Origin of the sequence: uncultured Nostoc sp., assembly GCF_964245445.1 — a bacterium.
In the GTDB taxonomy this organism is placed as follows: domain Bacteria; phylum Cyanobacteriota; class Cyanobacteriia; order Cyanobacteriales; family Nostocaceae; genus Nostoc.
Genome location: NZ_CAXTNE010000037.1, coordinates 1 through 40,915, shown reverse-complemented (window position 1 = coordinate 40,915; position 40,915 = coordinate 1). Strand labels below are relative to the sequence as shown.

The window sequence follows — 40,915 nt, the reverse complement described above, 5'->3', positions numbered from 1 at the left end:
CTCCGGCATTCAGACTGCCAGTGTTGCTGATGCCAATCCCCGTACCGCCGTTGCCACTGTAAATACCTTTGCCGCCGTCGCCGCCAGTACCGTTGCCAGCGATAGTGTCTTCTCCATCCCCAGCATTGAGACTACCACCGTTGCTGATTCCAGTTGCCGTACCGCCGTCGCCATTACCGTTGTCAGCAGTACCTTTGCCGATGATAGTGTCATTTTCTGAGAGTGTACGAATAAAACCTCCAGTTAAAATATCAGTACCAATTGCCACAGATGCATTTAACTCTTCCCCAATTAAAGTATCGGAGCCTCCTGTACCGATGAAATTGGGTGGAACAGTAAGTCTAGGCATGATCAAAATCCTCTCAATTAGTTGCGTCAACTTTTAGATGAAAAAGATCCCCAGCAGCACTGGGGTGGATTAAAGAATGTCTTGACTCCAGAGGGACATTACCTGTGGCTATGCGAACACCACGCAGCAGAGTATAGTTGTTTTTTAGGCAAAACCTACGCAGTATTCACACAGGTGGGGTTTCACTGAATTCTACACATAGTCAGATGAAATATTTTCGCCAAGTTTATTATCTTGGGATCACAGCTTAGAGTTGTTACTCCGTTCAGCTCAAAGATGGAAAAAACACCAGGAGTATAACTTGAGTCTTAGTATGGATTTAAATTCTTTGTTCAATCTAAATACATTTATTGAATTATTACTGGGGATTAGTTTGAGCGCGGCGGCTGGCTTTCGAGTATTTGTACCACTGCTAGCATTGAGTGTGGCTTCAGTTTTTGGACATTTTGATTTGCCGACTAACTTTGATTGGCTGGAAACACCTCAAGCTGTAATTGTATTTGCAGTCGCTTGTTCGCTAGAAATTATCGGTTATTACATTCCTTGGTTAGATCATCTGCTGGATATTGTTGCCACACCTGCGGCATTTATCGCCGGGACAATCGTAACAGCATCTGTTGCTCCAGAGATGAATCCACTGGTGCAATGGACGTTAGCTTTAATTGCAGGTGGTGGAACCGCAGGATTAACTCAGGGATTAACGAATTTATTGCGGATAAGTTCTACTGGCGTTTCAGGTGGATTAACCAATCCAGTTGTGTCAACCATTGAGTTGGTCATCGCAATCGGACTGTCTTTGCTGGCGTTAGCTTTCCCAGTGGTAGCAGGAGTGATTGTGATTGGTTTTCTAATAATAGCTATTCAAAGAATCTGGAATTTCTTTTTGAATAAACCATCTTCTCAAATTAACGAAACCGTTTCTCCATCAAGAGAATTGGGATAAGTACTTATGGATTTTCAGAACTGCGTAGGCGTAGCCCGTCGTAGACATCGCAATTATAAAGCGATCGTGGTCGTAGGGTGTGTTAGCGAAAAAGCGTAATACACCCTTTAATACTCGTGAATGAGTCTTTTAGCTCCATTGATAAAGTCGATTTAGTAGGAGAGATAATGACTAAAAAATTTCAGAGTCTCGACCAAGCTAATTTTGAGTCTGAGTCAGAATTGGTAAGGTAATGATAAATTCAGTTCCTTTACCAAGTGTAGAATTTACAACCAGTGAACCGTTATGTTTTTCTACCACAATGGACTGAGCGATCGCCAGTCCTAAACCCGTACCTTTACCAACTCCTTTTGTAGTAAAGAAATGACCAAATATTTTTTCTTTGACTCCTTCACTTATTCCGTTGCCATTATCAGCAATTGATATTTTTACGTTCTCATCTACCACTGAGGTTGTAATTATAATCTGGTTGGGATTCTCCTTAATTTCTCTAAAACTCCGCCCAGAATTTGCTTCTTCTAATGCGTCAATAGCATTCGCCAGAATATTCATAAATACCTGATTTAATTGCCCAGAGAAACACTCGAACTCAGGTAAGTTACCATACTCAGCTATCACTTCAATGGCTGGACGTTGTTCATTTGCTTTCAGGCGATGTTTGAGAATTAAAATTGTGCTATCAATGCCTTTATGGATATTAAAAGGTACTTTATAATCTTTATCTGCACGGGAGAAAGTGCAAAGACTGGTGCTGACATTTTTCAAGCGTTCGCAGGCCATGACCATTCCATCAATCATTTTGGGCAAGTCTTCTAAGCTATAATCCAAGTCAATTTCTTCGGCGTGGTCTTTAATGTCATCACCCGGTTTGATTAAACTTTCTTGATAGAGTTTCAAGTGTTCAATAATATCAGCAATTGTGGGTTTAGCTTGTTGGAGAGTAGCAGAAATAAAGCCCAAAGGATTATTCATCTCGTGAGCAACCCCAGCAACTAAATTACCCAATGCTGACATTTTTTCTGCCTGCACGAGTTGCGTTTGGGCTTGTTGCAAATCCAGCAGTGTGCGTTCGACCTGTTCTCGGGCTTCAGTAATGGCGGCAATTTGGGGCAGACTAGTCCAACAGGCGATCGCTACTCCCGCGAAGGCAACCGTCACTAACAAAATGGTAAACAACGCGACATCTTGCCCCACACCCACTTGATCTAAACCCGCCCTCGCCCACCAGCCAATACTCACCGCACTGCACACTAAGCTAATTAAGATCATCACCTGAAATGCTAACCAATCTGTTTTGCTGGTGTGGGGTTGCTGGTGATACCGTTGCATCCACCCATCGGGATGAAACAGGGAGACGTTCAAGCGCGGTAATTGAGTGCCTGCTATGCTCACCAGTCCAGGCAGGAGCAATCCAATGGCTAAGTCCTGCCAGCCCCATGCCAATCCGCCCACTACCAAAACAATCGCTTCAATGCCAAAGAAACTCAGCGACCACCAGGGCCATCGGGCTGCTGGTCGCCGCCGACTGACCCACTCACCTAAGTGAATTGCCATCATCGAAGTCAGATAGCCGGTGCCCGTTACCATCACAACCCGTTCTACATCGCCCCACCCCAAGCAAATTAGACTCAGCCCGAGGGTAAAAATTAAGCTGGGTTCAAACACTCCCCGGCGAGACAACACGGCAAATACGGGCGGTAAGTAGCCATCTTTGGCTAACTGATACAAAATCCGGGGACAGTTAGAAACAGCGGTCGCAGAGCTAAGGAGACACCCTGACGTAATTAGAAAGGTGACAAGAGCGGGGGCGAATGCGCCCCAGAAGGGTTGGGCTGCTGCCACTAGATTGAGATAGGCGCTATCACCTAATCCGGGGGCTGTGGCTAACCGCATTAAAACCCATGATCCACCGAGATAGATGATCGGAATCAATCCAGCAGTCACCTGCAAACACCGTAGAGTAACGCTGGGTTGGAGGCTATCTGCCACAAATGAAGATGTCGTCTCGCAACCATAAACCGCATAGACGGCGATAAAGAACCATTTCATCCAATCGATCAGGGAAATGCCTGCTCCCAGATCGGGCAGCACCCCAGGGCTAGTGGGGGCAAAACTCAACCAACCAATGCCTTGGAGACAAAAGGTGAGAAGAAACCCGATCGCCGGAAATACAAAGAAAGAGTGCAAAATGCCTAGCGTGCGAGTTCCACTAAAGGCAACGATAAAGGGTAGAACTGTAAACCCGATTCTGAGTAGAGTCTCTGGACAAGTAATGCCCAGTGGAGTCAGATTCGCCTTGATTAAATCGGTCAGAATAATCGCATCCATAGGCGGAACAGAGACCCAGCCGAGCAGGTAGCCAATCGCCCCATAGCGAGCCAAGTTTGGCAATCGCTGGAGCAAGCGGGTCATATAGTTTGGGGTGCCTCCAGCAACCTCTGGGAAATATGTCCCTAACCGCTTAACTTGCAGGTTGAGCAGTATGCCAATGATGGTTCCAGGCAACCACACGCAGAGCGCCTGCGGGCCTAGTGCGGCATGCATAGCAGGAGCCGTCCCTAACCATAAAAGCAAACCGCTAAATCCAAACCCCCAGGTTTCTTGTGAAGTGAGACTTCGGCGCAGGGGAGGCATTGAATTCGGTTGCTCACTCATAATTAGCACAGAAAAATAGGGAAAATAAGGACGTAACCTCAGTCTTCCCTAAAATTCACCGATTGCTTCATCTGCAATCGCAATATTTATAAACTGTTAGTGGGTGGTAAAGGAGGTGTATGTAAAACATTTTATAGACATGCAATGCCAAGAGAGCTCTGAATCTGTCTTGGTATCATCTCTAGTTTTCGGGTTGGATATGCGAATACCACGTATTAGAGTATAAACGCTAACCATATTAGATTTGAGATTGCGATCTTGAATTGTAGAGAAACAATTCATCAACTATTCCCTAAACCAGCAGCAATAGTTTTGAAAGCATTTAAATAGCTCCCAAGACAGAGGAACCATCTAAAACAATTACTTAGGATTCCCATATATATTAATAGCGTATATTTGACTAGAATTAAGGTAATATAGCGATTATTATTTGGATACCATAAGCGGTAGGGGTTTACAGAAGTGCGCCTCTACAACTGACACGCCAGTTTAGCTATAAATTAATATCTACGGTTTTACGGGTATTAGAAAAATGAAGTTTACAGACTGGGTGACTAGGGTGCTACTAATCTGGCTGATGTTCGCCACTCTAATTGTAGTACTGCTAATTGGACGAGCAACAAAATTACATAACAATCCGACAATATCCCTTACATCCAATCCACAGGTTACAGCTTTCAGTAAATATCCCCAGGCGCAATTCCAATCAGCGAAAGAGCCAGAGAATAAATTTCAAAATGTTATCAAGTCCCCAGTCAAGACTAATAAACCTGTAGCAAGGTATGTAACCACTCAAGCTTTTGCACAGTACAGACCTAATTATCAAGTTGCTTCGGTTGACCCAAGTAACTATGGAGAAAGATACACCCAAGATGTTAACGGCGTTCTTGTCAATAACCAACCGATTATCGTCCTTCATGAAACTGGTTATTCTGCTTCCAGCGCGATTAATTTCTTTCAAGTAGCCCATAACGATGAAAGTGTACAAGCAAGTTACCACGCTTTAATCAAGTTAGACGGAACGGTGGTTTATCTAGTACCGCCAGAAAAGCGGGCTTTTGGTGCGGCTAACTCAGTATTTGAGAGTTCCGAGGGAGTGGAAACTGTGCAGACTAATCCGAATTTGCCCGCGTCTGTGAATAATTTTGCTTATCACGTCTCTTTGGAAACACCGCCAGATAGTTATGACGCTAGCAGCCAACAAACCCATAGCGGCTATACGGAGGCTCAATATAATTCTCTTGCTTGGTTAATTGCTCAAAGTCAAGTCCCAGATGATCGCATCACTACGCACCATCTAGTAGACCGTTCTGGTAAAAAAGTTGACCCGATAAATTTTGATGGTAATAAATTTCTGAGCTTACTTAATACTTATCGGCAGGTCAGACCAATATATAGAGTAAGTAAATAAAAAATGGTGCGTTACGCTTTTGCGATAACACACCCGACAAAATTTATTGAACCAAGCTATTTGCTAAAACTATAAATTTGCTGCGTCTCCAGGCGATCGCTAATCGATGAAGGCAGTGTACCATCCGAAAATGTCTGTCTATCCAGTTGGACTTGTAAATTACTCAAGGGATCGCAACCAGAAGAAATCAGAAATTCTAGTTTCTGGATGTAAGGCAAAGTTGCTAGGTTGTCTAGAATTTGGAAGATAGCCTGTATATAAGGATGACCACTTTGTTGATACCAATCGCAGCTAGCAACTTTTGCTTGATCAAAACCCAAGTGTACTGTTAAAGATGGCTCGTCAAATATAGCGATCGCTAAGGGACGCGCTTCTTCCTGCAACAATAAATCATTACTTCTCACTAAGTGTCGCAGTTTTTCTAAGCGTTCATAACGTTCCGTCACAGCTTCCGGGTCATCTTGCCAATGAATTGCTACTGTTACCAAATAAGTCTGTAACAACATGTGACCCAGCTTTTTCGCCTTTGTCGCTAGGTAATAGGAATTGTAGTCATTGGCCTCAATTAACAATGGAACGCGATCGACTACTTCCATGCCATAGCCCTTAACTCCAGCAATTTTACGGGGATTATTGGTAATCAAACGTATCTTTTTTATGCCCAAATCCATGAGCATTTGTGCCCCCATGCCGTAATCTCGCAAGTCTGCCGGAAATCCCAAACGCTCATTTGCTTCTACTGTATCCAGTCCCATATCCTGCAATGAGTAGGCTTTCAGCTTATTAATCAAGCCGATTCCTCGTCCTTCTTGGCGTAGGTATACAACTACACCTTGGCCAGCAGACTCAATCATTTTCAGTGCAGCTTGTAACTGCATCCGGCAATCGCAGCGCAAAGAACCCAAAGCGTCACCAGTTAAGCATTCTGAGTGCATCCGCACCATGACTGGCTCATCTTTGAAGTTAGCTGGATCGCCCTTGACAATTGCAACGTGTTCTGTGTTATCCAAGGTGTGGCGGTAGGCGTAAATTTCAAATTGGCCAAATTGACTAGGCAGCTTAGTAATCACCTCACGATACACGAGGCGATCGTGCTGTAGGCGATAACTGATTAAATCCGCAATACTAATGATTTTAAAATTGTGACGTTTCGCATATTCGACTAACTGCTGCAACCGCGCCATTGAACCATCGGAGTTTTGAATTTCACAAATTACTCCTGCTGGGTATAGTCCTGCTAGTCGGGCTAAGTCCACAGCCGCTTCCGTATGTCCTGCGCGTTTGAGTACGCCTCCCTCCTTAGCCCGAATCGGGAAAATATGACCAGGACGACGTAAATCGGTAGGTTTGGTGGCTGGGTTAAGAGTAACCTGAATAGTGCGGGCGCGATCTTCTGCTGAGATGCCTGTGGTTACACCCAATTCTGGACCGGCATCAATACTTACAGTGAAAGCAGTTTGGTTAGTATCTGTAATGTTGCTTACCATCAAGGGTAAGTCTAGCTCGTCTAGACGATCGCCTGTCATTGCCAAACAAATCAGCCCTCTAGCTTCCACCGCCATGAAATTAATCATGTCGGGTGTGGCAAATTGGGCGGCACAAATTAAGTCGCCTTCATTTTCTCTATTTTCATCATCTACCACTACAATGACGCGACCAGCTTTTAGGTCTGCTAAGGCGGCATCAATCGAATCAAATTTAAAAGCTTGGTTAGTATTAGGCTGTGACACAGAAAGATTTCCAGCTACCAACGTAAATTTTTTTAACAATTTCTCCTTTTAGATTGTAGCTCCTTTATAAGGCAGAGGAGTAGACTAGCAATGATTTGATAACCTAGTAAAAATTTCTGCCCCTAAAATCGGGGTTTATTAATAGAGTGCAACGACAATCAAGAATGAACAGGACAAAGGAGACAAGAGAGACAAAGAAAATATTTGACAATTTCGCCGCTTTACTCCTTCCGGCGTCGGAAAAAACTAGAGGGGTTTCAGCTGTTTTGTACACTGTGGATCTAGTCGCTGATATTGTTGATAGCTGATAACGAATTCACCATTCATGGGATAAGGATTTCAGATCATGGGCAAATTTAGACGCGTACCCGTTGGGATTGTTGGCGCGTCGGGCTATGGCGGAGTACAGTTGGTACGACTACTGATGGATCATCCAGAAGTTGAACTGGTTTATTTAGGCGATGAGAGCAGTATCGGAAAATCCTTTGGGGATCTCTACCCGCATCTAGCTCATGCAACTAACCTGCTAATAGAAGCAGTAGAACCAGAAATAATTGCTCACCGATGTGAAGTAGTTTTCCTGTCTTTACCAAATGGTCTAGCTTGCCAAATCGCGCCCAAACTGTTGGAAAAAGGATGTAAAGTACTAGATTTGAGTGCAGACTATCGGTTTAGTAATTTGACAACTTATACAAATTGGTATGGCATTGAGAGAAGTGATCGCACCATTGCAGCTACAGCAGTTTATGGATTACCAGAACTTTATCGCGATCGCATTGCCGAAGCTCAACTCGTTGGCTGTCCTGGTTCCTATCCCACCGCTAGTCTTCTTGCACTTTCGCCACTCTTAAAGCAAGGCTTAATTAGGCCAGAAACAGCTATTATCGATGCCAAATCTGGTACATCTAGCAGTGGACGGCAAGCTCAAACTAATTTATTACTAGCTGAAGCAGACAACTCTATAGCAGCTTTCAATATCGGCCGTCACCGTCATACCCCAGAAATTGAGCAAATTTGCAGTGACTTAGCTGGTCACGAACTCATGATCCAATTCACACCGCACCTTATCCCAATGGTACGCGGTATTTTGGCAACGGTATATGCCACAATGAGCGATCCCGGTCTAGTGCGAGATGATTTAATCACAATTTTCTCAGCCTTTTACCGAAACTCTCCTTGGGTGAGAGTCTGTGGTAGCGGCGTTTACCCCCAAACCAAGTGGGCAAGTGGTAGTAATCTTTGTTATATCGGTGTAGAAGTTGACCCGCGCACAGGTCGCGTGATTGTCATGTCAGCAATTGACAATTTAATTAAAGGACAGGCAGGCCAAGCGATTCAGTGTCTAAACCTGATCATGGGTTGGGATGAAACCTTAGGGTTGCCCAAGTTGGGGTTTTATCCGTAATTGGGGATTGGGGATTGGGTATTGGGGATTGGGGATTGGGAAGAGATAAAAAAGAAACTTGTTCAATATTTCTCCCTTATCTTCCTCATCCCCCTTGTCCCCAGTCTCTACTTCGGCCCCAAACCCACAGCACCAGCATAGACGGCGCGATCGCCTAGTTCATCTTCAATTCGCAGCAAGCGATTATATTTTGCTACACGTTCGCTGCGACACAGGGAACCTGTTTTAATTTGACCGGCACGGGTTGCTACGGCTAAATCAGCGATCGTTGTGTCTTCTGTTTCACCAGAACGATGGCTAATTACTGAACGGATACTGTTGCGAGTTGCCAAATCAATTGTTTCCAAAGTTTCGGTAAGAGAACCAATTTGATTGAGTTTAATCAAAATGGCATTAGCGGCTTTTTCCTGGATGCCTCTTTGCAAGCGAGTGGCGTTGGTAACAAACAAGTCATCTCCTACCAATTGCACCCGCGAACCTAACTTCTGGGTAAGCAATTGCCAACTTTGCCAATCTTCTTCGTGTAAACCATCCTCAATTGACACAATTGGGTATTGGTCAACTAGTTGTCCTAAATAATCAATAAACTCAGCCGGGGCGTGAGGTTTACCATCGTAAACATACTGACCATTCTTGTAAAACTCACTAGCCGCCACATCCAAAGCCAAAGCTACTTCTTCCCCTGGTTTATAACCAGCTTTCTTAATGGCAGCAACCAGCAATTCCAAAGCCACCTGATTAGACTCTAGGTTAGGGGCAAAACCACCTTCATCGCCCACACCAGTAAGCAAACCCTTTTCATCTAATACTTGACTGAGGGTAGCAAACACCTCTGCACCCCAGCGCAACGCTTCCCGGAAGGAAGTTGCGCCAATTGGGACAATCATAAACTCTTGAAAATCCACGTTATTTGATGCGTGTGCGCCACCGTTAATCACATTCATCAACGGCACTGGTAGCAAATTCGCTAAAGGCCCACCCAAATAGCGATATAAAGGAATTACTAAAGATTCAGCACTAGCTTTAGCAGCTGCTAAGGAAACCCCCAAAATCGCATTAGCCCCCAAATTTTTTTTGTTCGCAGAACCATCTATAGCGATCATTGTCCGGTCTAGCAGTTCTTGGTTGAGGACATCCAAGCCTAACAATTTTGGCGCAAGTGCTTCCTTGACGTTTTGTACTGCTTTGAGTACGCCTTTGCCCCCATAACGGCTTTTATCGCCATCACGCAGTTCGTGAGCCTCAAAAGTGCCAGTAGACGCACCACTGGGAACCTGCGCCAGTCCTACAACACCGTTGGCTAAATGTACTTCGGCTTCAATTGTCGGTCTACCGCGTGAATCAAGAATTTCACGGGCTGCGATCGCAACAATTGCAGTATCTAGAAATTTACTCATCTGTACTTTATCCTTTGTTCGAGTGTCTTACGCATACAGTCCATCTGCCTAACCCAATCGCTAGCATAGGCGTTTAAGAGACTTTATTGGCTGAGATTAAAGAAGATTTTCATTATATGGATAGGGATCAACGCCAAAAACGTGTAAGAGAATGTTTATCCTGTCTTTTTCCTTCATCGCATTTCTACCTTCAGACTTTGAGCTAGGTAAAATATTGGCAGAGAATAACACTAAATCAATTACAGAGAAAAGGTCAATATGCGATTACTACATACAATGCTGCGGGTGGGCAACCTTGAAGAATCCTTAAAGTTCTACTGTGAACTTCTAGGAATGAAATTACTGCGCCGAAAAGATTATCCAGGGGGAGAATTTACCCTGGCTTTTGTTGGCTATGGCGACGAAAGCGACAACTCAGTCATAGAATTAACCTACAACTGGGGGGTAGAAAAGTACGAATTGGGTAATGCTTATGGTCACATTGCCCTTGGCGTTGATGATATTTACGCTACGTGTGAGGAAATCCGCAATCAGGGCGGTAAAATCGTGCGCGAACCAGGCCCGATGAAACATGGTTCGACAGTAATTGCTTTTGTGGAAGATCCAGATGGGTATAAAATTGAACTGATCCAACTGGGAACTCAAGGGTCAGCAGTCAAACAGGAATCACAAGAGCAACTTGTGAGTCAGTAATTCTTATAATTAAGAATATAAGCTAATAAGCTCGGGTTAAGGCTTGCTCCTCCCTCACCTCCTTAAAAAGGCTATTACCAACGTCTTTGTGACAGTTAAGATAAGATGTTGCATTGGCCGACATCTTGCCCATAACTTAAGTTGTGCGGCTCAGAGCTACTGTCCACTTAGGTGGACTGAAATTTTCCCTAACACGCAGAGTTTAGCCATCGACATCGCTTAAAATTTTATATTTAGCCCTTTTGAAAGGACTTTAGCTATCAGCCTGGGAATAAATTCCCAGACGGGTTAACAACGAAGCGGAAGATTTATTTGATGTTAGTAATGATAAGCCTCAAAAAGGAGCGAATTAAGCCACCCAGTAAAACCCTATCAAAGGCAATAAAGTTGTAAAAAAATCCACACCGATGTCTTGAAAAGTTGAGCTACATACAGGGAGATTGATTCTTGCAGCATACTGGCATCTTATCCGGGTAAACCCAGACGCGCGAGACTTTTCACTTTTTGCCTCCCGTTTTTAGGCGGGTTAGGGGAACTTCTCTGCGTAAATCCTATTAGTATTACGCCCATACTGTGTGTTGATGAAGAACACTAACAGCGACGCCGAATAGCCCGTCGTAGACATCGCTCTAATAGCACCGTTTGGAAAAGTCCGTTCAGAACAGTGTTTTCGTTTTAAATTAGGAAATAGGTAATGGATTAAACTATCGCCAATTACCAATCCAAAATTGCCACTGGAGATACACGCGGACGCTGAGAATGTTTGGATAATTAGGGACTAGGGAAGAGTTTTCCAATACCCAGTCTCCAATCTCCAATCCCCAACACGCAATCCCCAATCCCTAAACTAAAAATCAAAATTCCAAAATTATAAAGATGCAACCTACAGATCCAAATAAATTTACTGATAAAGCCTGGGAAGCGATTGTTAAATCTCAGGATATAGTCCGTGCTTATCAACAACAGCAACTAGATGTTGAACATTTAATTATCGCCCTGTTAGAAGAACCCACTAGTCTAGCAATACGTATCCTGGCTCGATCTGAGGTCGATCCAATCCGCTTCCAACAGCAGTTAGAAGCCTTTACCCAACGTCAGCCGAAAGTTGGTAAAAGTGATCAACTCTACCTTAGCCGGAGTTTAGATGTTTTACTAGACCGAGCCGAGGAAGCTAGAGCCAGGATGAAAGATTCCTACATTTCGGTGGAACACATACTTTTGGCCTTAGCTGAAGACGATCGCGTTGGACGAAAGATACTCAAAGGCTTTGGTGCGGATGCAGCTAAACTAGAAGCTGCTATCAAAACCATTCGCGGTAGCCAAAAGGTAACAGATCAAAGCCCAGAATCGCGTTATGAAGCCTTACAAAAATTTGGCAGAGATTTGACAGAACAGGCAAAATCTGGAAAACTCGATCCAGTGATTGGGCGGGATGACGAAATTCGACGGGTAATTCAAGTCTTGTCTCGTCGTAGCAAAAATAACCCTGTATTGATTGGTGAACCTGGGGTAGGTAAAACTGCGATCGCAGAAGCTTTAGCGCAGCGAATGGTAAACGGTGACGTTCCCGAATCTTTGAAAAATCGCCAGCTTATCTCTTTAGATATGGGTAGTTTGATTGCTGGGGCAAAATACCGAGGTGAATTTGAAGACCGTCTAAAATCTGTTCTACGGGAAGTTACGGAATCTAATGGTCAAATTGTCCTGTTTATTGACGAATTGCATACCGTAGTCGGCACAGGTTCCAATCAACAAGGAGCAATGGATGCCGGAAATTTGCTCAAACCAATGCTGGCGCGGGGAGAACTGCGTTGTATTGGCGCTACTACCCTCGACGAATTCCGCAAACACATTGAGAAAGACGCTGCCCTAGAACGCCGCTTTCAGCAAGTATTTGTCGATCAGCCAACTGTGGAAAATACTATTTCCATTCTCCGGGGATTGAAAGAACGTTATGAAGTGCATCACAACGTCAAAATTTCTGATTCGGCGTTGGTAGCAGCAGCAACACTGTCAGCACGTTATATTAGCGATCGCTTCTTACCAGATAAAGCTATTGATTTGGTGGATGAAGCAGCAGCACAGTTGAAAATGGAAATTACCTCCAAACCAGCAGAATTGGAAACCATTGATCGCCGCCTCATGCAGTTAGAAATGGAAAAGCTGTCATTAGCTGGCGAAGAAAAGGGTATCCCCCAAACGAGAGAACGTTTGGAGCGCATTGAGCAAGAAATCGCCGATTTAACCCAAAAGCAGCAAATATTTAATGAGCAATGGCAAGGCGAAAAGCAGATATTGGAGGCGATAAGCGCCTTAAAGAAAGAAGAAGATGCGCTGCGAGTGCAAATTGAACAGGCGGAACGTGCTTATGACCTAAATAAAGCTGCCCAACTGAAGTATGGCAAATTGGAGGGAGTGCAGCACGAGCGCGAAGCCAAAGAAGCGAGCCTTTTAGAAATTCAAAACCAAGGTTCCACGTTGCTGCGAGAACAAGTCACCGAAGCCGATATTGCCGAAATCGTCGCCAAATGGACAGGAATTCCCGTCAATCGCCTATTGGAATCAGAACGGCAAAAATTGCTGCAACTAGAAAGTCATTTACATCAACGAGTCATTGGGCAAGAAGAGGCTGTAGAAGCGGTAGCAGCCGCAATTCGTCGCGCCCGTGCGGGGATGAAAGATCCCTCTCGTCCCATTGGTTCATTTTTGTTCATGGGTCCTACAGGCGTGGGTAAAACCGAACTCGCCCGTGCTTTAGCTCAGTTTCTCTTTGATTCTGATGATGCATTAGTGCGCTTAGATATGTCTGAGTATATGGAAAAACACTCAGTTTCTCGGTTAGTAGGAGCGCCTCCAGGATACGTAGGCTATGAAGAAGGCGGTCAGCTTTCCGAGGCGGTTCGTCGCCGTCCTTACTCAGTGGTGCTATTGGATGAAGTCGAAAAGGCGCACCCCGATGTGTTCAATATTTTATTGCAGGTGTTAGATGATGGGAGAATTACTGACTCTCAGGGAAGGACGGTAGATTTTCGTAACAGCGTTATTGTGATGACCAGTAACATTGGTAGCGAACATATCTTGGATGTATCTGGTGATGATTCCAAGTATGAAATGATGCGGAAGCGGGTAATGGATGCTTTGCGATCGCATTTCCGCCCGGAATTTCTCAACCGCGTCGATGACATTATTCTCTTCCATACCTTAAATCGCACGGAAATGCGGCAGATCATCCGTATTCAACTCAAACGGGTAGAAAATCTCCTGCGCGAGCAAAAAATCTTCTTTGAGATATCCCAATCTGCCTGTGATTACCTTGTCGAATCAGGCTACGACCCAGTTTACGGTGCCCGTCCACTCAAACGGGCAATTCAGCGAGAAGTAGAAAACCCCCTTGCCACCAAGTTATTGGAAAATACTTTTATCTCTGGAGACACGATTATCATTGATAAAAATGAAAACGGTCTATCTTTTAGCAAAAAAGTGCTGGTAAAAGTATCAATGCCGCAAACTACTGTCAAGCTGGTTGAGTCAGCACCAGAATCGTAAAAGCTAATACACCCTCGAGAAGATACAGATAAAACTAGATCACCCTATTTTCTTATTCGTTAGGTGAGAAGGGGTGATCTAATTTGTATTGGAGTACAGATATTACTGGGTAATTCACAATACAGCGAATAAAATAGCAAGAGCAGATTTCCTGTCCTGGAGATTCCTATTATGAAAGTAATCCAAGCTCTTGCTCGTTATTTTCCAGATAAATGTGGTGGTATTCAAGTAAACCTCAACGATTTACTGCCAGAATTGCGATCGCTCTTAGCGTTGGCGGAGCCTACGCATGATATTGACATCCTGATAGCAGCAGCTAGTAACGGTTCCCCAAAAGAAGAGACTTATAAATATAACGACGTAGAAGTTTATCGATATCCTGTATTTCCTGCGCCCAAAACAGAACCGAATCATGGACAATTCCCGCATGGGAAATTTGAATATTTCGCTAATTGGTTAACCAACCAAAAAGCAGACATATATCATCAGCACCATTGGGAAGTATATTGTGGGTTGCCTCATTTGCAATTAGCTAAAGAATTAGGTATGGCAACAGTGTTAACAGTACACTATGCTATACCCGTTTGCCAGCGAATTACTTTGATGTTCAATGGACAGAAAGTTTGCGATGGCAAAATTGATGTGGTGCGGTGTTCTCAGTGTGCTGATACTTTGAGCAAAAAGCTACCTGCTGCAACGGTCAAAAGTTTGAGCCATTTGCCCTTGGATCTCCTCAGTCGCCTACCAATGCCTGTGAGTGCATATCTTCCAGCTTCAGTAGACGATGGCAATCTGGGAAGGTTTGTACGTCCTTTTGTCGTACCTGGCTATGTTGCTGCACGCCAAAAAAGTTTGCTCAAAATGGCAAAATATGCTGACCGCATTGTGACAGTGTGTGATTGGCTTTATAAAGCTCTACTCATCAACGGCATACCTGAAGAAAAACTCATTCTCTCTCGACATGGAATTTCTTATACTGCACAAAAAAAATTACCACAGACAAAACAGCAATCAGACCCTTTAAAAGTAGTTTTTTTAGGACGCTGGGATATATATAAGGGTATCGAGATTTTAGTACAGGCAGTTAAAGATTTACCGCCTCTTGTCAAGATTGAGTTGGTCATTTATGGAATAACACAGGATGAACGATATCGCCAAAAAATCTTTAATTTGATAGCAAACGATCCTCGGATTCGTGTGAATAAACAACTAACTAGAGTTGAACTTCCCCAAACTCTAGCTAACTATGACTTACTGGCTGTACCTTCCCAATGCCTGGAAACTGGGCCTTTGGTTGTATTAGAAGCCCACTCCCTATCTGTACCTGTTATCGGCTCTAACTTGGGGGGTATTGCTGAACTTGTTAAGCATGGCATTGATGGTTGGTTAGTGACTGCTAACGATACTAAGGCTTGGACTCAAGCTTTTGAGCTATTAGCAACAGATACTAATTTACTTAATAAATTACGCCAAGGTATTAAACCTGTTCGTACAGTAAATATGCAGGCAGCAGATTTAGCAGCCATATATAAAAACCTACAACGGTAGTTTCTCTTTCTGGGTAGATAAATCCGAATAAAATATAACTCACGAGTCAATATTGTAGAGATGAATGAAACCGAGATTCAGAGATGGGCTATAGGATTGAAAAGAATGCTGAACATCAAACATTTTCTTGATCGAGTACAAAATAAAATATGGCGACTATACAATCATAAATTGCCTGAATTTCTAAGTAGCGTGCAGTTTCTTTGGCTATTGCATATTGGTAGTAAGCAAATGTTTGTTAATCAGAAATCTGCGATGATAATTGCACCGCACCAGGATGATGAAGTTTTGGGGTGTGGTGGTTTAATTAGACTCAAGCGAGAACAGAATGTGCCAGTCCAGATTGTTTTTGTCACAGATGGAGCAGCAAGTCATGGCAAACATCCCAAGTTTCAATCTGGTGAAATAGTTCCAATTCGTAAGCAGGAAGCGCTTTGTGCTTTAAGCATCTTAGGCATAGACAAGAGCCAAATTTACTTTCTTGACAAACCAGATAGTCAGCTTCAATATCTAGATGCAAGCAAGCGCCAACAAACAATTGAACAACTTGCTCAACTCCTGAAATCCTTCCAGCCTGGGGAGGTTTATGTGACTCACCGACAAGACCGTATTAAAGACCACGAAGTAACTTATGAATTACTGCTAGCGGCGATTCAATACTCAGAAATTGAGGTTGATATTTTCCAGTACCCTATTTGGATTCTCTGGAAATCTTTACTCTTCCGTGACCTGAAACTAGGTGAATTAGCATCAGCTCACCGTATATCTATTCATTCTGTTCAAAGTAAGAAGATGGAGGCGCTTGAAGCCTACCGCTCCCAGTGCCTACCTATTGATGCTGAAACTTCTGCTGTACTAAAGCCTGGTTTCCTACGGCGATTTCTCGTACCGTATGAAATTTTTTTCAAGCCAACTTCTATGTTGTCAGATCAATAGTCTAATAGATAATTTGTACAAACGATAGTGTAATTCAGCTATTGACTATTAAACTTAATTACTGCGTATTTGCTTGAAATTAAGAATATTTGCTCTGCCGCTTCCCCATTACAGGGAGATTTAAAATTTTTTTATATTATTTTGCCCATAACTGATATTTTTACTTTAACAAATGGGTACTATAACTTTAGTATGCTGACCACATGTTCATAAAGCTACCTTTGAATGAAATAGGTTTTTACAAAGTTAATTTTAAATCATACTATTTCTCTATGAAAGAGAGCTTAATTAGCCTGTAAATACAGGTTTTATTTCTGTGACATCAGTCTTCTGTAAAAGGATAAATTTTTATCGATGAAGGCAGGAGGCAAGAGGAAAACTGCCCGACACTCTCTACGAGACGCTGCGCTATCTGTTTCCTGCCGCAAGCAGACCGATGTTGGGTTTAAGACCCCCAGTGAATTTTCTTTCAGTGGCTTCAATTCAGGAGGGGTCGAATCTTATAAGTGAATTGCTCCTCCTACCTCCTACCTCTTTCAATTCATAAACAGGCATAAATTAAATAATTTTTAAAAGTTCAGTATTTTTCGGTATGAACCCAAAAATGAACCCATGATATAAATCGTATAAATCATATTTGTTAATTTGCCAATGCATTTTTAACAATGTTCAAACAAGGTTGATTTTCATAAAAATCATAACTATCACTTTTAATTCAATTTTACATATAGGCTGAGTTACCTATAAAATCAATATCCTCAAATTTGTAAAAAAAACATTTGGCAGGGAAGCTTCTATGTCTATAAGACGCAAGTTGTTCAAGGCAGGAATATTTTGTTTAAGAAAACTTAGTACTCAGTTTTTATCTACAATAAAAAAGCAAATTGTTTGGCTAATAAAAGCTATTTTTACCACCAATAGAAGACGTGGTACGGCAAATGCCGGGTTTGTATTGCCAACGGTAGCAATGGTATCTTTAGTTGTTGTACTATTAACAATTGCAATTTTATTCCGATCTTTTGAGCGTTCCAAAAATGCTAGTAATGTTCGAGTAAATGAGGCTGCACTTAATGCTGCAACTCCGGCAATTGATCGATCTAGAGCTAAATTAAACAAGCTATTTCAAGATGGACGGCTACCACGAGCTACGCCAACAGACGATGCGTTGTACTCTACTTTGACAACTAATATAGACGAATATACCTTTGGCGATGAAACTCAACTGAAGCTAATTAAAGATTCAGCAGAACTAAAAACAGCGTGGCTGTACCCTGTCGATACCGATAATAACGGCAAATTTGATAGTTATACCCTCTACGGAATTTACTTTAAAAATCCTCCAATAAGTAGTGGTGCATATACCCGTGCAAGAAACTCCTTAGAGGCGAGAACTCCACCAATGACGGCTGGTGGTGTAAGTGGAGATTGTGGAGATACTTTAGGCACAAGTGCCACCTTAGTAGGTAATACTGGCTGGTTTAATATCGGTGGCAAACTGAAAAAAAGTTTTTTTGCTTACACCGCAACTGTTCCTATTACTGGTACACCTGCTGATACTAATAATTATGAGCCATATAAAGGCAATAAAGGCTTCTCTGCCCTAGAGTATCAACAAGACCGCGTGCAACTTCCTGTGGTTAACAATGCAGTTATTTATGAGGATGATATCAACCTCACTCCAGGTCCTGCCTTCAAACTGAATGGGCGGATTTTTACCAATAGTAACTTCTTGACTGGGGGAGGATCAGGAATTACGCTATATCAAGTTAGTAGTAAAGCATCATGTTTCTATGAAGCCGATAACGCCAAAATACTTATTGGTGGTAATACCGCCGCTGGTGGATTCACAGATGATAGTGATCAAAGTCCCAGTACCAAAGTACATTTATTTCAGGGAACAAGCACCAATCCAACTGAGAGTAATTTTCAAAAATCAGTTACCGAAAGTCCGAGGAACATTGCTTATAACAGCCTAGCTTATGTGCAGCGTATCAATCGCTTAGTTTCTGCACAGATGACTAATGATGCTAGTACTGACCCGACAGAGGTTAGCAACGGTATTAACCAGGAATACCAGAAGCGTAGCTTAACAGCAGCAGATTTCACCGCAGCTGAACAAGCTCAGTTCCGCAAACAACAGCTAGAGCTTTACTTTAAAAAGCGCACCCGTCGCGTACCTTTTACAGAGGTTCCTTTTAATAGTGAATTGAGTGTTGTTTTAGGCACTTACGAAACGACCACCAGTCCACTAAATGGTAGTGGCGATACGCTACGTCCCCCAGATCTTTGGATTTATCCAACCGACCCCAGCGATGGTAAAACGACAGGCAGTAACTATACTCAGCTGACACTGAATACAGCAAGTGGTGGCACAAAGCTTTTACCTGATGCAACTGAACCAACTACTCTACAAAAAGACCCAGACGGTAAAGAAGCATTTTTAGGCGATCGCATTTCAGTTGGTAATAATTTACCTCAACTTTGGTGGAATGGAACAAGCTTTGTTGGGCCAAATCCACAAGACACTCAAAATATTACAGGTATTACATGGAACAACACTGGAGGAGGCGATCGCACTCGTCGCACTCGCGTAGAGCAACTGGCTGATTTGGGAGCTACAAACAGAGATGGAGACTGGGAATTAGCAGCAGCTAAAGTCCCAACAAATCCACAAGATCCTGTCGGTGGCTTGCGGGTAGTTACTAGTGGTGGAATTTATTTACCTAGCCGTTATACTACTATAGGCCGTGTGGCTGATGTTGCTAACAGTATCACTGCTGATGCAGACTTTTCTACAGCCGCTAGTGTTACCACAAATATCTGGTCAGACATGATGCCAGTTGCCTCACCGAATGCTGCAACTAATACTAGTATTAAAGATAATACTATTGTATTAGCAAACGGCTCAAGCTCACTAAAATCAGGTATTACGACTACCGTAAGAGGTTCTAAGACTGATCAACAACTACTAGACGAATACACGCCCTACCTGCGGATGCGGGCAACAGCAGTTTATCACTACAACATTGCAAGTTACAATTCGCAGACTCCAGCACCTATTGCTTGTGTTAGTAGCTACTATGATCCCACTAAAAGTACCAGTGCTATAAATAAAGAGGGTTTACCTAATGCCTCCCCTATTGGCTCTGACCCTAGTACAAATGTTACTGCTGCCAACGCCGGAAATTCCAACAACGGTGTAGTTTACAATTTACCGGCTGATTTCACTACGAGTGAAACAACTTATGCAAACATCCTAAATTACCAAAAAGACTTGAAGTATCCCAATGGGCGTTGGGTAAATGAGCCATTGAAGAATGCTTTGGCAAAAGGTGCGGCTGACCGTACTATCTCACAAAGGTCTGCTGTTGAATCTGCACTTTGTGCCATACAAATTTTAGACGGCACTATTAGCGTTCAGGGTACTCCCGCCATTCCTCACGGTGCAATCATGGAAACTGCCTTTCTCGACCCCAGGCAAGTTAAGGCAATTCATGCTGATGAGTCAACATCTGGTGTAGAAACATTCACTAATGCAGATGGTTATACATTACCTAATGGAACAATTATTAAAGCAAGTGTAGCAAATGCTGCTGACTACAATCTTGCCTTTGCAGCTCGTCAACCCCTAGAAATTCGAGCCACAGTATTAGATATTGACAAGCTGCGAGGAAAAACTATTAGTGGTGGTGTAGCTACAACAACAGAATACTTATTACCAAATAGCGGCATTATCTATGCTACCCGTGATGATGCGCTTTTAGATGCGAGTGCAACGGGAGTAAACCAAACGACAGTAAGTCCTGTTGACTATATACTTGACCCAACTCGCCGTCCTAACGCCATTATGTTGGTCAATGGTGGAAAAATCTGGCGGACAAACTCTTATAGAGACACAGAAAAAGGGCTAATTTTGGCTTCTAATCTGCCTGTATATGTTAAGGGTGACTTTAATCTTCACACCCAACAAGAGTTCATAACTGCATTACAAGATGATTGGGACAACTTCTATACTCGCACCGATCTCAACATTAACTTTGCCTGTCGTTCGGGTGATCCAAGGCTACAAAATTGTGCTACTGGGGATGAATGGCGACCTGCAAGTGTCATAGCAGATGCTGTAACCCTACTTTCTAATAGCTTCCTGTTGGGTTTCCGCAATCAGGGAGACTATGACTTGAACAATAACTTGGGGGATACTACTTCCATAACCAATTTTAAAAATAATGGCTTTTTGACCAACGCCTACGTTACCAATGCTAATTGGTATAACAGCAGCGGTATACCAAATATCTTTAGTTCTTACCTTAATAACTTTGTCACACCAATTCAGCGACGGGGAAATTTCAACGAGTACTTAATGGAAGTTTGTCCGAAACTACCTGTTTCAGCGTGTACAGCACCTACAGACTGGAAAGTGAAGCTATCCCCAAATGGAACCTCGTGGGATATTAATGGTGATGGAACTAATGTTAGTATTCTAGGTCAATCGGCTTCAGGTTTAGAAACGACTGCTACTACAGTAAATCCAAAGTATCCCCGTCGAGTTGCGTTTAAACGTGATACCAGTGGCAACTTGGTCATTGATAGCGCTGATACTAATACTCCTAAGCGTCCTATACCCCTGGGAATTGATGATTCAAGTGGTAATGTAGCAGAGTTTCCCTACTCAGTGAGTTCCTTCCCGCGAAAATCCTCGACTGCTCTATGGTTCGAGACAAATGATTCAAACAATTCAGCCGACAAATCTTTAAGCATAGCGAGTAGCGCCCCTACTCTGCAAGCTCAACCGCGCTTGTCACAAGTCTTACAAATCAATGTACCTTTTGGGAGTCCTGGCTCACCTGACAGCAGCAGAAGGATAGGCCCTGGCAGTGGTCAAACCCCGAATCACTACAATTGGCTACAATTAGCCACTTCAACCACCTTCAACTTAGCCGCAGCAGCTGGAGATACACCTGCACGCTCCAATGAAGATAATGGTGGTTTACACAACTTCGTGAGGTTTATAGAGAACTGGAACTCAGACGATAGTACGGCAAATGCTACGCCGGCAAGGATTAGCGGCTCTTTTATCCAGTTTAAACGCAGTGCTTTTGCTACTGGGCCATTTACGACAACTTTAAGCGGAGCATATCCAATCGTTGGTAATAGCGGTCAAGCACCTTTCTATATAGCTCCTAAACGGCAGTGGGGTTATGATGTAGCGTTGCTTTCTCAGTCGCCTGACTTGTTTGCTCAAAAATTGGTGAGAACTCCAGATGATTTGCCTGATGAGTACTTCCGGGAAGTTGGTCGAGATGACTCCTGGGTGGCAACTTTATTGTGTGCTAAAAAAACCGACGACACTTATGCAATCGACGCAGATCAACGTCGTTGCAACTAATAATCAAATCTTAGAAGTGAGTGATTCGCAATGATTAAGCACAAACTACAGCAACCAATCCGTTCTTGTAATGAGTCTGGTTTTACGATTATTGAGTCGCTGGTAGCATTACTCGTAGTTGCTATTTTACTAACAGCGATCGCACCAGTAATAGTCCTGGCAACAGCAACCCGTGTTCAGTCTCGACGGGTGGAACTCGCAACTCAAGCGGCAAAAACATTCATTGATGGCATCAGAACTGGAGCTATTACACCGCCAAGTACAGTCATTACACTTGCTGCTCCTACATCAGCTGCGCCCAGACGCGTTTCAGATGTAGCGGGTACACCACCTGTAACAGGTACCCCAGGTGACTATTTAATTAATACTACAAATATGCTCGTTCCTACAGATGCAACTACTTTATATTGCTTTAAGAACGGTAGCATTTCTAATCCAGACTGTAGTAGCAATACTGGCAATTCATTTTATATCCAGGCTAGTCGAATTATTGTTCAAAGTGCTGGGGTGAACGATGGCTATCGTCTGGGAATTAGGGTTTATCGAGCAGATGCTGACTTTCCCTTAACAGCCAGCGATGATACTAAAAAAACGCAAACACCTTTCACTGGTGGATTAGGTAGCCGCAAAGCACCATTAATTGAAATGACAACCGATATTGGCAACAGTACAACTTCATTTCAGGCTTTATGTAAACGGCTAGGTATTGCAACAAATCAAACTTGCCAATAAAAAACTGGGCAAATTCACATTATGAGATTGATCGCTGTGCATCTATTAGCAAAGAGAATACCGGAGTATGATAAGGACACTAAAATTTCTGCTCAGTAACCAGTTGAAACGCTCCAAATGCATCCAGCAAGTTGATGGTTTTACGCTAATTGAATTGTTGGTAGCCATGATCCTGGCATTCCTGATCATCACACCGTTACTCGGCTTCATGATCAATATTCTGAACACAGATCGGCAGGAGCAAGCCAAGGCAAATTCTGAGCAAGAAATTCAAGCTGCACTAGATTACATTGCTCGTGATTTACAACAGGCAATCTATATTTATGATGCTACTGGAATTGGTTGTCTAACCGGTACTGCTGATACTACTACTTGCCCAAATGCAAGTACAACTGGTAATCAACTACCTAGTCCAAGTGCAACAGATAGAGTTCCTGTACTTGTCTTTTGGAAACGAGAATTAGTTAGTCAAGCAATTACAATTACAGGTACTCAAAAAGATGATACTTTTGTTTACTCATTAGTTGCCTACTATTTAATTAAAGACACTAGTTCTACTTGGTCTAAAGCTGCTCGTATCGCCCGATGGCAAATTAGGGATGGTATAGCAGATCCTAGTAGTACACAAACTTGTGGGAAGTATCTAGTCGGTCAGTGTCCTAGTGAAGGTTTTGCTTTATTTAAGCTTGATGGAATAGGCACAATAACACAAAAGATGAATTCTTGGACAAAAGCTACAGCAAGTTACACTGCCGATACCACGGTACTTGTTGACTTTATTGATCAAACCAAAACTGACGATGTATCAAAAAATATAGCAGCAACGTGCCCTGCTAATTCTACTACACCCAGTGTTGTTACATGGTCAAAAGTACCACCAAACACAACTACTTTGAATACTCGTGATACGTATAAAATGACTGGCTTTTATGCCTGTGTTGATCGAGTTAACACAACAGCACAAGTCTTTATCCGAGGCAATGCACTTGCTCGTATCGAAACCGACGCAAATAGACTTAAAAATGATAGTGATAGCAAAAAAACCTATTTTCCAACTGCAAGTGTACGAGTACAAGGACGCGGATATTTGTATACCAAGTAGATGCTGAAGTTCAAAGGATTACTTAATGGCAGCCATTATGGAAAAGTTAAGTTTGAAGTTATTTAACCCAAACAGTAGAAATGAAATCAGTAAACAGCGATGTCTAATTAACAGAGTGGGTTATACCTTTAGATACCACCAACAGGATGCTGGCTTTAGCTTAATAGAAGTGGTTGTAGTGGTACTAATGATCGGAATTTTAGCTGCGATCGCAGTTCCTAGTTGGTTTGCCTTTGTAAATAGACAGAAAGTGAATAAGGCTAACGATGCCGTTTTAGCCGCACTGCAAGAAGGACAGCGTGAAGCTAAAAACAAAAAACTTAACTACAGTGTCAGTTTTCAGAAAAATCCCACAACCCAAAATGTAGACGTTGCCATTTATCGTACCGATGCTGCAAGCTCCACATGGCCATGGAAACCTTTAGGGGCGGATGTAGGCGTTAGCTCTGATAAATTTTTGCTAGGTACAAATCTTAGTGGCGAAAACACTGCTGCTTCATCTGTATCTTACACTTTAAGTGCGTCAACAAAAATTACCTTTGACTATATGGGGACTTTACCTAATGCAAACTTTGGAACACCTATAGCCCCTTTGACAGAGCCACCTGGGTTAAAAATAGTGGTAGCTGTACCAAGCTCTGCAAACTCTACATCGGCTAGTAACGTAAAGCGATGCGTCATTGTGAAAACTCTCTTAGGCTCAATGCTCACAGAAAAAGACGATAAATGCAGCTAAGTAATTTATGTAGTAATCTTTATTTAAAGATACGTGATAGCACTGTATATAAAACGGCACATTGATCGCAAAATTAAAACATCAGGTGCAGTTTTAATGTTTGATAGATTTATTTAATAGTCGCTAATAAATTAGCCATTGGGTGAACATATAAAAAGCGTCCTAATCCAAATATTCTTTTTGTCAAATGACTGAAAACTTTGACTTTACTGTAGCTATCCCAACTTATAACGGTGAAAGTCGTTTGCCTGAACTACTAGAACGGCTACAAAACCAACTTAACACCGAAAATTTATCTTGGGAAATTATAGTTGTAGACAACAACAGCACTGATAACACAGCTAAAGTTGTTCAAACCTATCAACAAAATTGGCGGTGTCCTTACCCTTTAAAGTATTGCTTTGAAGCACTACAGGGAGCAGCTTATGCCCGAAAAAGGGCAGTTGCAGAAGCTAAAGGTAAATTCATAGGTTTTTTAGATGATGACAACTACCCAGTATTAAATTGGGTATCCGCAGCTTATACTTTTGGTGAAAAGTATCCCAAGGCGGGAGCTTATGGCAGCCAGATTCATCCTGACTGGGAAATAGAACCACCAGAAAACTTTCAGCGCATTGCTCCATTCTTGGCAATTACAGAGCGAGGTAATTTACCGCTATTATATGAAGCAGCTAAAAAATTACTGCCCCCATCTGCCGGACTTGTTGTCCGTAAACAAGCCTGGTTAGAAAGTGTACCAGATAAGTCTATTTTAACTGGTAGAGTTAAAGGCAATATGCTTACCAGTGAAGATTTAGAAATGTTGTCTTATATCCAAAAATCAGGATGGGAGATTTGGTATAACCCTGAAATGGAAGTTTTTCATAAAATACCAAGCTTCCGGTTGCAAAAAGACTATTTAATTCCATTTTTTCGAGGTATTGGACTTAGCCGTTATGTAACTAGAATGATAAATATAAAAAATATTTATAGACCAGTTGCTCTTTTAACTTATATGATAAATGACCTGCGTAAAATAATTTTACACTTACTCAAATATCGAACTAAGCTAAAGCAAGATTTGGTACTTGCTTGCGAAATGGAACTTTTTTTAAGTAGTTTCATTAGCCCTTTTTACCTTTGGAAAAATGGATATTTTAAAAAATAAATTATCAAAAAATCAGATATTATGACTGAATTAACAGTTGAAACTTTAGACATTAGCGTAGCCATTCCTGCATATAATGGAGCAACTCGCTTACCTAAAATTTTAGATAAAGTATTAAGCCAGATAGGAATAGAACAACTTAGCTGGGAAATTATTATTGTAGATAACAATAGTTCTGATAACACATCTGAAATCATCCAGAAATACCAAAAAATATATAATGGAAACTGTCATTTAAGATATTTTTTAGAAACCGAACAGGGAGCAGCTTTTGCACGATTGCGGGCAGTACGTGAAGCCAGAGGGAAGCTAATCGCATTTTTAGATGATGACAACTTACCTGCACCTGATTGGTTATCAGAAGCATATAGCTTTGGATTGGAGCATCCTCAAGCAGGTGCTTGGAGTGGGCAAATTCATGGTGATTTTGAAGTCAAGCCGCCAGAAAATTTTGAAAGAATTCAAGCTTTTTTAGCTATTAGAGAACATGGCTCAAATCCATATTTATTTGATGCAGACAATTTAAGGCTTCCACCTGGCGCAGCGCTTGTTATCAGGAAAAAAGCATGGCTTGACAATGTACCACAACGACCTAATTTAAGTGGTAAGTTGCCTGGTATTTTGGTGCAGGGTGATGACTATGAACCATTACTTTATATACATTATGCAGGTTGGCAAATTTGGTATAACCCTACCATGCATACTTATCATCAAATACCACATTGGCGACTTGAGCAAGATTACCTCCTAACTTTGGCACGCGGCTGTGGGTTGTGTATTTTCCAGCTACGCTTAATAAATACTAAAAATTGGCAAAAACCGATAGTCTTTATAAAAACTGTCTTAGGAAATTTCCGCCGAGTATTACAACATCTCATTCAGTATAGAGGCCAATTTAAAAATAATCTAATTCTAATTTTTGAGATGGAGTTTTATTTGGCTAGCATGATGAGTCCTTTTTACTACTTTAAATGTAATTTAGGCAGATTATTAAAAAATAAAATGGCGTTATAGCAATGATTAAATCTACTAGCAGAAAATTGCCAAAAATTTCTGTAATCATCCCTGCTTACAATAGTGAAACAACCATTAAGCGTACAATTGAATCTGTTTTAAATCAAACTTTTTCTGACCTTGAATTAATTATAATTAATGATGGTTCGCAAGACTTAACAATAGAAGTAATTGCAGAAATTCAAGATTCACGAATAAAAGTATTTTCTTACTCCAATGCTGGCGGAAACGTCAGCCGTAACCGAGGGCTACACCTTGCAGTTGGAGAATTTGTTAGTTTCTTAGATGCAGATGATCTTTGGACACCTGATAAACTTCATTCTCAGTTAAAGGCTCTGCAAGAAAACATTACTGCAAAAGTTGCTTACAGTTGGACTGATTATATTGATGAAAATGGTGAATTTATACTTTCAGGCAAGCGCGTTAATCTCAATGGAAATGTTTATGAGAGTTTGTTATTAAATAACTTTCTAGAGAATGGCTCCAATCCTTTAATTTGTAGAAAATCTTTAATTCAATTAGGTAGCTTCGACGAATCTCTAAGCGCGGCTCAGGATTGGGATATGTGGCTGCGATTAGCTTCTAAGTTTGATTTTATATGTGTGCCATCTGTACAAATCTTATATCGCATAAGTGCTAATTCAGTTTCTTCTAATCTTGTCAGACAGGAAAAATCCTGCCTGCAAGTGCTTGAGAGAGCGTATAAGCAAAGCTCCTATCTACGAGATGCTCCTGCGCGTTCGACACTAAAGCATAATTGGAATATAAGCCTAGCAAATTTATACAAATACTTGACTTGTAAAGCGCTACAAAAGCCGTTTAACAAAAAAAAAGGTCTAGCATCTGCTATATTTTTGTGGAAGTATTTTCTTCATGACCCTTTAAGACTTCAGAATATAAATTTTACCTTAAAACTATTACTGAAAATTGTCATAATCCTTATAATCCCTACCTTGCTAGACAATATTACTAAGCAGCGCGAAGTAAGAAGGCAAGAAGCTGAAACATTGCTCAACGGCTGGGTAATTGAAAAGCGATCAGAAGACAAAAATGGATATCCGAGTGCAATTACTGTTTCTAGTTAATTCCAAAAATCTCTTGAATAAAGACTCCAGTAGTGGTTTTACCCTACTAGAAACTTTAGTAGTTGTTTTATTAATTGGTATATTAGCCACGTTGGCAATACCCAACTGGCTAGGTTTTGTGCAGACTCGCCACCTCAACTCTGCCCAAAGCGAGGTTTATTATGCTATGCGCCAAGCCCAGAGCCAAGCTAGTAGGGAAAAATTGACTTGGAAAGCCAGCTTTCGCGAACAAAACGACATTATTCAATGGGCTGTTCATCCTGCTTCAGTAAACCCATCTAACGCTAACTGGAATAATCTAAATTCCAATGTCCGCTTAGATGCGGAAACAACCTTACAAGAGTCAAATGGCATCAGACAAATCCAATTTGATTACAGAGGTAATGTCAGTCAACCACCACTAGGACGGATAACACTATCAAGCAAGTATGGTGGTAAAGTTAAGCGTTGTGTTGTTGTTTCTACGATTTTAGGAGCAATGCGAATGGAAAAAGACCATACCACAGCCGAAAACGGTAAGTATTGCTATTAAGATATTTTTAGTTTATTCAAATAAGGTATTGTGTGCTGAACTTACCAGCAATCTCAAAACAGCACCTGATTATTTTCACTCGCTATCCAGAACCAGGGAAGACTAAAACCAGACTAATACCTGCTTTAGGAACTGTTGGTGCTGCCAATCTTCAACGGGAAATGACTGAACATACAATATTTCAAGTTCAAGAATTGCAAAAAGCCATTGCCATATCTGTGGAAGTGCGGTTTGCTGGTGGTGATTCGCAACTTATGCAAGACTGGCTGGGGTTGGATTTGGTTTACCAGTCTCAAGGTGAAGGGGATTTAGGTTCGCGGATGGCGCGATCGCTTTTCGAGGCTTTTCAATCTGATGCCACAAAAGTAATTATCATCGGTACAGATTGTCCTGGAGTCAATGCCCAGATTCTAGAGACAGCCTTTGAAAAGTTACACACTTTTGACTTAGTACTTGGCCCTGCGATCGACGGTGGATATTACTTAATTGGGCTGCGCCAAAATATCCCGGAGTTATTCGTTAACATCGAGTGGGGAACTGCTCAAGTATTCCAGAAAACCGTGGACATTGCTCATAAACTTAATTTATCATACGTGAACTTGTCGCCTTTAGCTGATGTTGACCGACCGGAGGATCTGCCAATTTGGGAACAAGCTCTTGCAAGGGAGATGGAAAAATAAGGGAAATATAGCGATTTTTATATGGATGCAAAACCCACTAGGGGCGCACATTTGGGCGCTCCTACAAAATGCTTATATTACGACCGATTGAGAACTGTAATAAGGGAAATCGGGTAATTAATGAGTTTTTTCTTACAGCCCCGCATCATGTTCGTATCTTAAAACACCATAAATTTTCTGAAGACACTGCACATAACAAATGTTACTCTGGCCTAGTTGAAAACCAAGAGGCAGATAGCCTTTACCAATATTGAATCTGCTTTGTGTTTCTATACAAGAGTCACGGTCATAGGCACAATATTTAAGTAGCTTGAAATATGAAAATCACTCGTATTCATCGCCAGTTCAAAAAACTATGGTCAACCGTTTTACTTCCGTGAGTACTGCCCTCACACTTAAGGTAGTTGGAATAATTTGCATTTTGTCCTTTTTTGTTGACTTTTTGATTTTGTTGTTACCCTTTCAACCGACTGATCGGGTATGGCAGATCAACTTAGCAACAGCGCTAGTTGATCGGGGAATTGTGCCTCTAGTCGGTTTAGGGCTGCTGTTTGCTGCCTATTGGATTGATAGTGCTGATGCAGCAAGCGATCGCCCTCAAGGTATTGATTTAAGATTTCCCGCCGTGATCCTCTCAAGTATTTTAGGGTTGATGTTCTTGCTGATTTTTCCCCTGCATCTTAATAACGTCAATCAAGCTAAGACTCAAACACTTAACCGTATCGCCCAAGAAGGAGATCAGGCAGAAACTCAACTGAACAATCGGTTCTCGCAATTGCAAGCACAACTGAATACTGAGCAAGGAAAAGCTCAACTAGATCAACTGCGAACTCAAACCAAAGCTCAGTTTAGTGAAATCCTCAAAGATGACCAAAAATATAAGCAAGCGCTTGAAAGCCCTCAAATTCCTGCAAATATCAAAGAGTTGCTAACTAAGGCTAAAACAAATCCCCAACTACTTGATAAAGCTATTGAACAACAAACAGATATTCAGACGCTGCGAACTCAACAACTGAGCCAAGTTCGTCAGCGCAGAGACGAAGCAGAGAAACAAGCTAAAGATAGTGCATGGAAGTCTGGACTGCGGATTGGGATTAGCAGTTTGCTGTTGTCTATTGGTTACATTATCATCGGCTGGACAGGCTTAAAAGGTAGGGGTGCTGTACAAGGTGGTAAACCTAGAGCTACTGCACGCTAATCCATTATAGGTATGGCAGTAGGACGTTTGAAGGCTTATACTGCCATACGCCTAATAGCTAGTAACAATAAAAAGGCAATTATCACTCAGTAAAATCGCTATAAAACTTGGGTAATGTTCTCAATTTACATACTGACGTATAACGAAGAGTTAGATATTGCTGCTTGTATCGAATCGGCGATGCTATCGGATGACATCATTGTTGTGGATTCATGCAGTAGCGATCGCACTGTGGAAATCGCTAGTCGCTATCCCATCCGCGTCATTCAACACGCTTTTGAAAGCCACGGTCGCCAACGCACCTGGATGTTAGAGTCTATCTTTCCAAAGCACGAATGGGTTTACATTCTCGAAGCTGACGAGCGCATGACACCAGAACTGTTCGCTGAATGCGAAAAGGCAAGTCAGAGTCTTGACTACATCGGTTACTACGTGGCTGAACGTGTCATGTTCATGAATCGTTGGATTCGCTACAGCACACAGTATCCCCGTTACCAGATGCGCCTCTTCCGCCACGGTAAGGTTTGGTTTACAGACTATGGCCATACTGAACGGGAAGTTTGTGAGGGTGCAACTAGCTTTCTAAAAGAGACATACCCACATTACACTTGCAGCAAAGGCTTGAGTCGCTGGATTGACAAGCATAACCGTTATTCTACAGACGAAGCTCAAGAAACGCTATATCAACTAGAACAGGGAAAGGTCAACTGGCAAGATTTATTCTTTGGCAAATCGGAAGTCGAAAAACGCCGCGCCTTGAAAGATTTGTCTTTGCGTTTACCCGCCAGACCGTTACTACGCTTTGTATATATGTATTTTATCTTAGGCGGATGTTTAGATGGACGCGCCGGATTTGCTTGGTGTACATTGCAGGCATTCTACGAATATCTGATTTTGCTCAAAGTCTGGGAAATGAAGTATTTACCAAAACCTAATTTAGACGCAACAGCAATTCAGGCACAGGAGAGTACACAACAGTTACAGTGCGTGGATTCTGAAACGACACAGGCTGATGTAGCGTAAAATTTGAAGCAGCGATCGCCTATGATGGACGGGTAGGCGATCGCAAAATTCAATTTGCTCTAGCAAAAGGTTTTGTCAATCCAAGTCAAACAATTATTTTTATACCTACTAATGCAAAAGATATTGCCCAAGTTAGGATAGTGCCAAAACTTGACCACTACGTTGTTGAGGTTGTTTATCACAAAGAAATTGAAGAAAAGCAATTAGAAACCACAAGAATTGCGAGTGTTGACTTAGGGTTGAATAATTTAGCGGCTGTAACTTTCAATCAAGCCGGACTATTCCCGTTCTTGATAAATGGCAGACCTTTAAAATCTATCAACCAATTTTTTAAAAAGAAAAAAGCTGAGTTACAAGCAATCCTTAAAACTGGCATATCTAAGAGACTGAAAAATTTTTCCACTAAAGGTAACTTGAAAGTTGACGACTATTTTCACAAAGCAAGTTGTTCTCTAATCAACAATCTATTTGAGTTAAATATTGGTATTTTAGTTATTGGTAAAAACAACAACTGGAAACAAAAAATTGCTATAGGTAATCGAAATAGCCAAAATTTTGTACAAGTACCTCATACAAGGTTTATTGATCAAATTACCTATAAAGCAGAGCTAACTGGAATAAAGGTAATTGTTAATGAAGAAAGCTATATAAGTATTGCAAGTTTTTAGGATCAAGACGAAATACCATTTTATAAAAAAGGCACGCTTGCTACTTTTAGTGGCAAGAGAATCAAACCTGGATTGTAGTGCGATTCGTTCAGTCGAAACCCAAAATGGGAGGATGACTGGCAATGGTTGAGTAACCCAATCCTGGGTAGAGTTCGCACTTTCATCCTCAACCAAGAACAACAAAGGTAAGGTCAGGCAGCAAATAAAAGCTTGGCTTAAATCTGGAGTAATTGACCAAGGAGCTTTTACTGCCACATCTTAGGGTACGCCGCAAGGTGGTGTTATTTCACCATTACTTGCAAACACAGCCCTCCACGGCTTGGAAGAACGGATAAAACAGGAATTCCCAAAAATGTCTCATAGCATGAGGGAAAACTGGTTTCACAAAAAGGGAACCGATTTTAATCCTCCAAATATCATCCGCTACGCTGATGATTTTGTGATACTCCATGAAGACAAAACCGTTGTCCAAAAATGCCGAGAAATCACATCGGAATGGTTAGCTGGCATAGGACTTGAACTAAAACCTGAGAAAACCCGCCTAGCTCACACATTCAATCCCGAATTTAGTGAGGATGGTAATGCTGGATTTGACTTTCTTGGTCATCATATACAGCAATACCCTGCTGGAAAATATCGCAGCAGTAAAGGTAACTGCGGTGCAATATTAGGTTTTAACACCCTCATCACCCCATCCGCGAAGGCGAGTAAGGTTCACACCGAGGAAGTCAGAATAATCATCACAAAACACAGGTCATCACCGCAATCGGCATTAATTGATGAACTTAACCCTGTAATAAGGGGATGGTCTTCCTTTTACTCAAAATCCGACGCCAAGACCGTCGGAGAATTAGCAAAATAAGACAACCTCATTTACCTGAAACTTCGGAGATGGGCAAAACGCTGTTGTGGAAATGTCAAAGATGCCCATGATAAATACTGGACTTCCATACAAGGCGATAACTGGGTATTCGCAACCAGGAAAGGGGAAGCGAAACCCTTTCGGTTACTATCACATAACGAAGTTGAATGCAGTAGCACTGATTATGTGAAAGTTAAAAGCAATAAAAGCCCCTACGATGGCGACTTAGTTTATTGGAGTTCAAGACTGGGGACACACCCTCAAATGCCAAATCGTAAGGCTAAGTTGCTAAAGCAACAAAAGGGTAAATGTCCTGCTGTGGACTACGTTTTCATGATTGGGATGTAATCGAAGAAGACCACATCATTCCCAGAGCCATTGGCGGTAAGGATGAATACAAAAACCTTCAATTATTACATCGGTATTGCCACGACGAAAAGACCGCAATCAACCTGAAGGAAATAAGAAAGAAAGACCACTCAAAATTCCTAGAGAAGCTATCTCAATTTTGGGAAAAACTCGATTGGGAGTGGATAAATGATATTCCGTTTTTCAAAGGGTTTAGGTCAGGAAGTCCGGGGTGACAAATGGATAACACACTGAGTAGCCGTGTGCCATGAAAGTGGCAAGCACGGTTCCGAATGGGAGGGGTGATGCAGTAATGCACACCTCGACCCTACCCAGATCGAATGGTAATCAGCTAATCATGCAGACGTAAATGGCTCTCTGAACATATTGAGAAAAGCAATCTCTGAAGCTTTTGCCCAAGAGATAGAGGGGATTGTAGTTTTCCCAGTGAAGGTTAAACTTCTAAACTAAACATAGTGGGCATTTGTCCATATTGTTAGCAACTATGAATACCAATAACAAAAGTTACTCTAGCTTAAAACAGGAGAATTGGGGCTTGGTAATTGATCGCTTAAAGCAGGACTTAAAAAACGACCTGATCGCTGGTTTGTTGGTAGTAATTCCCCTAGCAACCACTATCTGGCTAACGATTACCATTGCTACTTGGGTAATCAACTTCCTCACCCAAATTCCCAAACAACTGAATCCCTTTGATGGGTTAAACCCAATTCTAGTAAATTTACTTAATTTATTAGTAGGTTTGGCTGTACCACTACTAAGTATTTTATTAATGGGCTTGATGGCTCGCAATATTGCTGGGCGGTGGTTGTTAGATTTTGGTGAACGATTATTACAGGCAATTCCTTTAGCCGGACAGGTATACAAAACCCTCAAGCAGCTTTTAGAAACAATACTAAAAGATTCTAATGGCAAGTTTCGCCGGGTAATTTTGGTAGAGTATCCTCGTCGAGGAATTTGGGCGATCGCCTTTGTTACTGGTGCAATCAGCAGTGATATCCAAGCTCAGATGCCTCGTCCCGTGCTAAGTGTTTTTATACCCACTACCCCCAATCCGACTACCGGATGGTACGCAGTAGTTCCTGAAGATGAGGTGGTAAACCTCTCCATGTCCATTGAAGACGCCTTTAAAATAGTTGTATCAGGTGGCATTGTCGCCCCCAATACGCCCTTGGTTTTCCCCAAAGAGTCCACGCTAGAAGTGAAACACAACGAAATCAAGCAGCAGGTTATTCCTGTTGAAGAAAGTTAAATTGGGGACTGGGGGTTGGGAACTAGGAACTGGGTACTGGGGAAAATGAGTATGTGGATTCATACCATAGCAAATTTTAAAATAATTTCTTTCCTAGTAGCCAGTATCCAGTACCTTCTTAGCGTAATTTTGTTGTTTGACTGTACCAAATTTGATATAATTGCAGGTTTGCCCCGTCTAGTTAATCAGTTCGCACCTAATCACCCCTTAGTTTTATGCAACCTCGTAAACCCCAGCAAATTGCTCGTGAATTGGCGCTTCTAAGCCTTAGCCAACTGCCAGTCAACCCAAAGAAATTAGAGAAATTGGAAGACGATCAACTAGTATCCAAGTTGGTACTAGGAGCAGTACGCACTCTGACCTCAGAAGTGCAAGATACCCTCGATAATGCCGCAGGTGAACTGCAACGCAGTAATGATCGCCTTTTAAGTAGCCAAACTCGGGCCTCCGACCTCAATACTGCTAGAACAATGCTGAAAGAAGCGATCGCCTGTACCCAGACAGCAATCAATCAATTGGGTACGGCAGTTGATTTCCCAGTATTGATTCAGTTAGCTAATCAGGATAAGGGAGTCCGTAATTACGCTAAAGAGCTTGTGATTACCGTTAACGAAAATCGACAAATTATAGATGAACTGCTTTCTACTGCCTTAGTAGATTGGCAAGTAACTCGCCTCGCCCAAATTGACCGCGATATCTTGCAAATCGCTGTGGCTGAAATGAAGTTCTTAGGAGTTCCAGACAGTATCGCCATCAATGAAGCTGTGGAGCTAGCCAAACGCTACAGTGGAGACGATGGTCATCGGTTTATTAACGGTGTTTTGCGCCGAGTCACTGAGCAGAAAAAGACAGCATAGGCTTTTATAATTACTTGCCAAAGTGAGGGAGCAGAGGGAGCAGGGGAAGAAGAACTATTGATTGTTGACCAATGCCCAATGCCCAATGCCCCAAGTTAAATTAAACTCATAACTTATAACTTATAACTCATATAACTAATACTGCTGCAATGGTTTTTAATTGGTTCCGTCGTAAATATAACGATTCCTCTGACACTCCCTCTGATAAAAAACAGGAAGAAACTTCTCCTGCACAAGAACCTCAGCCAGAGCCAGCCGAAACATTAACACCAACTGCTGAAACTGCTCCAGACACAACGACAGACTTGTTAGCGTTTGCTAAAGCTGCTTACAAAAATATTCAGCAAAAACAACAAGCCGAGGTAGTAGAAACCCCGGCTGATTCAGCAGAAGCCTCATCAGCATCAGCACAACCGGAAACCGCAGAAATGGCAATTGCGGAAATTACCGAACCAGAAGTAATTGAGGAACCTGTTAGTACAACCATAGAAACATCACAGCCAGAAGTTATCCAAGCTACTACTGAGGAAGAAGGTACAGAAAATTCCTCAGTAGCAGCAATTGCTGAAGAGCCAGATGTCTCCAGCTCAGAACTCACGGCAAATGAGGCTGAACCAACGCCCACCGAACCAGTAGCTACGCCAGAGGCAACACAGCCAACAGCACTATCCTTCTTAGAACGGGCGGCGGCAGAACGGCAAGCCAAGCTGGAACAACTAATGGCCACTGCCATTGAAGTTCCAGAACCAGAGGTAGTACAGCCAGTAGCTGCAACTTCAGAGACAGGAGAGGAAATTCCTGGACTGGTATTTGATGATGGGTTTGTCTGGTCGGCGAAAGTTTTAGCGGCTCAAGGTAGAAGTCCAGAAGACGTTTCTATTGAAGAAATTACCTGGCTGAAAAAGCTCCGGCAAGGGTTAGATAAAACTCGTCGTAGCATTCTTAACCAACTCAAGGCGATCGTTGGTCAAGGGCCGCTAAACCAAGCTGCTGTGACAGAAATTGAGGCATTGCTCCTGCAAGCTGATGTGGGTGTAGAAGCGACAGACTTTATTATCAATGCCCTACAGACAAAACTTCGTGAAGAAGTTACTGCACCTGAAGAAGCGATCGCTTACCTGAAAAAAATCCTCCGGGATATGCTGGATGCACCAAGCATTGCATCCCATAAAACTATCTTTACCCCAGAAAAAGAAACCTTGAATATTTGGTTAATTACTGGGGTGAATGGTGCCGGTAAAACCACCACCATCGGCAAAATTGCCCATCTGGGACAAAAATCTGGTTATAAATGCTTGATTGGGGCAGCAGACACCTTCCGCGCCGCAGCTGTGGAGCAGGTAAAGGTTTGGGGTAGTAGAAGTGGTGTAGAAGTAATTTCCAATCCGGGAAAGAATACAGATCCGGCAGCAGTTGTGTTTGATGCGATCGCAGCCGCCCAAGCACGTCAAACCGAATTACTTCTGGTAGATACAGCTGGGCGTCTGCAAAACAAGAAAAATTTAATGGACGAACTTAGCAAAATTCGGCGAATTATCGACAAAAAAGCCCCAAATGCCAAAGTAGAATCTCTTCTGGTTTTAGATGCCACTTTAGGGCAAAATGGACTGCGGCAAGCCGAAGTTTTCTCCCAAGCTGCCCAACTGAGTGGCGTTGTCTTAACCAAGCTCGATGGTACAGCCAAAGGCGGTGTTGCCCTTGCCGTTGTGCAACAGCTAGGTTTACCCATTCGCTTTATTGGTGCTGGTGAAGGAATTGAAGACCTGCGCCCCTTTTCTAGCTATGAGTTTGTCGAAGCTCTCTTGAGCGGCTAACTGAAAAATTTGGGGTTAAATATTTTTCTTGACAACTGATAAATTTAGGGATTACTGATCTGGTATTATCACTTGAACTCATTAGAAACAGATCAATTCTTGTAAATCATAAGTTTGTCGCAATAAATGGATAAGTTTTGCTAAAATTTCAAGCTAGTGCCTTTTTTCACGCTCTGAATGGGCATTTAAACGCAACACACAAAACCCCCGAAGCTTCCATCTTGCAGTAAGGAATTTAAAGGGCAAGCGAGACGCTCACCCCCGCAAATAAAACTATTGCAAGATGGACAGTAGAGCAGTGAGCAGTGCGTTGGGGAGCCAGCACAAAGTCCAGCACTGTGGGAGGTTTGCCTTTGCAGGTTATTGGTGTTGGCTGTGGCAACTTGTATTCTTAGATCGAAGAACCTGCGTTAGCGAGTTGGCAGAACTGCACACTGCACGTAACTTACTTAAGAGTAGGAGTACGAGCATCATCTGTTTGCCCAGCGCCGACATTAGGAAAAGGACAGCTTCAGACCATCAGAACTTTGCAAAATCGTCCACTGTGGACTCAAAAAGCGAATTGGTGTAAGTAAGCTGGTTCAACACTCACAGGGTATTCTCAGCTCCTACTTGCGAAAGTATCTACAAATATTTTCTCTAGTAAATCGGGCTTTTCACTCAAAAAACTTCCAATCTCCGAGTTGCCTCTGCCCAAACAATTACTCTGAAAGCGTTATAAATTATTCTTTTAATAAAGTATTTTTATGACTTTAGAGATATGCTTTGGTAATTAAGTTATGAAAAAATGAAAAGCTTTCTTAACTATCACTGAAACTAGTAATTTTTACGGATTGGTTTTTGTCTAAAAATACATGATTTGAAACTACAAATATTTCATCAGAAATACAATAAGCAAATAAAATACTGATAAAAGTTACCTGTTACGTCTTTATACTCTTGCTAAAGTGACAAGTCTTGTCTAAATATGGTTTAGCAATGCCAAAGCCAAAAGATTTATAAGTAATCTAAAATCTGCCAATATAAAGTGCAATAGTACCTGTGCCTGTGTCTCAACTGCCCTCTCAACCCATTGACAACAATAGTAGTGCCGCGACAGATGTCACACCAGTCGTAGCACTCAAAGAACTCGTGGCAAGGTTGCACCGGGAACAGAACAAAATTCAAGATTTGCTCAGTTCTTTAGGATTTGCCCTGAGAAGTTTCAATAATTTGAATCAGTTTTTGGAACTGATCCCCCTGATGGCAACAAGAGTGACAGATGCAGACGGCAGCGCCCTGTTTCTCTACAAACCTAATGGTCAAGTAAGATTAGAGCAGTTACATTGGCAAGATAGTCGCCAGCGAAAAAATATCCGCAAAGCGCTAGAAATAGCCAGCAGTCAAATCACGCTTCTGCCCAACACTGCCCCTCTAGCCAATGCCACGGGGATTTTGGATGACCAGATGCATCGCTATCTGGGGCCAGATGTCCAAATCTTTGGTACAGCTATTCTAGTGAAGCATACAGAACGGGGATGGCTCTACGTCTTGAGCCGCGATCCAGAATATAGTTGGACAGAAACTAGGCAAAAGTTAGTTAGGTTAGTAGCAGACCAAACAGCCGTTGCGATCGAAAACGATGAACTAGCTGTAGAACTAAGAAAAAAAGAACGCCTAGACCAAGAACTAGAAATTGGCGCAGAAATTCAACGGCGACTTTTGCCACGTCAATGCCCTATAATTCCTGGTGCAGTCTTGGCGGCACGTTGTAAACCTGCCAATCGCGTCGGCGGAGATTACTATGACTTTATTGCTACCAATCACAATAAAATCCAACCCAAGAGCAAAGGCAGCACGGAAAATAGTCGCTGGGGTTTGGTTATTGGAGATGTGATGGGCAAAGGTGTTCCTGCTGGGCTGATTATGACGATGATGCGGGGAATGTTACGGGGAGAAGTGCTACATGGTAATTCCCCTGCCGGAATTCTACAAAACTTAAACAGAGTTATGTATGCGGATTTGGAAAATTCCCACCGCTTTATAACGCTATTTTATTCAGAATATAATCCCCACAGCCGAATTTTGTCTTATAGCAATGCAGCACATAATCCTCCCTTGTGGTGGCACGCAGCTACGAAAACTGTCAGCCGTTTAGATACTCTAGGAATGTTAATCGGTTTGGATGCTAACAGCCAATATGAAGATGCTCAGGCACAGTTAGAACCTGGGGATACAATTATCTACTATACAGATGGCTTGACCGATGCTGCTGCTGCTGGTGGCGATCGCTTCGATGAAGATAACTTTGTCGCTGGCTTCAATACGGCTTGCAAGTACTGCAATGGCCCAGGGGAGATTGTGGATTACCTATTCGACCAAGTAGAGCAATTCATTGGTGCTGATAAGCAAAACACTGATGATATGACACTAGTTGTTCTGCAAATTTTATAGTTATTAGCCATTTTTGCTTGGTCAAGTCATGATTAAACCAATGGCAACTGGGGATTCACTTGAGTAATTCTACTAAATTTAATTTTTTATTTATTTTTTATTTGAATTTCCGTAGCGATCGCCTAAATGGTCGTACATCAACCTTTTTTGGTGAATTGTTTGTATTTAGCCTTTAAGATAATACATAAAAAATGATCCTTAGAATACTTTTCTGTTCAAGTAAAAACTATATATTTTGCACATCTAGCACAGTAGGAAACGCCGAGAGAGACTAGGTAAAATGTACAAGGTAAAAAGTAAAAGGTAAATTTACTTCTTCATTTTTGCTTTCTTTCTATCCTTGTGATGCAAGCATTTGGCCTGCTCGCTCTTAGCGTTTTAATTTTTTCTTTCTCCGCCGTAGCAAGTTCACAACAGCTACGACGGAGTTTTGCTTTACCAATAAGTACGTTTCCAGTGGAGTGTCCCTATTCCATTGCTAAATTCTTGATGCTGAGTTTTTAGCAGATGCTATTGATTTGTAATATTAAATTTATGCGGTAATTAACTCGCCTTGCATAACAGTTACTGCTTGTCCGCCTAGAAAGACGCGATCGCCTCCGTCATAATACACCTTCACCACCCCACCACGACTGGATGCTTGATAAGCCAATAACTCATTTTTGTGCAAGCGATCGCGCCAGAAGGTGGCGAGACAGCAATGAGCCGCCCCAGTTACAGGGTCTTCATCAATCCCTAAACCCGGTGCAAAGAAGCGAGAGACGAAATCATATTCAGAATTAGGGTTAGTAAGGCTGGTGACAATGATCTCAGAAGTAGGCAATGTTTTCAGTATTTGGAAATTTGGTTGTATTTGCCGTACTAAATCTTCAGATTCCAATTCCACTAAATAGCCCAAAGAATTCAATAAAACAGATTTGTATGGGACACTCAAAGCAGCCTTAAGTTCTTGTGGGGCGACTGTTTCTTGTGAATGATTCACAGGAAAATCTAACTCAATCCACTCACCTTGCAACTTAGCAATCAGTACTCCGCTTTTAGTGTAGAAACGCGCAACTTCATTAGGTGACAAATGCCCCTCTGACCAAAGTACATGGGCACTAGCTAAAGTTGCATGACCACAAAGCGGTACTTCTTGCGTGGGCGTAAACCAACGCAAGTTGAAGCCATCATCCTGTCTAACTAGAAAAGCTGTCTCAGATAAATTCATCTCCTGCGCTACATTCTGCATCCAGCGTTCGTTTTGGGGAGTAGGCAAAACACAGACAGCAGCAGGATTACCTGCAAAAGGTGTATTGGTAAAAGCATCAACCTGAGTAATGGTTTGTCCCATTAGAGTCACCTTGAAAATTAGACAGCATTATACAGCAGATTGCAGGTTTATGAAGTACAGTAGCAACAGTCTGTAAACCAGT

At 42.1% G+C, this 40,915-nt stretch carries 28 protein-coding genes and 3 pseudogenes; 25 read left to right on the top strand and 6 right to left on the bottom strand.

The features are described 5' to 3' along the window. Positions 1-349, bottom strand: a pseudogene (locus tag ACFE90_RS09305) (hypothetical protein); the annotation flags it as partial. 313 nt (positions 350-662) lie between these two features. Between ACFE90_RS09305 and ACFE90_RS09300 the strand changes: the two are divergent. After that, complete coding sequence (locus ACFE90_RS09300) at positions 663-1,292, top strand: DUF4126 domain-containing protein (RefSeq protein WP_375499800.1); 630 nt, start codon at positions 663-665, stop codon at positions 1,290-1,292. 198 nt (positions 1,293-1,490) lie between these two features. Here ACFE90_RS09300 and ACFE90_RS09295 read toward each other — a convergent pair. Together ACFE90_RS09295 and ACFE90_RS09290 are read right to left on the bottom strand one after the other, a co-directional pair. Next, positions 1,491-2,354, bottom strand: a pseudogene (locus tag ACFE90_RS09295) (sensor histidine kinase); the annotation flags it as partial. Between the two features lie 564 nt (positions 2,355-2,918). Continuing rightward, positions 2,919-3,926 (bottom strand): annotated as a pseudogene (locus ACFE90_RS09290) (PAS domain-containing sensor histidine kinase); the annotation flags it as partial. A gap of 553 nt (positions 3,927-4,479) precedes the next feature. On the opposite strand from ACFE90_RS09290, the gene ACFE90_RS09285 reads away from it, so the two are divergent. Continuing rightward, positions 4,480-5,358 carry an N-acetylmuramoyl-L-alanine amidase gene (locus ACFE90_RS09285; RefSeq protein WP_375499798.1) on the top strand — a complete coding sequence of 293 codons (879 nt, stop codon included), beginning with the start codon at positions 4,480-4,482 and terminating at the stop codon, positions 5,356-5,358. A gap of 56 nt (positions 5,359-5,414) precedes the next feature. Here ACFE90_RS09285 and ribBA read toward each other — a convergent pair whose 3' ends face one another. Next, positions 5,415-7,088 carry a bifunctional 3,4-dihydroxy-2-butanone-4-phosphate synthase/GTP cyclohydrolase II gene (ribBA, locus tag ACFE90_RS09280; RefSeq protein WP_375499796.1) on the bottom strand — a complete coding sequence of 558 codons (1,674 nt, stop codon included), beginning with the start codon at positions 7,086-7,088 and terminating at the stop codon, positions 5,415-5,417. A 346-nt stretch (positions 7,089-7,434) separates the two neighbouring features. Between ribBA and argC the strand changes: the two genes are divergently transcribed. Next, on the top strand, positions 7,435-8,493 hold the full coding sequence (argC, locus tag ACFE90_RS09275) for an N-acetyl-gamma-glutamyl-phosphate reductase (protein WP_375499794.1): 1,059 nt from the start codon (positions 7,435-7,437) through the stop codon (positions 8,491-8,493). 107 nt (positions 8,494-8,600) lie between these two features. Here the strand turns inward: argC and eno are convergent, their stop codons facing one another. Beyond that, entirely contained in the window at positions 8,601-9,890 is a 1,290-nt protein-coding gene (gene eno / locus ACFE90_RS09270) for a phosphopyruvate hydratase (RefSeq protein WP_375499792.1), read from the bottom strand. A gap of 258 nt (positions 9,891-10,148) precedes the next feature. Between eno and gloA the strand changes: the two genes are divergently transcribed. The 22 genes from gloA (at position 10,149) to ACFE90_RS09160 (ending at position 39,500) form a co-directional block, all read left to right on the top strand. Then, complete coding sequence (gene gloA / locus ACFE90_RS09265; RefSeq protein WP_375499790.1) at positions 10,149-10,583, top strand: lactoylglutathione lyase; 435 nt, start codon at positions 10,149-10,151, stop codon at positions 10,581-10,583. Positions 10,584-11,459: 876 nt separating this feature from the next. After that, positions 11,460-14,129: an ATP-dependent chaperone ClpB gene (gene clpB, locus ACFE90_RS09260; RefSeq protein WP_375499788.1), complete on the top strand. Its 2,670-nt coding sequence runs from the start codon at positions 11,460-11,462 to the stop codon at positions 14,127-14,129. Between the two features lie 171 nt (positions 14,130-14,300). After that, entirely contained in the window at positions 14,301-15,677 is a 1,377-nt protein-coding gene (locus ACFE90_RS09255; protein ID WP_375499786.1) for a glycosyltransferase, read from the top strand. A gap of 105 nt (positions 15,678-15,782) precedes the next feature. Further along, positions 15,783-16,613, top strand: coding sequence for a PIG-L deacetylase family protein (locus ACFE90_RS09250; RefSeq protein WP_375499784.1), 831 nt, complete (start codon positions 15,783-15,785; stop codon positions 16,611-16,613). Positions 16,614-17,409: 796 nt separating this feature from the next. Next, on the top strand, positions 17,410-21,999 hold the full coding sequence (hpsA, locus tag ACFE90_RS09245; RefSeq protein WP_375499782.1) for a hormogonium polysaccharide biosynthesis protein HpsA: 4,590 nt from the start codon (positions 17,410-17,412) through the stop codon (positions 21,997-21,999). 30 nt (positions 22,000-22,029) lie between these two features. Then, complete coding sequence (hpsB, locus tag ACFE90_RS09240) at positions 22,030-22,731, top strand: hormogonium polysaccharide secretion pseudopilin HpsB (protein ID WP_375499780.1); 702 nt, start codon at positions 22,030-22,032, stop codon at positions 22,729-22,731. A gap of 67 nt (positions 22,732-22,798) precedes the next feature. Beyond that, positions 22,799-23,833, top strand: coding sequence for a hormogonium polysaccharide secretion pseudopilin HpsC (gene hpsC / locus ACFE90_RS09235; RefSeq protein WP_375499778.1), 1,035 nt, complete (start codon positions 22,799-22,801; stop codon positions 23,831-23,833). 25 nt (positions 23,834-23,858) lie between these two features. Then, entirely contained in the window at positions 23,859-24,569 is a 711-nt protein-coding gene (locus ACFE90_RS09230) for a Tfp pilus assembly protein FimT/FimU (protein ID WP_375499776.1), read from the top strand. Between the two features lie 187 nt (positions 24,570-24,756). Beyond that, positions 24,757-25,716 carry a hormogonium polysaccharide biosynthesis glycosyltransferase HpsE gene (gene hpsE, locus ACFE90_RS09225; RefSeq protein WP_375499774.1) on the top strand — a complete coding sequence of 320 codons (960 nt, stop codon included), beginning with the start codon at positions 24,757-24,759 and terminating at the stop codon, positions 25,714-25,716. Between the two features lie 21 nt (positions 25,717-25,737). After that, positions 25,738-26,730 carry a hormogonium polysaccharide biosynthesis glycosyltransferase HpsE gene (gene hpsE, locus ACFE90_RS09220; protein ID WP_375499772.1) on the top strand — a complete coding sequence of 331 codons (993 nt, stop codon included), beginning with the start codon at positions 25,738-25,740 and terminating at the stop codon, positions 26,728-26,730. Positions 26,731-26,732: 2 nt separating this feature from the next. After that, on the top strand, positions 26,733-27,815 hold the full coding sequence (locus ACFE90_RS09215) for a glycosyltransferase (RefSeq protein ID WP_375499770.1): 1,083 nt from the start codon (positions 26,733-26,735) through the stop codon (positions 27,813-27,815). After that, positions 27,781-28,347 (top strand): Tfp pilus assembly protein FimT/FimU, encoded by a 567-nt coding sequence (locus ACFE90_RS09210; RefSeq protein ID WP_375499768.1) that lies wholly within the window; start codon positions 27,781-27,783, stop codon positions 28,345-28,347. The genes ACFE90_RS09215 and ACFE90_RS09210 overlap by 35 nt, the downstream gene beginning before the upstream one ends. Positions 28,348-28,379: 32 nt before the next feature. Continuing rightward, positions 28,380-29,027, top strand: a complete 648-nt coding sequence (locus tag ACFE90_RS09205; protein ID WP_375499766.1) for a TIGR04282 family arsenosugar biosynthesis glycosyltransferase — start codon at positions 28,380-28,382, stop codon at positions 29,025-29,027. 355 nt (positions 29,028-29,382) lie between these two features. Further along, on the top strand, positions 29,383-30,225 hold the full coding sequence (locus ACFE90_RS09200) for an HpsJ family protein (protein ID WP_375499764.1): 843 nt from the start codon (positions 29,383-29,385) through the stop codon (positions 30,223-30,225). Positions 30,226-30,339: 114 nt separating this feature from the next. Beyond that, positions 30,340-31,248 (top strand): glycosyltransferase family 2 protein, encoded by a 909-nt coding sequence (locus ACFE90_RS09195; protein ID WP_375499762.1) that lies wholly within the window; start codon positions 30,340-30,342, stop codon positions 31,246-31,248. Positions 31,249-31,262: 14 nt separating this feature from the next. Then, positions 31,263-31,916 carry an RNA-guided endonuclease TnpB family protein gene (locus tag ACFE90_RS09190; protein WP_375499802.1) on the top strand — a complete coding sequence of 218 codons (654 nt, stop codon included), beginning with the start codon at positions 31,263-31,265 and terminating at the stop codon, positions 31,914-31,916. 319 nt (positions 31,917-32,235) lie between these two features. Beyond that, positions 32,236-32,778 (top strand): reverse transcriptase domain-containing protein, encoded by a 543-nt coding sequence (locus ACFE90_RS09185; protein ID WP_375499760.1) that lies wholly within the window; start codon positions 32,236-32,238, stop codon positions 32,776-32,778. A 308-nt stretch (positions 32,779-33,086) separates the two neighbouring features. Beyond that, positions 33,087-33,362: an HNH endonuclease gene (locus ACFE90_RS09180; RefSeq protein WP_375499758.1), complete on the top strand. Its 276-nt coding sequence runs from the start codon at positions 33,087-33,089 to the stop codon at positions 33,360-33,362. A 269-nt stretch (positions 33,363-33,631) separates the two neighbouring features. Continuing rightward, positions 33,632-34,396 carry a DUF502 domain-containing protein gene (locus ACFE90_RS09175; RefSeq protein ID WP_375499756.1) on the top strand — a complete coding sequence of 255 codons (765 nt, stop codon included), beginning with the start codon at positions 33,632-33,634 and terminating at the stop codon, positions 34,394-34,396. A gap of 215 nt (positions 34,397-34,611) precedes the next feature. Further along, entirely contained in the window at positions 34,612-35,253 is a 642-nt protein-coding gene (gene nusB, locus ACFE90_RS09170) for a transcription antitermination factor NusB (protein WP_375499754.1), read from the top strand. A gap of 149 nt (positions 35,254-35,402) precedes the next feature. Continuing rightward, on the top strand, positions 35,403-37,067 hold the full coding sequence (ftsY, locus tag ACFE90_RS09165) for a signal recognition particle-docking protein FtsY (protein WP_375499752.1): 1,665 nt from the start codon (positions 35,403-35,405) through the stop codon (positions 37,065-37,067). A gap of 1,041 nt (positions 37,068-38,108) precedes the next feature. Further along, on the top strand, positions 38,109-39,500 hold the full coding sequence (locus ACFE90_RS09160) for a PP2C family protein-serine/threonine phosphatase (RefSeq protein ID WP_375499750.1): 1,392 nt from the start codon (positions 38,109-38,111) through the stop codon (positions 39,498-39,500). Positions 39,501-40,032: 532 nt separating this feature from the next. On the opposite strand, the gene ACFE90_RS09155 is transcribed toward ACFE90_RS09160, so the two are convergent. Further along, positions 40,033-40,833 (bottom strand): PhzF family phenazine biosynthesis protein, encoded by an 801-nt coding sequence (locus ACFE90_RS09155; RefSeq protein WP_375499748.1) that lies wholly within the window; start codon positions 40,831-40,833, stop codon positions 40,033-40,035. Positions 40,834-40,915 lie beyond the last annotated feature (82 nt).

What these genes read in the sequence shown, in the direction of transcription:
- ACFE90_RS09300 (WP_375499800.1), top strand. Translation starts at nt 663, where the DNA reads ATGGATTTAAATTCTTTGTTCAATCTAAATACATTTATTGAATTATTA.
- ACFE90_RS09285 (WP_375499798.1), top strand. Translation starts at nt 4,480, where the DNA reads ATGAAGTTTACAGACTGGGTGACTAGGGTGCTACTAATCTGGCTGATG.
- argC (WP_375499794.1), top strand. Translation starts at nt 7,435, where the DNA reads ATGGGCAAATTTAGACGCGTACCCGTTGGGATTGTTGGCGCGTCGGGC.
- eno (WP_375499792.1), bottom strand. Translation starts at nt 9,890, where the DNA reads ATGAGTAAATTTCTAGATACTGCAATTGTTGCGATCGCAGCCCGTGAA.
- gloA (WP_375499790.1), top strand. Translation starts at nt 10,149, where the DNA reads ATGCGATTACTACATACAATGCTGCGGGTGGGCAACCTTGAAGAATCC.
- clpB (WP_375499788.1), top strand. Translation starts at nt 11,460, where the DNA reads ATGCAACCTACAGATCCAAATAAATTTACTGATAAAGCCTGGGAAGCG.
- ACFE90_RS09255 (WP_375499786.1), top strand. Translation starts at nt 14,301, where the DNA reads ATGAAAGTAATCCAAGCTCTTGCTCGTTATTTTCCAGATAAATGTGGT.
- ACFE90_RS09250 (WP_375499784.1), top strand. Translation starts at nt 15,783, where the DNA reads ATGCTGAACATCAAACATTTTCTTGATCGAGTACAAAATAAAATATGG.
- hpsA (WP_375499782.1), top strand. Translation starts at nt 17,410, where the DNA reads ATGTCTATAAGACGCAAGTTGTTCAAGGCAGGAATATTTTGTTTAAGA.
- hpsB (WP_375499780.1), top strand. Translation starts at nt 22,030, where the DNA reads ATGATTAAGCACAAACTACAGCAACCAATCCGTTCTTGTAATGAGTCT.
- hpsC (WP_375499778.1), top strand. Translation starts at nt 22,799, where the DNA reads ATGATAAGGACACTAAAATTTCTGCTCAGTAACCAGTTGAAACGCTCC.
- ACFE90_RS09230 (WP_375499776.1), top strand. Translation starts at nt 23,859, where the DNA reads ATGGCAGCCATTATGGAAAAGTTAAGTTTGAAGTTATTTAACCCAAAC.
- hpsE (WP_375499774.1), top strand. Translation starts at nt 24,757, where the DNA reads ATGACTGAAAACTTTGACTTTACTGTAGCTATCCCAACTTATAACGGT.
- hpsE (WP_375499772.1), top strand. Translation starts at nt 25,738, where the DNA reads ATGACTGAATTAACAGTTGAAACTTTAGACATTAGCGTAGCCATTCCT.
- ACFE90_RS09215 (WP_375499770.1), top strand. Translation starts at nt 26,733, where the DNA reads ATGATTAAATCTACTAGCAGAAAATTGCCAAAAATTTCTGTAATCATC.
- ACFE90_RS09210 (WP_375499768.1), top strand. Translation starts at nt 27,781, where the DNA reads ATGGATATCCGAGTGCAATTACTGTTTCTAGTTAATTCCAAAAATCTC.
- ACFE90_RS09200 (WP_375499764.1), top strand. Translation starts at nt 29,383, where the DNA reads ATGGTCAACCGTTTTACTTCCGTGAGTACTGCCCTCACACTTAAGGTA.
- ACFE90_RS09195 (WP_375499762.1), top strand. Translation starts at nt 30,340, where the DNA reads ATGTTCTCAATTTACATACTGACGTATAACGAAGAGTTAGATATTGCT.
- ACFE90_RS09180 (WP_375499758.1), top strand. Translation starts at nt 33,087, where the DNA reads ATGTCCTGCTGTGGACTACGTTTTCATGATTGGGATGTAATCGAAGAA.
- ACFE90_RS09175 (WP_375499756.1), top strand. Translation starts at nt 33,632, where the DNA reads ATGAATACCAATAACAAAAGTTACTCTAGCTTAAAACAGGAGAATTGG.
- nusB (WP_375499754.1), top strand. Translation starts at nt 34,612, where the DNA reads ATGCAACCTCGTAAACCCCAGCAAATTGCTCGTGAATTGGCGCTTCTA.
- ftsY (WP_375499752.1), top strand. Translation starts at nt 35,403, where the DNA reads ATGGTTTTTAATTGGTTCCGTCGTAAATATAACGATTCCTCTGACACT.
- ACFE90_RS09155 (WP_375499748.1), bottom strand. Translation starts at nt 40,833, where the DNA reads ATGGGACAAACCATTACTCAGGTTGATGCTTTTACCAATACACCTTTT.